Below are 56,579 nucleotides of genomic sequence, written 5' to 3' on the forward strand. Positions count from 1 at the left end.
CGCCGGCCTGACCATCAGAGGAGTCTCCTGAGATGAACCGCTACCTGCTCACCACCACCGGTATCCCGGCACTCGCCCTGCTGGCCGCCGTCACCTGGTCCCTGACCATCCTGGGTGACCTGCCGGACCCCGTGGCCAGCCACTTCGCCGCGGACGGCACGGCTGACGGCTTCTCCTCCCCGCTCGTGCTCATCCTCGGTCTCGCGGCCCTGGGCGTGTTCCTGCTGGCGCTTTTCGCCGTGATCGCCCGTTCCGGTTTCACCTCCGGGATCTCCGCCCGCTTCATGGCCGGCATCGGCTCCGGCTCCGTCCTCCTCCTGGCGGTGCTGCTCGTGCTCATGCTGGACGCGCAGCGCGGGCTCGCCGACGCCACCGCCGCCACGCTCGGCGGCACCCTCCCCCTCGCCTTCGGCGTCGCCGCCGCCGGTGGTCTGCTCGTCGCTCTACTGACCCGGCCCGTGGTCACCGAGGCCCCCGAATTCGAATCCACCGAGATCCCCCTCAGCGACACCTCCCGCGCGGTGTGGTTCGGCTCGGCGCGCATCTCCGGCTGGATCCTGGTGATCTTCGTCGCAGGTGCCGTGGTCATCCTGATGACCGCGGTGCACATGCTTCTTGACGCCCAGTGGCTCCTGGCCGCCGTCCTCTTCGTCTCATTCCTGCCGCTGGTGCTGCTCACCGGCGTGCACATGCGCGTCGACGCCCAGGGCATCCACTGGCGCCTGCTCGCCGGATTCCCGCGCAGGACCATCCCCTACTCCGCCGTGACCGGCGTGTCCGTGGTGGACATGCGCCCCGGCGACTGGGGCGGCTGGGGCTGGCGCATCGGTCCGCACGGTCAGGCGCTGTTCTTCCGCAGCGGTGAAGGCCTGCGCATCGAACGCGCCAGGGGCTCCGCCTTCCACATCAGCGTCGACGACGCCTCCCGCGGGGCAGCACTCATTCGGGCGTATCTGGATTCCTGACGTCCTTCTTCCCGGAGCGGGCCCGCCGCTGCGCCTGGAAGACGGCCACCGCCACCAGGGCGAGGGTGATCCACAGCAGGTAACGGTTGATCACGTTGACGACCTCCAGCACCTGCTCACCGAAGGTGTAACCCAGCCACATCATCAGGCCGTTGACAACGAGGATGCTGACCACGTTGATGGCGAGGACCACCCAGAACCGGATCTTCAGCAGCCCGGCGACGGCGTTGACCACCGAACCAGGCACCGGTCCCGGCAGGTAGGAGACCGGGATCAGCGCCACCGTGCCGCCCAGGAGGCGGGGCGACTCGTTGTCCACCGCCCGCCGGAAGATCCGGTGGGCGCGCGGCATGTACTGCAGGGACATGTCGATGAACTCCATGCCCCATTTCCGACCCATCGCCCAGTAGATGGGCATGAACTTCACCGCGCCGACCACCGAGCACAGGAGGTAGACCACGATCACGCCGTTGCCCACGGAGGCGTTGGCGCCGGCGACGACTGCGCTGGTGTAGCCGCCGACCAGCAGCGTGTACGCCAGGGGCTGGGTGAGCAGCCAGGCGCGCAGTGGGATGATCACCACGGACCACAGCCCCATGAGCAGCAGCGCCGTGAAGAGGATCTTGTCGGTCCGGTCGGGCTGGGAGAGGAAGTCGGGCAGTTCCGGTTCCGGCTTCTTTTCTGTCATGGTCACGCTGGCCCTGCCATCCCTGATCGTGTGAATGTTCCGTACCGATGGTAGCCATCACCCCTGCCCCGGCGCGAGAGGCCGCGCGGATCAGGGTCAGGAACGGTCCTGCCAGGCGCAGGAGGCGCTGATGCCGGGCTCGGTGGGGCCCTCGAGGCTGGTGCCGTACCAGTAGGAGTTCTCCGGCAGGGCGGAGACGACAGCCTGGGTGGCCTCCCGCAGGGGCAGCCCGGACACACCGTTGATGATCACCCGGTGCAGGGACTCCACCACCGGGTAGTGGCCCTGCTCCTGGGAGAACTGGGTGATGAGCATGTTGTCGGGTTCGCAGGTGAGGTCGACGATGTCCCCGTGCACCGTACGTACCTCGTAGCCGCACCCGGCCAGGCTCGCGGGCAGTTCCACAGCCACGCGCGCCCACTCGGCGGGCCTGATCAACAGATTCAGGTCAGTGGAGATCTCGCGGTCCATGTCTCCACGCTACTCCCCCGTATCAGTCCAGGCCCAGCACCTTGCGGTCGGCGGCCGAGAGCTCGACGTCGGCAAGCAGTTCAGGGCGCACGGCCTGCGTGCGCAGCAGCGCCTGGTCACGGCGCCAGCGGGCGACCTTGGCATGGTTGCCGGAGAAGAGCACCTCGGGCACATCCAGCCCGCGCCAGGTGCGTGGCTTGGTGTAGCTGGGGCCTTCGAGCAGGCCGTCGGAGAAGCTGTCCTCCTCGTGGGAACGCCGGTTACCCAGCACGCCGGGGATCAGGCGCACGATGGCCTCGGCGATGACCAGCACGGCAACCTCCCCGCCGATGAGGACGTAATCGCCGATGGAGACCTCGCGCACGCGGTAGCGGGTGGCCGCATCATCGACGATACGCTGGTCGATGCCCTCGTAGCGCCCGCAGGCGAAGACGATGTGCTCCTCGTTCGACCAGGCCTGCGCATCTTCCTGGGTGAAGGGTCTGCCCGCGGGGGTGGGCACGATGAGCAGCGGCAGATCGGAGTCCTCGCCACCGCCGTAGGCCTGCTTATCCACGCCCGCCAGCTCATCGTGGCGCGGGGTGTCCACGTGCGGGAGGGAGGAGGTCAGATCTTCGCCTGAGGCGGTGCCGGCGGCGACGTCATCAAGCGCAGGCCCCCAGACTCCCGGTTTCATCACCATGCCGGGGCCACCGCCGTAGGGGGTGTCGTCGACGGATTTGTGCACGTCGGTGGCCCAGGAGCGCAGGTCATGCACACCGACGGAAAGGATGCCCTGTTCAATGGCCTTGCCCAGCAGGGCGTGGCGCAGCGGCTCAAGGTACTCGGGGAAGATGGTGAGAACATCCAGACGCATGTGGCTCACAGATCCAGCAGTCCTTCCGGCGGGGTGATGACGATGGCCTCATTGTCCAGGTCGACAATCGGCACGATGGCGTGGACGAAGGGGACGGTGGTCTCCCCGCCCGCATCGAGGGTGATCTCCAGGAGACGGTGTGCCGGGCCGCGGATGACGGAGGTGACCTCACCGATGTCCTCCGGCTCCGGCTCGGCCCCCTCGTAGGCGCGGGCATGGGCCTCCTCCTCGGAGACCGCGCCCACGTTGAGCACGCGTAGACCGATCAGTTCATGGTCGTAGTAGGCGTCATCATCATCGTCCACCTCCAGCGGCGGCGCCATGAAACGCATCCCGCGCAGCGAATCCGCCGCGGTGCGGTCCGGAACCTCCTCGAATTTGACCAGCAGCCGGCCCTGGTGGGGGCGCACCGCGGCCACCGTCAGCTCCCGCTGCTTATTGCCCTGCCGCCCGTCGAGCACCTCGCCGACGGCGAAGCGCAGCTCCGGTTCATCGGTGGTCGCATCCACGACCACCTCGCCACGGATGCCGTGCGACTTGATCACCCTGCCGATCATCAGTTCCATGGTCACTGAGCTTATCGCTACGCTGGTTTTCATGACCAACATGACCGTGCTCCCAGTCCCGGAAGCGGCACCCGCCCCCGATCCCTCCCGCCCCCGGCCCGCGGTCGCGCGGCTGCTGCAGGGCGACGGAGCGAACCTCATCACCTTCGCCTTCGCCCCCGGCCAGAACCTGCCCGACCACCGCTCCGCACACCCCATCACCGTGCAGTGCCTGGAGGGTGCGCTGGACTTCACCTGCGGCGAGGAGACGGTGCCCATGACGCCGGGCACCGTCATCCACCTGCGCGAGCAGATCACCCACCGCGTCGACTGCCCCGAGGATGCCCCTGAGCGCAGCGTCCTGCTGCTGACCATGCTCACCGGTGAGCGTCATGGCTGAAACCCCGCACATCAACCCCGGCGGGGCACCCATCGCGAAGACGGTGCTCATGCCGGGAGATCCCCTGCGCGCCAAATTCATCGCGGAGAACTACCTGGAGGATGTCGTCCAGTTCAACTCGGTGCGCAACATGCTCGGTTTCACCGGCACGTGGCACGGCCATGAGGTCTCCGTGATGGGCTCGGGCATGGGCATCCCCTCGGCCTCGCTCTACGCCCACGAACTCATCCACGTCTTCGGCGCGGAGAAACTGGTGCGCGTCGGCTCCTGCGGCGCGATGCAACCCGATCTGGACCTCTACGAGATCATCGTCGCCCAGGGCGCCTGCACCGATTCGCGCTTCCTCGCCCAGTACAACCTGCCCGGCACCTTCGCCCCCATCGCCTCCTGGAAACTGCTCCGGGCCTTCACCGATGAGGCCGCCCGCCAGGGCGTGGACGTCCACGTGGGCAACATCCTGTCCTCGGACGTCTTCTACAACGCTGATGACACCGCCAGCCGCCGCTGGGCCGGGATGGGGGTGCTCGCCGTGGAGATGGAGTCCGCCGGCATCTACGCCGTCGCCGCCGACGCGGGGGTCGCCGCCCTCGGTGTGTTCACCGTCTCCGACAACATCGTCACGGGCACGGCCACCTCGGCGGCCGAACGCGAAACCGCCTTCACCCGGATGATGGAGCTGGCTCTTCCCCTGGCCGCGGTCTGAGCAGCTCCGCCAGCTCCGCGCGCAGCACCTCCAGCCGCTCCTGCCCTGCCGCCCGCGAATCGTTGATGACCTCGAGGTAGCACTTGAGCTTCGGTTCCGTTCCGGAAGGCCGGATGATGACCCGGTCATCGGCCTCCGTGGCCAGCAGCAGTCCGCTGGTCGGGGGCAGGCCCCCATACCCTGCGGACAGATCGACGACGCGGGTGACCGGGGCGGCGCCGATGACCGTGGGTGGTGCCGCCACCAGGCGGGCCAGCAGCTCCGGGGCCTGCGTGGTGCGCAGCGTCAGCGGCGCGGTGAGGTACCAACCGAAATGCCCCGCGATCTCAGCGAGCAGGTCCTCAAGGTTCGCCCGGGAGGCCAGTTCCGCCACCCGCAGGCAGGCGGTGATGCCGTCCTTGTCCGCCACCGCCCGCGGATCGGTGCAGTAACCGAGGGCCTCCTCGTAGCCGTATACCAGCCCCGGCACCCGGGCGATCCACTTGAAGCCGGTCAACGTCGTCTCATGCGCCAGGCCGTGGTGGGCCGCGATACGCCCCAGCAGGCGGGAGGAGACGATGGAGGAGGCCAGCACGCCCCGCTCCGTGCGGGCGGCGATCTCCCAACCGAGCAGGGCTCCAACCTCATCGCCACTGAGCCGGCGCCAGCCGCTTTCCCCGGGCACAGCCACCGAGCAGCGGTCCGCATCCGGGTCCACCGCCAGAATCAGCCGCGCCCCGACCCGGTCAGCTGTGGCATACGCCAGATCCAGGGCACCGGGCTCCTCCGGGTTGGGGAACCGGACCGTGGGAAAATCCGGGTCCGGCCGGTGCTGCTCCACCACCGGGTGGACGTCACGGAAACCAGCGCGGGCCAGGGCCTCGGCGAGCACCCCACCACCCACCCCGTGCAGGGCGGTGACCACGATGGGCAGGTCGTGGACGGGGGCATCGACAAGTGTGGCCGCCCGGGTGAGATATTCCTCAAGCACGTCGACCTGCTCAATATTGTCGGTGGACCGGGGCACCTCATCAGCCCAGCCCACGGCCTCGATCGCGGCGGCGATCCTCATATCGGCCGGCGGGATGATCTGGCTGCCGCTGCAATCATAGACCTTGTAGCCGTTGTCACCGGCCGGGTTATGCGAGGCGGTGATCATCACCGCGGCATCCGCCCCCAGGTGCCGCAGCGCGAAGGCGGTGACCGGGGTGGGCAGCTGTGCGGGCAGGAGCAGCACCCGGATCCCGGCCGCGGAGAGCACCTCCGCGGTCACCTGCCGGAAATCGGCGGAACCATGCCGGGCATCACAGCCCAGCACGACCCGGGTACCCGGGCCCAGCCAGGCGGCCAGGCCCGCGGTTGTACGGGTGACGGTGGCGATGTTCATCGCCGACTCCCCTGCCCCCACCGGCCCGCGGATCCCGGCGGTGCCGAAGAGCAGGGGCCCGACGAACCGGTCCACCAGCTGTGGTGACTCCTCCGCCAGCCAGCCCAGCACCTCGGCGCGGGTGGCCGGATCAGGGTCGTGGGCGGCCCACTGCGCCGGGTCCATGGCGGCTAGAGTCCGGACAGGACGGCGGCCGAGGCGGAGCAGCCCAGGCGGGTGGCGCCGGCCGCGAACATCGCGAGCGCGGTTTCCGTGTCGCGGATTCCGCCGGATGCCTTGATACCCAGGCGGCCACCGACTGCGGCGGCCATGATCTCGACGGCGTGGACGCTGGCCCCGCCGGCGGGGTGGAAACCGGTGGAGGTCTTGACGAAGTCCGCTCCGGCGCGCTCCGCAGCCAGGCAGCACTGGGTGATCTGGTGGTCGGAGAGCACCGCGGTCTCCAGGATCACCTTGAGCACCGCGCCTGGGACGGCGTCGCGCACGGCGCGGATATCCGATTCCACGGCCTCGAATTCGTGCTCCATGACGAAGGAGAGGTTGAGCACCATGTCCACCTCATCAGCGCCGGTGCTCACCGCCAGGGCCGCCTCAGCCGCCTTGATATGGCTGTGGTGCGCGCCGGAGGGGAAACCGCACACGGTGGCCACCTTCATCTTCTCCGGGGCCGTGACCGGCAGCCGGGAGGGCGAGACACACACGGAATACACGCCGAGTTCCTCCGCCTCCCTGATCAGCGCCGCGATATCCGCGGGGGTGGCCTCCGGCTTGAGCAGGGTGTGGTCGATGGACTGGGCGAGTCTGGCACGGGTGAGGGTCATGCCTCAGTTCTAGCCCATCTGCTCGTGGATGAGGGCAGGTCGGATGAATTTCTCCTCCCCCTACGGCGATACCGGGTGTAACCGCTCCGCGCCAGGCTGTCCACAGGCCCAGGGACAGGGTGAGCTTGTCACCCATCCCGCCGTCACGCTGGATCCCGATAATATCGACCGTGTCCATGCGCCCCATCCCAGGGAGAACACATGCTTCTCGACGCCGCCGCCCGCGCCGCCACCTTCGCTTACGCCCCCTACAGCCACTTCCCCGTCGGCGCAGCCGTGCTGACCTCGAGCGGGCAGCTGTTCACCGGCTGCAACGTGGAGAACGCCGCCTTCGGGGAGACGATCTGTGCAGAACGCAACGCCGTGACCACGATGGTCGCGGCGGGTTTCCGGGAGATCGACACTGTCGCGGTGGTCGGCGGGGATGAGCCCTGCTGGCCCTGCGGGGCATGCCGCCAGGTGCTCGCCGAATTCGGCTGCCGACGCGTCGTGGTCACGGGCCCGGACGGGCCCCTCGAGGTGGATTTCACAGACTTGCTCCCCCACTCCTTCGGCGGGCCCAGAGACCTGTCCCTTCACCTGGGAGATACCTGATCAGACCTGCACCCCGGAATGAGAACAACCCCGTCCGAAATGGACGGGGTTGTGGATCAGAGTCGTTTACTCAGCGGTCTCCTCGGCAGACTCCTCAGCCGGGGCCTCCTCAGCAGCCTCTGCCTCAGCCTTGGCAGCCTCCTCGGCGGCAGCCTTCTCAGCGGCCTCCTTCTCAGCAGCAGCCTTGGCCTCGGCCTCTTCCTTGGCCTTGCGCTTCTTCTCGGTGACAGCCTCGACGGAGGGGCCGTCGTTGGCCTCAGCCAGCGCCTGGTTGAACAGGTCGAGCTTGGACGGCTTCTCCTCGGCCACCTTCAGGGTGCCCTCGGCGCCCTCGATGCCCTTGAACTTCTGCCAGTCGCCGGTCACCTTGAGCAGGGCCTGGACGGACTCGGTCGGCTGCGCGCCGACAGCGAGCCAGTACTGCGCACGCTCAGAGTCGATCTTGATGATGGACGGGTCCTGCTTCGGCTCGTAGGTACCGATGTTCTCGATGACCTTGCCGTCGCGGCGGGTGCGGGCATCGGCGATGACGACGCGGTAGTGCGGGGTACGGATCTTACCGATACGCTGCAGCTTGATCTTGACAGCCATGGGGGCTCCTTTAAAGTCACTGGGCAGTTCAGGCATCCGTCACGGATTCGACGGACCGGTTCAACCCTTGGGTTTAACCTGCGTGTGACATTGCCGGCCGACCATGGTCGGTGACGGTGCTACGCAGGAACGCGTAACACTATACGGGCTGTCTGCCCGTTTCCGGAAATTCCCGCCCCTCCGCGACATAAGGGCAGGTCGGATCGGAGGCGAAAGGGTCACCGCTGACGGCATAGGCGGCGGCCCGGGAGCCTCCGCAGAGGCCGGCGAATTCGCAGGTTGTGCATCCGCCCGTCCATGTCGAGGGATCCCGCAGCCGCCGGAGTACCGGGGACTGCGCGTAGATCTCCGGCAACGGACTTTCCCGGATGTTCCCGCAGTGCACCGGCAGTAACCTGTCGGGGCGGACGTCCCCGGCCGGACCGATGACCACGAGACCGCTGCCCGCGTTGACCACCAGGGGTGGTCTGGGTCTGCGCGGTGCCGCCGGGCGTGCCCCCAGAAGCCGGGTGGTCTCGGCGGTGAGGCGGCGGTGGAGTTCCCCTCCTTCATGGTCCACCCCCTGCGTGCGCTGGTGGAACACCCGCCGGAACTGGGGTGCGTCGGTGGCCTCGACGGCAATCCGGTCCGAGACGTCACGGAGCCAGTGCAGGACATCCTGATGTTCCGCTGCAGTCAGGTCACACCGGCCGGTGCCGCGGTCCGTGGGGACGAGGAGGGAGACGTTCCACTGCCTGGCACCCAGGCCGATGACTCGGGCGAGCAGGGCAGGCGCCTCCGCCAGGTTTCCGGGGGTCAGCGTCGAGTTGATCTGCAACCGCAGGCCGGCGAGGGTGGCCTCCCGGGCGGCCCTGAGGGTCCGGTCAAAGGCGCCGGGTGCGTCGTGGAACTGATCATGGGTGCCAGCTGCCGCGCCGTCCAGGGTGAGCGCCAGGGTCGTCACACCCGCGGCATGCAGCTCGGTGAGTTTTCTCCGGTCCAGCCCCGGCGCCACCGGGAGGCTGAGGGAGATCTCCAGCCCGAGGCCGGTGCCGTGGCGGATCAGTTCCGTCAGGTCACCGCGTCCGAGAAGGTCCGGGCCGGTGAGCACCACCCGTGGACGGGACCGGTGCCAGGTGGCGAGGGAGTCGAACAGGGCGCGCCCCTCGTCGGTGTCCAACTCCCCGGGGTGTCCGGCCCGGTTCACCTCCCAGACGACGATGAGGGGTGTGACGTGGATGTCGTGCCGGACCGGCCGGGACGTGTGGCTTCCAGTCATGCCCTACACCATAAACGGAAAAACCCCGCTGGTGCGGGGTTTTCCCATACTGTTACTTCTTGCCGCCCTGGCCAAAGTCGAGGTTGTCCAGGTCGATGTTCTCCATGCCCTTGGGCAGTTTCGGCATGCCGGGGATGTTGGGCATGCCCGGCATACCGCCGCCGCCCATCTGCTGCTGCATCTGCTGCAGCTGCGCCATGTCCGGCATCCCGGGCATTCCGCCCGGCATGCCCGGCATCTGCGGCTGCCGCATCGGCTTGCGCTTGCCGCCCTTGCCCTTGCGGCCCTTGGGCCGCTTCTTGGTCGCGGAGCGCTGCATGCCACCGCCGGGCATGCCGAACTGGCCGGCCATCTTGCCCATCATCTTTTTCGCCTCGAAGAAACGCTCAACGAGCTGGTTGACGTCCGTGACGGTCACGCCGGAACCGCCGGCGATACGCTTGCGGCGGGAGGCGTTGAGGATCTTCGGGTCGTCGCGTTCTGCGGGGGTCATGCCGCGGATGATCGCCTGGATGCGGTCGAGATGCTTCTCGTCGACCATGTCGGCCATCTCGTTCATCTGTTTGCCGCCGGGCAGCATCTTGAGGATGTTGCCGATCGGCCCCATGCGGCGGATCATGAGCATCTGGTCGAGGAAGTCCTCGAGAGTGAGCTCGCCGGTGGTCAGCTTGGCGGCGGTCTCCTCGGCCTTCTGCTGGTCGAGGACCTGCTCCGCCTGCTCGATCAGGCTGAGGACGTCACCCATGCCGAGGATGCGGCTGGCCATGCGCTCGGGGTGGAAGACATCGAAGTCCTCGAGCTTCTCGCCGGTGGAGGCGAACATGATCGGCTTGCCGGTGACCTCACGGATCGACAGGGCCGCACCACCGCGGGCGTCGCCGTCGAGCTTGGTCAGGACGACACCGGTGAAGTCGACGCCGTCACGGAAGGCCTCGGCGGTGTTGACCGCATCCTGGCCGATCATCGCGTCGATGACGAAGAGGACCTCGTCGGGGTTGACGGCGTCGCGGATGTTGCGCGCCTGGGTCATCAGGGTCTCGTCGATGCCGAGACGGCCGGCGGTATCGACGATGACCACGTCGTGCTGGGTGCGGCCGGCCTCCGCAATGCCGGCCTGCGCCACGGCGACCGGGTCGCCGTGGGAGGTGCCCATCTCATGCTCGTGGGAGTCGATGGAGGTGCCCGGGTCGGGGGCGAAGGTGGGTACGCCGGCACGCTCACCGACGATCTGCAGCTGCTGGACCGCACCGGGGCGCTGCAGGTCACAGGCCACCAGCATGGGGGTGTGCCCCTGCTTGGTCAGGTGCTTGGCCAGCTTGCCGGCGAGTGTGGTCTTACCGGCACCCTGAAGGCCGGCGAGCATGATGACGGTCGGCGGGGTCTTAGCCAGCTGGAGGCGGCGGGTCTCGCCACCGAGGATCTCGACGAGCTCCTCATTGACGATCTTGACCACCTGCTGGGCAGGGTTGAGGGCCTCGGAGACCTCGGAACCGGCGGCGCGTTCCTTGATCTTCTTGATGAAGGCGCGGACAACCGGCAGGGAGACATCCGCCTCCAGCAGGGCGAGTCGGATCTCCCTGGCGGTGGCGTTGATGTCCGCCTCGGTCAGCTTGCCTTTGCCACGGAGCCCGGTGAGGGCACCGGTGAGGCGCTCTGAAAGAGACTCAAACACTAGGACACTCTCCCTGCGATCGACGTTTCAACTCCCTCATGCTAGCCGGTACCGAGCGCGCGGGTCACATCCCTGCCCACCTGGCGCCGGTCGACGGGACCTGCGAAGGCCACCTGGGCGATCATCGTCGCCCCCGGCGTGCTCGCCGACAACCAGGCCAGTTCGGGCAGGACCGCCAGGAGCGCTCCCAGGGCTCCGATCCGGTCGCCGGTACGCACCTCCAGGATCTGGCCGCGCCAGGTGATCAGGGTCGGGGCGGGCGGGACCTGCGGCAGCCGGGTGTGCACCCCGGATTTATGGGCCTGGACAAAGGCGGCCTCGTCGGCGGCCTCAGCAAGGGTCTGCACGGTGGGCCGGGCATCGAACTCGGCGTGCAGTTCCCCCGCCACCACCAGCCGGGCCGCGGTGATCTTCCAGGCCTTGGCGGCGATCAGCGCCAGCACCGGCTGCGGGTCGCTGCCCCGCCAGGAGACGATGACGGTCTCCTCTTCCGGGTTGGCGCGCAGTCCGATCCCGGCCGGGGCGTGGACGTGCGGGCGCAACAGCGCTGCCGGGCGCAGTGCGCGGCGGGCCCGGCCGGCCAGGGTGCGCAGGCCGGCCTCGAGGCGGGGGTTCCACACGCCGGGGCCGGTGGCGCGGGCGTCGGCTTCAGTGAGGACCTCGAGCAGGTCGAGGGTGTCGCGGTCGTAGTGGACGGCGTCGAGAAGCAGGTCGAGGGTCTCATCGGCGGCCGGGTCGTGGCGGGCGGCCAGGCGGGCGATGGTGGTGTGCTCCGCGACGAGGGTCTGCACACGCGAACGGTCAGGCAGGTGCAGGCCCAGGCGGCGGGCCATGCGGGCGACGAACTCGGCGCCCACCTGCTCGTGGGGGCGGTCGTGGCCCTTACCGATGTCGTGGAACAGCGCCCCGAGCAGGAGGAGGTCCGGGCGTGCCACGGAGACCCCGGCGGCGGCGCAGTGGGTGACGGTGACCAGGCTGTGCTGGTCGATGGTGTGGATGTGGTTGCGCTCCCGCGGCATCCGGCCCCGGATGTGGGCCCATTCGGGCATCAGCCGGGTCCACAGGCCGTGGCGGTCGAGTTCGTTGACCACCTCGGCGGTGTGGGTGGGTGAGGCCAGCAGGGCGAAGAAGTCCTCGGCGGCCGCGGCGGTGAGGATCTCCGGCAGTGCGGGCAGTTCGTGCAGTCGCTGCCAGGTGTGGGCGGCGACGGGCAGGCCCGTGCGGGCGGCGGCGGCAGCGACTCGCAGCAGCAGCGCGGGGTCGGTGAGGTCAGGGCGGCGGGAGAGCGTGATCTCCCCGCCGTCGTCGACGACATCGACGTCGAGGGGGCGGCGCCCACCGCGGGCCCGGGAACCGAGGGCGGCGCGGGCGGTGGCCAGGACAGTGGTGACGGCGGTGTCGATGCGCCGGGCGGTGTCGGCCAGCCGGGCGGAGAGTTCGTGGCGGTCCCGCAGACCCAGTTCGGTGGCGATGTCCTCCGCGAACTCAGGGTCGAGGACGTCGCGGCGGCGGCGGGCGTGGGCATGGAGGAGTGCGCGGATGTCGAGGAGCAGGGTTCGTTCCGTGGCCAGAGGCGGTTCATCGCAGAGGTTGGCCAGCGCAAGGGCCCGGATGAGGTCGAGGTCGCGCAGACCGCCGCGGCCGTTCTTCAGGTCCGGGTGGGTCATCGCGACCACGGAACCGGAGCGCCGCCAGCGGGCGATGGCGGTGTCGGTGAGCGCGTTGAAATTGCGGTGGATCTCCGTGCGCCAGCGGCCGAGGACGGCCGTGCGGGTGCGGGCGGTCAGGCGCGCGTCACCGCTGATGTGGACCAGCTCCAGCAGGGCGAGGGCTGCGGTGGAATCGGCGCTGATCATGGCAGCGCACTCGGCCGGGGTACGCACGGCGTGGTCGACGCGGACACCGGAGTTCCACAGGGGGTACCAGAAATCCGCCAGGTCAGGCGTGATCCCCTCCGGGTGGAGCAGCAGCAGGTCGAGGTCCGAGAAGGCGGTCATGTCCCCGCGGGCCAGGGAGCCGGTGGCCACCAGCGCACAACCCGCGGGGACAGCAAGTTCTGCCACCAGCGCGCGGGCCCGGTCGAGGGCCGTGGCGCGCAGGGCGGCGGGATCAGAGGGCGGCTTCGTCACGATCACCGGTGCGGACGCGGATGACGTGCTCCACCGGGGTGACCCACACCTTACCGTCGCCCATCTTGCCGGTGTAGGCGGAGCGGGTGACGGCATCGAGGACGTCACCCAGCTGTTCATCGGCGACGACGACCTCCACCTTGACCTTGGGCACGAAGTCCGTCGCGTATTCGGCGCCGCGGTAGACCTCGCTGTGGCCGCGCTGCTGGCCGTATCCCTGGGCCTCGCTGACCGTCATTCCTCCCACATCCAGTGCGTTGAGCGCCTCCCGGATGTCGTTGAGGGTGAAGGGTTTGACGACTGCGGTCACGAGTTTCATCGGTTTCTCCTCATTCCGGCGGACTGTCCGGCTCGACGGTTCTGGCCTGATCCTACTCGCGCGGTGCGCAGGCGCGGCTCCCCGCCGGCGTCGTCGTAGGCGCTCTCCCGGTGCTCGTGGATGTCGATGCCGTCGAATTCGGCCTGCGGTTCGATGCGCCAGCCGAGGGTGTGCCGCAGCGCCAGGCCAATCAGGGCGGTGATGATCCCGGTCCAGGCCATCGCCACCACGGCGATGATGACCTGCACGGCCAACAGGCGCAGCGTCTGGCCGCCGCCGGCGAACAGTGCCAGGCCGACGGTGCCCCACAGACCGGCGACGAGGTGCACGCCGACGACGTCGAGGGAATCGTCGTAGCCGAAGCGGTGCTTGAGGCCCACTCCGAGGCAGGCGAGGATTCCGCCGATGACGCCGAGCACGAGGGAGGTCACCGGGGTCAGTGCTCCGGCGGCCGGGGTGATGGTGACCAGGCCGGCGACCACGCCGGAGGCTGCGCCGAGGGAGGTGGGTCGGCCGTCGCGGAGCTTCTCGACGCCCAGCCAGCCCAGCATCGCCGCCGCCGCTGCGGCCGTGGTGTTCAACCAGGCCAGGCCCGCGAGCCCGTCGGCGGCGAAGGCGGAGCCGCCGTTGAAGCCGAACCAGCCGAACCACAGCAGGGCCGCGCCGAGCATGACCAGCGGGAGGCTGTGCGGGCGCTGCGGGGTGGTGAGGAAGTCGAAGCGCCTGCCCACGATCAGGACGAGCACCAGGGCGGCCGTGCCGGCGGAGATGTGGACGACCGTGCCACCGGCGAAATCGATGGGCGCGACGGTGGCCGCACCGTCGGTGGTGCCGAAGAGCCGGGCGGCGAGGCCGGTCTCCGCGTGGGAGAGCAGTCCTCCGCCCCAGACCATGTGCGCCAGCGGGAAATAGACGAGGGTCGCCCACAGCCCGGCGAAGAGCAGCCACGTGCTGAATTTCACCCGGCCGGCCAGGGCACCGGAGATGATCGCGGTGGAGATGACGGCGAAGGTGAGCTGGAAGGCGATGTCGATGATGTTGGCGTAGCCGGAGGCCCCGGCGAGGTAGTTGCCCGCCTCGTTGAGGATGGAATCGCGCAGGCCGAGGAACTGGGTCGGATCGGCGACGATCCCACCGAGGGAGCGGGTGCCGTAGGACATCGACCACCCCCACAGGATGTAGACGATCGTGACCACGCCGAGCGCCCCGAAGGACATCATCATCATGTTGAGGGTGCTGCGGCGGCCGGACATACCGCCGTAGAAGAGGGCGAGTGCCGGGGTCATCAGCAGGACCAGCGATGCCGAGACGAGCATCCAACCGGCGTTGCCTGAGGCCAGCATGGTTTCGTGCGTGTTCATGGTTTCCCTCCCTTGATTACCTGTTGCCCGACAGGTTGTCGGACACGGAACTAACTATAGAGCTATCGAAACCATTCCGGTAGAGCGACAGAAAACTTTTTCCCCCGGAAACGACGAACGCCGCCCCGGAGGGCGGCGTGTCTCAGATGGCGGGCCCGGGATCTAACCCAGCAGGGCGTCGACGAAACCCTCCACCTCGAACGGGGCGAGATCATCCGCGCCCTCACCCAGACCGACGAGCTTGACCGGCACGCCGAGCTCCTCCTGGACCTGGAAGACGATGCCGCCCTTGGCGGTGCCGTCCAGCTTGGTCAGCGCGATACCGGTGATGTCGACCACCTCACGGAACACCCGCGCCTGAGTCAGGCCGTTCTGGCCGACGGTCGCATCGAGAACCAGCAGAACCTCATCCACGGCGGTCTTCTTCTCCACGACACGCTTGACCTTGCCCAACTGATCCATCAGACCGGTGGCGGTGTGCAGACGGCCAGCGGTGTCGACGAGCACGACATCCGCCTGCTCCGCCACTCCCCTGGCCACCGCATCGAAGGCCACCGAGGCCGGGTCCGCGCCCTCGGCGCCACGCACGGTGGCGGCGCCGACGCGACGCCCCCAGGTCTCCAGCTGATCCGCGGCCGCGGCACGGAAGGTGTCCGCAGCCCCCAGGAGCACCTTGTGACCCATGGAGACGAGCACACGGGCCAGTTTGCCGGTGGTGGTGGTCTTGCCGGTGCCGTTGACGCCGACGACGAGGATCACGGCAGGCTTGCCCTCGTAGGGCATGGCCTTGATGGAACGGTCCATCTCCGGATGACAGGCCTCGATGAGGGCTTCGCGCAGGAAGGCGCGGGCCTCCGCCTCGCTGGACACACCGCGCTCGGCGATCTTGTCCCGCAGCGAATCGACCACATCCATGGTCACCTTCGTGCCCAGGTCCGCCATGAGCAGTGTGTCCTCGATCTCCTCCCAGGCGTCCTCGTCCAGATCACCGGCGGTGAGGATACCGAGCACGCCCTGGCCGATCGCGCTCTGGGAACGCGACAGGCGGCCGCGCAGACGGCCGATGCGGCCGGCTGCCGGGGCGATCTCCTCGATCGGTTCGGGCGCAGGGGCAGGTTCAGTGGCCGGGACCGGCGTGGTCTCCAGCGCCTCAGTGGCGGATTCAACAGTGACCTGGGCGGCCTCGGCAGCCCCCACAGCCTCCTCGATGACCTCGGGCTCCTCAGCAACCTCCGGCTCAGACGCCGGTTCGGTGACTCCGGACGCGGCTGCAGCTCCCGCGATCACCGCTCCCCCGGCACCGCCGGCAACCGCAGCGCCCGCACCGGACAGACGCTCGGTCTCATCAACCTGCTCCTCCGCCTCCGTTTCCTCGTGGTGGGACTCGTAGGTGACATAGGCCTTCTCCCCGGCCGGCTCACCGGTCACGACCACCTCAGAGTCATCTGCGTCCGGGTGCACGGCGTCGTAGGTGACGTAGGCGCCGGGATCCTTCTCTTCCCGGGTCTCAGCCTCAGTCCCCGCCTTCGGCTCGGGCTCGGGGGTGGGCTCCACCGTGGGTGCGGCCATCTTCGGCTCGGGCTCGGGGGTGGGCTCCACCTTCGGTGCCGGGGTGGGTTCCACCGTGGGTGCGGCCATCTTCGGCTCGGGCTCGGATTCCTCCACCTTCGGTGCCGGCGGGGTGGCCGCGGCCGCGGTTCCGCCGAGCTCCTGGCCCGGCAGGAGTTCGGGCTCCTTCACCTCGGCCGGGGCGGCAGGGGCGAAGTTGAATCCGCCCTTGGCCTGGTAGTCACCCGATTTCTCCTGCTGGGTCAGCTCCTTCTGTTCCTTCTCCTCGAAGCGGACGATCTTCGCTTCTTTTCGCCGATTTCCGACGACGACAAGAACGATCAGCGCCAGCACCAGAATGACGACGATCGCCAGGATGATCCACATGGTCATGTTCATGTCATCCATAGTGGCAGGAAATGCGCCGCTGCACACTCCGGGGCCCCGGGAAGTCGCAGGAAAAATCAGGTGACGACGCTAGTCCTCCTGCAGCGTCGCCAAGACCATCGCCTCTGCGGCGACGAGGTCACCGCTGACCAGGTCGGGGACGATGTCGGCCATCCGGCTCCAGCCGCGGGAGGCCGCCTCCAGGGTTCTGGACTTGCCCATCAGCCCGTGGGCGTGCATCCGGGCGGCCAGGGCGAAGACGAGGGAGACCACCGGGGCGAGGGCCCAGGCGTTGTCCCGCTCATCGGTGTTGACCCCGTCGAGCTTGTCGAAGCGGACACGCGCGTTGGAGTACAGCGCCCGGTTGGCGCCGCGCAGGCCGCGCAGGAGGCTGACAGCCGGTTTGATCAGGTCCTCGGAGGTGAGCAGGTCAATGAGCTCCTCGCGGCGACGGAAGGTCTCGAAAACGGCGAGGAGGCGGGCGTTGTCGTCCGAGAGCGCACCGGGCACAAGTTCCGCACTGGAGAAGAAGTGCGCCAGCAGGGCCTCCTGCTGGGCGGCGTCCATCTTCGCGATCATCACCGTGGACTGGTCGATACACGCGGAGTCAAGGGTGGAATCATGACCGGTGTCGAGCGTGCTGAGGATTCCGCGGCCGGCGATCTCCGCGAGACGGGTGCGCAGCTCCCGGCGGGCCACACGGTCGGAATCGTCCGCGGCGGCGATCTCGGCGAGGAGTTCCAGCGAACCGAGCCAGGCCGCATGGTGGCCGGTCTCCCCCGTCGCGGGGGCTGCATCCGGGTCGAGAGCGACGGTGGCCAGGCCGGAGGCGATGACCCGGCCCGGCTGCTGATGCGCCGGCACCAGGGAGTCCGCGAGCGCGGCGATGGCCGCACCCGGCGCGGAGGCGAAGGTGGCGCTGACGGCCGCGCGGCTGCGCGGGTCATCGGCCTCGGCCAGCAGCTCCCACAGGATCGGCATGATCTCCGGGTCGGTGGGGGCCTCCTCCAGTTCGCCGGAGAGGAAGGCCGAGAGGGACTCCAGGCCGTTGTCCTGGGCGCTGTAGTGGCCGGACTGCGCGGCGGTGAGTGCCCCGTCGCCCGGGTACTGCGGGGCACGCAGGGTGGTGAAGGGGTCCACGGAGTGGAGGACGACGGCGAGGGGACCGGCGTCGATAAGCGATTCGGGCAGGGGCGTGCTCGCGGTGATCCCGGAGAGGGTCACGGCGGGTGCCCAGGGGGCGGTCAGCGGCCACACCCAGGCGTCGAGGCTGCGCGATGCCAGGTCCTCGAAGACCAGTGCGCCGTCGGCGACGGTCACCCCCGTGCAGTGCGGGGTGGACAGCTCGGCGAGGGTGACGGAGATGCGTTCATCGGCGCTCGCGTCAACCCACTCGAGTTCCACACGCCCCGAGGGCAGCGTCAGCGCGGAGGTGGCCAGCGCCTTGAACGGTGCGGAGTAGGTCAGGGCGTCGGTCTGTTTGAGGGCGACGGTACGCACCGGGGTGCCGTGGTTGTTGAGGACGCGGACCTGCGGGCGACCCATCTCCCCGCCCACGCGCACGCGCAGCTCACCGGCGGAATCCAGGTCGCGGGGGGTGCAGATCAGGCGGGTGGTGCGCCACATGGTGCCCTCGCGGACGGGCAGTTCGAAGGCCATGCGCGGCGGGGTGAAACGCAGCGGCAGGCGGTCGCCCTCCTCCGTCTCGATGGCGAAGTCGGCGCCGGCGGAGTGCGCGTCGACGGTGACCCGGCGCGGGTCGACGATGAAGGGTTTGTCGCCGTGGCTGATGTGCAGCTGTGCGTCGCTGAGGCCGGAGACGGCCGGTACGCGCACGGAACGGTCGTTGTCGATGACGGTGCGGGTCTCCATGCCCTCGACGATGGTGTAGCGGTGGCGGAAGGATTCCCCGCGGGGGCCGCGCACGCGCACGAGGTATTCGCCGACCCAGGGTGCGTCGTAGACCTCGGAGTCGAAGATGGCGAACTGGCCGCCTTCAGCGGGCACCTCGAGCGGTTCGGCGGGGGCGATCTCCTCTCCGGCAGTTCCCGGGCGGGCGTAGGCGGAGATGGACAGTTGCCAGATCTCGTCGCGGCCGGAGGGGGTGGGCGGGAAATCGGCGATGAGTTCGCCCGGGTAGACCGGCAGGCCGGACAGGGACCTCACGTCGGCAAGTGGTTCGACGGGATGGAGGAAGCGCACGCGGTGGCGGGGGTCCACGCTGCGCAGGCGGGAGGCGCTGGTGCCGCGGGTGACCTGGAGGCTGGCGGCCTCGCTCAGGTCGAGGCGGCGGGCTATCCAGGAGTTCCAGCCCTGGACGGCGACCTCGTCGAGGACGGGCAGGTCGTGGCCGGTGGCGACGTCTGCGATGGTGGCGTCCGCCGGGGTGAGCACCCAGGCCTCGCGGTGGTGGAGGGTGGAGACTGCGGTGAGGTTCTGGCCGTTGTCGGCGAAGATGAGCACCGGGTCATCGGTGTCGACGACGGGGGTGGTCCAGGTGATGCCGTTGGAGACGTCCTGGACGGTGGCCTCCCGGATCTGGCGCTCCACGGTGATGTCGAGTGCCTCCGACCAGGTGGGTTCTCCCCAGGGGCGGCCGGTGCGGAAGATGCGGGTGGTGCCCTCGACGTTGACGCGCCAGGAGACCTCACCGAGTTCGTCGCGGACCCGCTGCTGCGGCAGGCGCAGGCAGACCTTGGCGCGGCGGGCGTCGAAGATCAGGCGCGGGCGCAGTTCGCGGGTGGCCACGCCGACCTCGGAGGCGCGGTAGAGGGTGCCCACGGGGCGTTCACGCAACTCGGCGATGACCGGCTCGGCGACCAGTGCCGGCAGGGAGGCCGGCAGTTTCCGGTCCGGCCAGGAGGTGGGGTGCTCGAGGGTGAAGTCGCGCAGTTCCTTGATGCCGTCGAGCAGGGTGGCGAAACGTTCCGGGGCCAGGCCGGCGATGACGGCGGTGAGTTCGAGGGTCTCGTCCTCCACATCCTCCCAGGCCCAGGAATCGTCCGCGAGCAGGGACGCGATATCGCCCCCCTCGGTACGGTCCAGCACCTCGAGGAGGGTGCCGACCTCGGCCCAGGGCAGGCCTGCGTGGACGGCGAGCAGGTCGACGGGCTCGGCCTCGAGCACGGTCAGGCCGACCCGTTCCAGCAGGGCCGGGACCTGGGTGCGCAGGTGCCCGACCCATTCCTCACGGGCCTCCAGTCCGAGGCCGGTGAAGTGGTTGTCCAGGAAGGTCTCGCGTTCGGTGGTCACCGAGGCGTGCGAGACCAGTGTGGCCACCGCGAGCGCGGGGGTGATCTCGAGGAGTTCCGGGAAGCCTGCACCGGCGGAGAGCTGCCGGGCCAGGAAGGTGCCGTAGAAGCGGTCGATCGATTCGAGTTCGTCCGCGGTAATGCCGGCATCGGTGAACCAGTCCCGGCCGGCCAGCCGACCGGCGATGTCGAGCTCCGTCTGGGAGGCCCAGAGCAGCAGAGAATCCTGGAGGTCGGCGAATGGCGTGCTCATCTGGTGGTGGTGTCCCCTGTCCAAGGTTGTTCGTGTGGATGGATCATCCTACCCGGCAGGCTGCATGCGCTGGGAAATGACTCTGGTGACGCCGTCTCCGCGCATGGTCACGCCGTAGAGGACGTTGGCCACGTCCATCGTCGGCTTCTGGTGGGTGATCACGATCAGCTGCGAATCCTTGCGCAGTTCCCGGAACAGGGCGATCAGGCGGCGCAGGTTGACGTCGTCGAGGGCGGCCTCGACCTCGTCCATGACGTAGAAGGGGCTGGGCCGGGCCTTGAAGATGGCCACCAGCAGCGCCAGGGCCGTCAGTGACTTCTCCCCGCCGGACAGCAACGAGAGGCGGCGGACTTTCTTGCCGGGCGGGCGGGCCTCGATCTCGATGCCGGTGAGCAGCATGTCGTCGGGGTCGGTGAGCACGAGCCTGCCCTCCCCGCCGGGGAAGAGGGTGGCGAAGACCGCCGGGAACTGTTCCTCCACGTCGTGCCAGGCATCTGTGAACAGCTGCAGGATGCGGGCGTCGACCTCCTCGATGACCCCGGACAGGTCCTCCCGGGCCCGGATGACGTCGTCGAGCTGGGTGGAGAGGAATTCGTGGCGTTCCTCCAGGGCCTTGAACTCCTCGAGTGCGAGCGGGTTGACCTTGCCCAGGGCGCGCAGGTCCTTCTCCGCCCGGGCCAGGCGCTGCTCCTCTGCCGCGCGGTCGAAGTCCGCACCGGGGGTGTAGTCGGCCAGCAGATCGGCGATGGGCAGGCCGAGCTGTTCGACGATCTTGGCTTCGGCCTCGTCGATGCGCACCTGTGCCTGGGTGCGCGCGATGTCCCCGGCGTGGGCGGTGTCCGTGAGGCGGTTGAGCCGGATACGGGCGGCGTTGACCCGGTCCCTGGCGCGCGCCAGGCGGGCGGAAACCCTGGTGCGCTGGGCGGTCAACCCGTCACGGGCGGTGACCGCGCGTTGTGTGGCGTCGGCAACGCGTGTGCCCACGTCCAGGGCGTGCTTCTCGACGACCGCCGCCAGCTCCGCGGCCTGTCTGCGCCGGACCATCACCTCGTCGTGACGTGCTTTGGACTGGCGTTCGGCCGCTGCCTGCCGGCGCAGGCCCTCTCCCCTGCCGGCGGCCTGGTTCGCGCGTTCCTCCGCGGTACGCAGGCTGAGGATGGCCTCCATCTCCATGGCCTTGATCTGGGCCAGTGCCGTGGCGGCCTCATCACGGGCGGCGGTGGAGGGTTCCCCCGGGGTGTCCGTGTCCGCCACGCGTGCGAGCCGGTCGCGGGCTTCGGCGAGCTGTTCGCGCAGGGTGCCCAGGCGGGCATCAGCCCCCGTGGCGCGCTCGGCAACGCGCTGGTGTTCGACCCGGGCGGCCTCGTGCTGCTCGTTCTGACGGTTCAGGTCGCGTTCCAGGGCGGCCACCGTCTGGTCGTGCTCACGCAGGGCGGCCTTCTTCGCGGCGGCATCGACACGGGCCTCCTCTGCGGCGATGCGGGCCCCCTCAAGGGTGCCGGAGAGTTCGTCGAGGATGCGGCGGGCGTCGACAAGCTCTGCTTCTGCAGTGGCGATCCGGGCGCTGACTTCCACCGGGGAGACCACGCCGGAGCCGGCCTGGATCCAGCCCTCACCGCACAGCACGCCCTCCGGGGTGACGGCCCGCAGGCGGGGATCAGCCTCGACGGTGGCGCGCGCTGTCGCAAGGTCCGGGGCGAAGGTGACATCGGCGAGCAGCCGGTTGAGGGCAGATGCCACCCGCGGATCGGCGTCGATGTGGTCGAGCAGCCAATCCACCCCGGCGGGCAGTTCCGCTGCCAGCCGCCAGGGCCCGGTACGGGTGGTGTCGTCGATGAGCACGGTGCGCGAGGCCGCCCGCAGCTTATCGACGACCCCCGCATCCACCGCCCCCACCAGTGCCTCCGCGTGCGCACCGAGTGCCGCGGCCACGGCCGTGCCCTGCCTGGTGCGCAACAGCCCGGCCAGTGCCGGCCAGTCCAGCTCCACATCAGCGACGGGCACATTCTGGCGCAGCGTGTCGATGCGCGCCTGCAGCGAATACACCGCCCGTTCCCGTCCGCGCTGCTCATCACGCAGCTGCTCGAGGCGCTGCTCCGCGGCCCCGGCCTCACCCGCGGCCCGGACATGGGTCTCCTCCAGCAGGCCACGCTCCCCCGCCAGCGCCGCGATCCGTGCGCTGGTCTCCTCGGCCTCCTGCTGCGCGGCGGTGGTCCGCGCCAGCGTGCCGGCGAGCGTCTCCGCCTGGTGGGTGATCTCCTCCTCCGCGGCAGCCACCTGACCGGCAAGGGACTCCTCCGCGGCGACAAGCCGCACCACCCCTTCACGGCGGTCGGCGATGGCACGCACCTGCGCGAGGTGCTCGGCCTCCGCCTCCCGGCGGGCCTCCTCCCGGTCGAAGACCTCGTCCCTGATGGACTCCAACCGCTCCCGGGCGATCTTCATAGTCTCCGTCAGCTCGGCGGATTCGGCGTCGGCCTGCTCCGCGCGTCGCTCCAGCACCTCCGGGTCGGGGCCGGTGTAGGCCACGACATCGGCGTTGGCCGCACGTTCCGCGGCGATACGCGCGGTCGCCGAGACCCGTTCCGCCAGCGTGGAGAGCGTGAACCACAGCTGCTGCGCGGCCTCCGCCTGTGGAACCAGCTCATCGAGTTCCTGCTCCAGGCCGAGCTGTTCCCCGGTGGCCTCCTCCAGCTCCCCGGTGACCTCTGCGACCTCTTCGGCCAGCAGGCGGGCCCGGCGGTCGGCATCGTCGAATTCGCTGCGCAGGCGGTGGACGCGGTCGCCGGCCAGCCGCAGGCGGGCGTCGCGAAGCGTGGCCTGCACGGTCTGTGCCCGCTGCGCGGCCTCCGCCTGCCGTGCCAACGGCTTGAGCTGTCGGCTCAGCTCCTGGGTGAGATCCTGCAGCCGGTCGAGGTTGGCCTGCATGCCGACGAGCTTGCGCTGCGCCTTCTCCTTGCGGCGCCGGTGCTTGAGAACACCGGCCGCCTCCTCGATGTAGGCGCGGCGTTCCTCCGGACGGGACTCGAGGATCTGGGCGAGCCGCCCCTGACCGACGATGACGTGCATCTCCCGGCCGATGCCCGAATCCGACAACAGTTCCTGAATGTCCATGAGCCGGGCCTTCGCACCGTTGATCTCATACTCGCTGGCCCCGTCGCGGAACATCCGCCGGGTGATGGAGACCTCGGTGTAGTCGATCGGCAGGGCATGGTCAGAGTTGTCGATGGTCAGCGTGACCTCAGCGCGCCCGAGGGGTTTCCGGTCCCCGGCGCCCGCGAAGATGACGTCCTGCATCTTGCCGCCGCGCAGGGTCTTCGCCCCCTGCTCCCCCATCACCCAGGCCAGCGCATCCACCACATTGGACTTGCCCGAACCGTTGGGCCCCACGACCGCGCAGATGCCCGGTTCGAATTTCAGGGTCGTCGCCGACGCGAAGGACTTGAAGCCCCTGAGGGTCAGCGATTTCAGATGCACGCGGAAAGGGTAGCACCGGGGCGTAACGGTTCAGAAGAAAGTGTGTCGAACGCAGGGACGATTGCAGGGCGCAGGCCGTGCAGGGCACGAACTGCCGCTACAGGAAACTGCTTATTGATATAATTATGTGACCATGTCTTGAGTGCTGAGGGAGAATAGTTAGTGCAGTTTTATATCACCATTACCCTGCTCACAGGAGGCATGGCAGCTGCTCTTCTTTCCGCACTGTACAGCGCCTGGAAAGGCGAATTTTCTGGTGCGCTACGCAAACTTGTTATCGCGTTTTCCCTGGCCATCCCGGTGGTTTTCCTAGCCCTGTTGGCGGTTAGAGATTCTAGTATTGATGTATCTACAACGTCGTTGATCATCGTGTGCGTATACACATTCATACTTTCCCTGGTGATGCAGTTCATCGGGAAGTCATCCCCTTCATCGCAGGTCAATACCGCTGGCGCGTGACTCACACCCCATCGGGGCGCGGCTCCCGGGCCCGAGCCTCGATGGCGCTGATAAATTGCCTGCTGATCCTGCCGGTCCAGCTTGCTAGTTCGGCCTTGATCTCCTCAGGAGAGACCCCGCCGGCTTCCTGCCGAGCCGCGGCCGCAGCACGTATATCCCCAGTACCCTCCAGTGCTCTCAGAAGGTTGCGAAACCCTGCTCCCCCACTGGCTCAGCCCACTCTTCGACCACCTCGTCCACCCGGCCGGGGCCGGAGGGCAACCGCCGGAGCAGCTCAGTGAGCGCGCCCTCGGGGCCCTCGGCGACGACGCGGACGCGGCCGTCGGCAAGGTTCTCAGCCGAACCGGAGAGCCGGAGACCGGCGGCCTCACCCCGGGCCCACCACCGGAAGCCCACGCCCTGGACGTGGCCGTCGACAAGAGCTACGAGTCTGCGCTGCGTCATGGACCCCAGCTTATCTGCGCCGCTGGCACCCCGGGCAGAAGTGCGAGCCACGGTTCATGAACTGCTCGCGCACGATCTCGGTACCGCAGCGGTGACACGGTGTGCCCTGCTGGCCGTAGGCGTTGAGGTGCAGGGCGAAGTACCCGGAGTTACCGTTGACGTTGACGTAGAGCGCATCGAAGGACGTTCCGCCCTGGGCCAGCGCCCGGGTCATCACCGTGCGGCCTGCCTCCAGCAGGGCCTCCAGCCGGGGCAGGGTGATCCGGTCGGCGCGCTGCAAGGGGTGGATCTGCGCCTCCCAGAGCATCTCATCGGCGTAGATGTTGCCGATGCCGGAGACCAGTTCCTGGTTGAGCAGCAGGCGTTTGATCTCTGAGCGTCTGGATTTCAACAGTGCTGCCAACACCCGCAGATCCAGGCCGTCCTCAAGCAGGTCGGGGGCGATGTGGGTGAGCTTCTCGGGCACACCGTCGACGAGTTCACCCACCCACCAGTAGCCGAAGGTGCGCTGGTCGACGAACCAGACCTCGGAGGCGTCATCAAGAACCAACCGCGCCCGCAGGTGCGCATGCGCGGGGGCGTCGGCATCCTTGACCAGCATCTGCCCGCTCATACCCAGGTGCACCAGGAGCGCCTCATCCGTGGGTGCCGGCTCGCCGAGGTCGAGCCACAGGAACTTCCCGCGCCGACGTGCCGCGGTGACCTGCAGCCCCGGCAGCCGGGCCTCGATCTCCGTGGGTCCGCCGGGCTGGTTGCGCGCGGCACGCGGGTGCAGCACCTCCGCGGAAACGATGGTGCGTCCGAGGAGGTGTTCCTCCAGGCCCCGCCGGACGACCTCAACCTCGGGGAGTTCCGGCACGCGGATTCTCCCGGAGGGTGAGGAATGCCGTGCGGGCGGAGGCCTGTTCGGCGACCTTCTTGCTCGGCCCGACACCGGTGCCCAGCTCGATACCGTTGACCGTGACGGAAGCCGAGAAGGTCAGGTCGTGCTCCGGCCCGGTGGAGGTCGCCTCGTACACCGGCATGGGGTACTTCAGCTCGGCGACGCGTTCCTGGAGATTGGTCTTCCAGTCGCGGTGGATGTTGCTGGCTGAGGCCGCATCAATCTTCTCCCGGAACAGGCGCAGGACCACGTCACGGGCGGTGTCGAAGTCGTACTGCAGGTAGATGGCACCGAGCAGGGCCTCGGTGGTGTCGGAGAGGATGGAGTCCTTGCCCCGGCCATCAGTGACCAGCTCACCCCGGCCCAGCAGGATGTGCTCACCGAGGTTGATCTCCCGGGCGACATCGGCCAGCCCGTAGCGGGAGACGATGGAGGCACGCATCTTGGAGATGTCCGATTCCGGACGCGAGGGGTACTGGCTGTAGAGCTGCGTGGCCACGGACAGACCGAGCACGGCGTCGCCGAGGAATTCGAGCCGCTCGTTGTTGGGCAGGTTGCCGTTCTCGTTGGCGAAGCTGCGGTGCGTCAGTGCGAGACGCAGCAGCCCGTCCTCGAGGATGACCCCGAGGGCGTCAAGAAGCGGGGTGTGGTCGACCGCGCGGAAGGCAGCCTCCAGCGCCTCCTCCCCGCTGGGCCGGTTGCGGCGGCGGTTCACAGGAACTTCTCCAGGTCCGTCCACCGCGGATCAACCGGCTTGAACTCGCCGGAGACCCCGTCCGGGGCCGGCGTGTCGGTTTCCTCGCAACCGCCCTCACAGGTGGGGTTGAAGGGCAGGGTCAGTCCGGCCTCGTCGATGACGGACTGGAGCAGGTCGATCTTGTCGCCGACGACCTCCGGCAGATCATCCGCCTCGTCCCCCTCTTCGCCGGTGACGAAATCCGGGGAGACGGAGAATACCTGCGTGACATGCAGCTCAAGCTGCGGGTGGAGTTCCGTGAGGCAGCGGACGCACTGTCCGGTGAGCCGGCCGCGGACATCCGCGTCCACAAGTATGCCCCCGCCCAGCTGGGAGAGGGTGGCCTCGACGGTGATCTCCTCACCTTCCGCGAGGCCGATCATCTCCGGCCCGATCCGCGTGGGGTTGGGGCCGGTCTGGGTGCGCTGCGCGAAGTCAGTGAGGCCTGCGATATTGAAGACAAAAGGTGAAGTCATAGCCTTCGAAGTCTACTCGGTCCGGCGTCGGGACACACCTGCCCCCCGGCGCAGGGCCTGACGGTCACGGGTGACGATGCGCAGCACGCCTGAGAGGGACTCCTCGAACTCGGAGAGCTTGCCCTCCACGAACTCATCACACTCGGTGCGCAGACGCTCGGAATCGACGTGCGCGGTGTCGACGATGCGGCGCGCCTCATCGTTGGCGCGGCGGACGATCTCGGTCTGGGAGACCAGGCGCTCCTGCTCCGCCTCACCCTCGCTGACGCTGCGGTCATAGGAGGCGTTGCCGTCCGCGATGAGCCGGTCAGCCTCGGCCTGGGCCCGGTGGACGGTGTCCTCGGCCTCCCGGCGGGCCGAGCCGACCAGGTGGTCCGCCTCGTCCTCGGCCTTGGCCATGAGGGTGGAGGCGTGACGTTCGGCGTCCGCGACCATGGTGTCGGCATCCTCCCGGGCCCGGGCCACGATGTCATCGGCCTGGCTCTCCGCCTCGGCGACCATGTTCCGGGCGCGTTCCTCAGCTCCGCGCAGGATCTCCTCCTGCTTGTCCAGGACGTCCTGGGCGTCGTCGATCTCCACGGGCAGGGCGTTACGCAGATCGTCGAGAAGCGCGAGCATGTCATTGCGCGGCACCATGCAGTTGGAGGTCATGGGCACGCCATAGGCCTGCTCCAGGGTCTGGTTCAGTTCGTCGAGGGCCTCAAAAACTCGGTACATGCCCTCATCGTAGACGACCCGGATGGCGTTTCCCTGCTGCGAAAGCAGGGTTTGCCATGTCCGTTAAATGACACCCTGGGCGAGCATCGCGTCAGCGACCTTCTTGAAGCCGGCGATGTTGGAACCCAGCACATAATCGTCCTCGTGTCCGTACTCACGGGCAGTGTTGGACATGGTGCGGTAGATCCTGGACATGATCTTGTGCAGGCGCTGGTCCGTGTACTCGAAGGACCAGGAGTCACGGGAGGCGTTCTGCTGCATCTCCAGCGCGGAGGTGGCCACACCGCCGGCGTTGGCGGCCTTGCCCGGGGCGAAATAGATCCGGTTCGCGCGGAAAATCTCGATGGCCTCCGGGGTGGAGGGCATGTTGGCGCCCTCGGCAACGAAACGGACGCCGTTGTCCACCAGGGCCAGGGCATGCTCACCGTTGAGCTCGTTCTGGGTGGCGCACGGCAGGGCCACATCGGCCTCGAGGTCCCAGATGGAGCCCTCGGTGTGGAAGGTGGCGCCGGTGGTCTCCTCGACATAGACGGAGACCCGCTCACGGCGCTTGTCCTTGACATTCCTGAGCAGCTCGACATCGACACCGTCCGGGGTGGACACCCAGCCGGAGGAATCGGAGAAACCGACGACGGTCGCACCCAGCTCCTGGGCCTTCTCGATGGCGTAGATGGCGACATTGCCGGAACCGGAGACGATGACCCGGGCACCGGACATGGAGGCGCCGTGGGCCTTCATCATCTCCTCGGTGAGGTAGACGCAGCCGTATCCGGTGGCCTCGGTGCGCACCAGCGAACCACCCCAGGTGAGTCCCTTGCCGGTGAGGACACCGGACTCGTGCTGGTTGGCCAGGCGGCGGTACTGACCGAAGAGGAAACCGATCTCGCGGCCACCAACGCCGATGTCACCGGCCGGGACGTCGCGGTACTCGCCGATGTGGCGATGCAGTTCCGTCATGAAGGACTGGCAGAAACGCATGATCTCCAGCTCGGACTTACCCTTGGGGTCGAAGTCGGAGCCGCCCTTCCCGCCGCCGATGGGCAGGCCGGTCAGGGAGTTCTTGAAGATCTGCTCGAAACCGAGGAACTTGATGATGCCCAGGTTCACGGAGGGGTGGAAACGGATGCCGCCCTTATACGGGCCCAGTGCGGAGTTGAACTGCACACGGAAACCGCGGTTGACCTGTACCACCCCGTTGTCGTCGATCCACGGTACCCGGAAGATCAACTGACGCTCAGGCTCGCACAGACGCTGGATGAGTCCGTAGTCCGCGTAGTGCGGGTCCTTCTCCAACACGATCTTCAGGGAGGCGAGCACCTCTGCGACGGCCTGGTGGAACTCCGGCTCTCCTGCGTTCCGCTTGAGCAGCATGTTGTAGTAGGAGGAGACCTGCTCGTCAATAGACATACGAGTCCTTTCCGGCCCGCAGTTGCGGGCAGCCCGGGGGTGGGATTTCTAACGGGTAACAGTTTTCACGCGTGAGGCTGCCCATGCAAGTTTCCGACGCGTTGAATGCGTCACTCACCCTACCCCTAGACTTGTATTTCATGGTCCACATCATCATCGCCCCCGACTCCTTCAAGGGCACCGCCACCGCCGAGCAGGCCGCCCGACTGCTTGGGGAAGGTGTCCGTTCGGTCATCCGGGATGCCCAGATCACCCTCGCACCCATGGCCGACGGCGGGGAGGGCACCGCCGCCACCTTCTCCGGCGAGACGATCACCCTGCCCACCACAGACGCCGCCGGCAGGCTGACCGAGGCCTCCTACGTCCTCGACGGCTCGACCGCCTACATCGACATCGCCGCCGCCTCCGGGCTGCCCGCCGTGGCGGACAACACGGTGCCGCTGACCGGTGACACCTACGGCACCGGTGTGCTCATCGCCGACGCCCAGACCCGCGGCGCCACCCGGATCGTGCTGTGCCTCGGCGGCTCGGCGACCACCGACGCGGGCACCGGCATCCTCGTCGCCCTGGGCGCCACCCCGATGGACGAGGCGGGTTATTCCCTGCGCAAGGGCGGCGGATCGCTCGGCGCGCTGGCCAGCATCGACACCGCCCAGCTCAACATCCCGGCGGCCGCCGTCGAATGGGTGCTGCTCACCGACGTCACCGCCACCGTCCCGGAGGCCGCCACCGTCTACGCACCGCAGAAGGGTGCCTCCGCCGAGGATGTCGCGCTGTTGGAATCCGCGCTGACCCACACGGCCGAAACCCTCGGCATTGACCCGCAGACCCCCGGTTTCGGGGCTGCCGGTGCAGTGCCGGTGGGTATCCACTGGTTGTCGACCATGCTCCACGGCACCGATTCCCACATCCACGTCCTGCCCGGCGCGCCGCTGGTCGCCGACGCCCTCGGACTGGGCGAGTCGATCCCGCAGGCCAACCTCGTCATCACGGGTGAGGGGCGTTTCGACGCCCAGTCGCTGACCGGCAAGGTGGTCGGCACCATCGCCGACATCGTCGCGGGCACGGGTGCCACGCTGGCGATCGCCGCCGGACGCCTCGACGCCGACCCGGGTCCGGGCGTCATCACGGCCGCGATGGGTGAGCCGGTGGACGTGGAGAAGCAGCTCTTCGAGGCGGGCGCGCGGATCGCCGCGGACTACCTGCGGATCTCCACCGCCCAGGGGTAGATCGCGGGCACCTCGTGGGCCTGCTCGTTCTCCAGCGCAACGGCATTGGTGGGCAGGTCCGCCTGCGGGGTGAGGAAACGGGAGAGCACCATCGCCAACTGGTTGACAGAACCGGTGGCCCCCTCCACGGCGATGACGTAGCGGTGGACCTGGGCCTGGTACAGGTCATCCCGGTCCTCGCGCAGGCCCTCTTCAATACCTTCGTGGAGTTTCGGGGTGTGGTCGTGGGTGACGGCACCGCCGGTGAGCTTCTCCGCGGCGATGAGCTTGCTGATCGCCTCCTCGAACACCCCCTGCAGCTGGAGGGCGGGGGCGTCGGGGATGAGGACATCAAACTGGATTGCAGGCATGCCTAAACACTAGCCCTTAGTCTGGGGAGCATGAATCTCCCCGTCAACTCCCACCGCGACCCCATCACCATCATGGCCGATGGGACGATCAAGCAGGTCAACCCGTTCACCGGGACCGAGGTGTGGACCGTGCCGGGCCGCGGCAACCGGCCGCTGACCAGGCCGGCTGTTGACCCGACGCCGCTGGGCCCCCACGACCGGGACCGCCGCTGCGCCTTCTGTTCCGCCACCCCGCTGGCCACCCCACCGGAGAAGTCCCGCATGGTGCGTGAGGACGGGGAATGGCGCATCCTGCACGGCCAGCTGCCCCACGAGCTGGCGGAGACCACCGCCGAGTTCCGCCGGGTGCCCAACCTCTTCGAGATCATCTCCTACGACTACTGGTCGAAGAACTACGGCTACGAGATGGACCCGGGGACCACGAAACGGATGACCGACTATCTGACGGACCCGGCGGGGCGCGCGCATGTCCTCGACATCGTCCGCACCCGCCTGAGCGCCGGCGGGAAGGACTCCGATCTGCCGGAGGAGGAGCTGCTGGAGTACGCGCCGGCCTATTTCGGTGGCGGGCACGACGTGATCATCAGCCGCCGCCACTTCACCGATGAGGCCACCCACACCCACGAGCTCGCCTCCTCGGGTTCCCTGAGCCCGGAGGAGCACTTCGCCTTCACACTGTTCACCATCGACGGCATCGACGATCTCTACCAGCGCAACCGTTACGCCCCCTATGTCGCGGCCTTCCAGAACTGGCTGGCTCCCGCCGGCGCCTCCTTCGACCACCTGCACAAGCAGCTGGTGGCCATCGACTCCCGGTCCGTCCAGTCCGAGATGGAGATCGCCCGGCTGCGCACCAACCACAACATCTACAACGAGTGGGGCGTGGACTACGCCGGCTACCGCAACCTCATCATCGCCGAGAACGACTACGCCGTCGTCCACGCCGGTTTCGGCCACCGCTACCCCACCCTGACCATCTACTCCCGCTCCCCCGTCCCGGAGCCGTGGCTGCAGTCCAACGACGAGGTCCGCGGCATGAGCGACCTCATCCACGCCTGTCACGCCGCCACCGGTGCGGAGGTGCCCGTCAACGAGGAGTGGCACCACCGCCCCGTCGACCTGGACCTGCCCATGCCGTGGCGGGTGAACATCAAGTGGCGGGTGTCCACGCTGGCCGGCTTCGAGGGTGGGACGAAGATCTTCGTCAACACCCTGTCCCCCGCCAACATCCGCGACCGGGTGGTCTCCGCGATGTACCACCTGCGCGACGAGGGGTTGATCGCTCAGGACATCCGCATCGCCACCGAGTGCCTCCCCCGCCGCAACACTCTCCTGTATAACCCGCTGCTGCAGTAACCTGGCGTTCACAATGAACGACATCGCCCATCTCCTCAACCACCACACCGCAGACCTCGGCTGGCAGCGCGCCTTCTACGAGGATCTGCACGAGCACCCCGAACTCTCCGGCCATGAGCAGGAGACCGCCGGGCGGATCCTGCAGAAACTGGCCGACTTCGACTGCGAGGTCATCCCCCACATCGGCGGTCACGGCATCGTCGCCGTCTTCCGCAACGGCGACGGCCCGTGTGCCCTGTTCCGCGCGGATTTCGACGCCCTGCCCATCCGCGAGGAAACGGGCGTCCCCTTCGCCTCCACCCGGGTCAGCCCCGGCCCCGACGGCAACCCGACCGGGGTGATGCACGCCTGCGGCCACGACATGCACACCACCGCCCTGCTCGGGGCGTGCGCCATCCTGGACACCCACCGTGAGACCTGGTCCGGCAGCTTCATCGCCCTGTTCCAGCCCGCCGAGGAGACCGGCACCGGTGCCAACGCGATGATCGCCGACGGACTGCTCCACCGCGTGCCCCGTCCGGACGTCTGCCTGGGTCAGCACGTCATGCCGGGCCGCGCCGGTGAGGTGCAGACCATGCCGGGCGCCCAGTTCGCCGCGTGTGATTCCATCCGCATCACCATCCCCGGCCGCAGTGCGCACGGCTCGATGCCGCACAACGCCATCGACCCGACCTTCACCGCCGCGATGATCGTCATCCGGCTGCAGGGCATCGTCGGCCGGGAGGTCAACCCCAACGACTTCGCCGTCGTCTCCGTGGGCACCCTGCGGGCGGGTACGACCAACAACATCATCCCGGACTCGGCGGAACTGGTCCTCAACTGCCGGTTCTACGACGTGACCGTCCAGCGCCGCATCTACGCCGCCATCAAGCGCGTCGTCGAGGCCGAGTGTCTGGCCTCCGGGATCGAGGAGCTGCCCACCTTCGAGTTCTTCGGTCACGGCGAGCTCATCGACAATGACACGGGGGTGTTCCGCACCGTCCGTCCCGTCCTCGACTCGGTTTTCGGGGCGGCCTCCGTGGATGCGACCCGCACCACCGTCTCGGAGGACTTCGCCAATATCCCGCGCGCCTTCGGCGTGCCCTACCTGTACTGGGTCGTCGGCTGCACGCCGCAGGAACTGTGGGACCGGGCCGTCGCGGAGAACCGGGTGAAGGAGGACGTGCCGGTCAACCACATGAACACGTTCCTGCCGGAGTACGGCACCACGGTGGCGGCGACCACGAAGGCCGCCGCCGCCGGGGTGCTCACCTACCTTTCCCGCTGAGGCGCGCCGCGGGCGGTGGGCCTATATGCTGGTGCGGGCGGTCCGCACCCGTGTGCGTGCCCGCTTTGTTTTGTTGCGAGACGACCATCGAAGCCTCAGGAGCGATCCACATGAGTGAGACCCTGCCCGCATTGAACACGACTGTCGCCGGCCACGTGCGCGCCGCCTCCGGTGCCACACCGGAGAGCGCCACCGACTACAAGTTCTGGTTCGGGCTCTCCCGCAGCGTCATGGAGCAGATCGCCGACAACTGGGAGGCCACCACGCAGGCCTACGCGGGTGTGCGCCAGCAGCACTATTTCTCCGCCGAGTTCCTCATGGGCCGTGCGCTGCTGAACAACCTCACCAACCTCGGCATGGTCGAGGAAGCTGAGGAAGCTGTCCGTGAGCTCGGCCACGAGCTCAGCGACGTCCTCGACGCGGAGAATGACGCCGCGCTGGGCAACGGTGGCCTGGGCCGCCTCGCCGCCTGCTTCCTGGACTCCTCCGCGACGCAGAACCTGCCGGTCACCGGCTACGGCATCCTCTACCGCTACGGCCTGTTCAAGCAGATCTTCGACCACGGCTTCCAGACCGAGCAGCCGGACGCGTGGAAGGAGAACGGCTACCCCTTCTACATCCGCCGCGAGGAACAGCCCCGCATCGTCCACTTCGAGGACATGACCGTCCGCGCCGTGCCCTACGACATGCCGATCACCGGCTACGGCACCGACAACGTGGGCACCCTGCGCCTGTGGAAGGCCGAGCCGATGGAGGAGTTCGACTACGACGCCTTCAACTCGCAGCGTTTCACCGATGCGATCGTCGAACGCGAGCGCGTCATGGACCTGTGCCGCGTGCTCTACCCCAACGACACCACCTACGCAGGCAAGGTGCTGCGCGTGCGCCAGCAGTACTTCTTCGTCTCCGCCTCACTGCAGGCGATGATCGAGTCGCACATCGAGAACCACGGCGACCTGTCCACCTTCGCCGAGTACAACTGCATCCAGCTCAACGACACCCACCCGGTGCTGGCCATCCCCGAGCTCATGCGCCTGCTCCTCGACGAGCACGACATGGGCTGGGAGGAGGCCTGGGACATCGTCACGGCGACCTTCGCCTACACCAACCACACCGTCCTCACCGAGGCCCTCGAGCAGTGGAACGTCACCATCTTCCAGCAGCTCTTCGGCCGCATCTGGGAGCTCGTCCTCGAGATCGACCGCCGGTTCCGCGATGAACTGCGCGAGGAGGGCCTCGACGAGGGGCACATCCACCGCATGTCCCCGGTCCAGGACGGCCATGTCCACATGGCGTGGATCGCCTGCTACGCCGCCTACTCCATCAACGGTGTCGCGGCGCTGCACACCGAGATCATCAAACGTGACACCCTCGGTGACTGGCACGCCATCTGGCCGGAGAAGTTCAACAACAAGACCAACGGTGTCACCCCGCGCCGCTGGCTGAAGATGTGCAACCCGCGCCTGTCCGACCTGCTCACCCGCCTCGTCGGCTCCGACGCCTGGGTCACCGACATGGACCTGCTCAAGGACATCGCGCACTACGCCGATGACAAGGCCGTGATGCAGGAGCTGCTCGACATCAAGGACGCCAACAAGGCCGACTTCGCCGAGTGGATCAGGGAGCGCCAGGACATCGAGATCGACCCGACCTCGATCTACGACACCCAGATCAAGCGCCTCCACGAATACAAGCGCCAGCTGCTCAACGCCCTGTATATCCTCGATCTCTACCTGCGCATCAAGGAGGACGGGCTCCAGGACGTGCCGAAGCGCACCTTCATCTTCGGGGCGAAGGCCGCGCCGGGCTACCACCGCGCCAAGGCCATCATCAAGCTGATCAACGAGATCGCCCACGTGGTCAACAACGACCCGGAGGTCAACGAGATCATCCGCGTCGTGTTCGTGGAGAACTACAACGTCTCCCCCGCCGAGCACATCATCCCGGCCACCGACGTCTCCGAGCAGATCTCCACCGCCGGCAAGGAGGCCTCCGGCACCGGCAACATGAAGTTCATGATGAACGGTGCGCTGACCCTGGGCACCCTGGACGGCGCGAACGTGGAGATCCACGAGGCTGTCGGCGATGACAACGCCTACATCTTCGGCGCCAAGGAGGAGGAGCTGCCGGAGCTGCGTGCCAGCTACAACCCGCACCACGCCTACGAGACGATCCCGGGCCTCAAGCGCACCCTCGACGCTCTCGTCGACGGCCGTCTCAACGACAGCGGCACCGGCATGTTCCACGACCTGCGCTCCTCGCTTCTCGACGGCGGCGGCTGGGAGACCCCGGATGTCTACTACGTCCTGGGTGACTTCGCCGATTACCGCGAGACCCGCGACCGCATGGCCGAGGACTTCTACGCCGACCGCCAGCACTGGGCACGCATGTGCTGGGAGAACATCTGCGCCTCGGGGCGCTTCTCCTCCGACCGCACCATCAACGACTACGCCCGTGAGGTGTGGAAGCTGGAGCCCACCCCGGTGACCCGCTAGCCCCGGGCGGGGGTACCGGTTGGTTTCCGGGGAAAGGGGTTTGACATACTCCCCCGGGTACCTTCTGATAATGGAGCCCCCATGCGCACACGTCTGTCCCTGCTTCTCCTGCTCAGCCCGCTGGTGCTCGCCGCCTGCGGCACCAGTGCCGCCGACACCGCCCCGGTGACGGTCATCGAGACCACCACTGCGACGACTACGGCCACCGCGACCGTCACCGCCACCCCGGAGGTGACGACAGTGACCGAGACCGTGACGGACACCGCCACCATCACCGCCCAGGCGGCTGCCCCGGCCCCGGCGCAGGCGAACACCGCCCCCATGGGCTTCGTCGCCGCACCCGAGCCCGCCCCGGCCCCGGCATCGACCTACTACAAGAACTGTGCCGCGGCCAGGGCCGCCGGTGCGGCCCCGGTCCACCGCGGCTCACCCGGTTACGGCACGCACCTGGACCGGGACGGCGACGGTATCGGCTGCGAATAGGCCCCCAGCCGGACACATAGCCTCCGGGTTATCCGCGTCGTTTCGAAACAGGTCCTGGGGAAACGGTAGCGCCCGGACCCATCGCCGCGGATAAGTCCAGGTGCATGTGACAGGCTGGTACTATATAGCCCTGAAAAAGCCGGAGGCGGCGGAGAGGAAGTTCCTCTCCGCCGCCTCCGGCTTTCCGCGGGTCAGCCTACTTGGCCACCCGGGTGTCCTCGCCCAGCAGATGGACGTGGATCATGTTGGTGTTGCCGGAGACCCCGGGCGGGGAACCGGCGACGACGACCATCATGTCGTCGCGGTGGTACTCGTCCATGGCCAGCAGTGCCTTGTCCAGCACCATGAGCATGTCATCGGTGGAGGTGACCGGCGGGCTGAGGAAGGTCTCCGTGCCCCAGGTCAGGGCCAGCTGGGAACGCACCGCCGCATCCGGGGTGAACACGAGCAGCGGCAGGTGCGAGTGCAGACGGGCCACGCGGCGGGCGGTGTCACCCGAGGTGGTGAAACAGACCAGGGCGCGGGCGTTGAGACGCTCGGCGATGTCGCGGGCGGAGTAGGAGATCACGCCGCGCTTGGTGCGCGGGACGTGGCTGAGCGGCGGCACGCTGCCGTCGGTCTCCGCCTGGGTGACGATGCGCGACATGGTGCGCACCACGTTGTGCGGATCCACGCCGATGGAGGTCTCACCGGAGAGCATGACCGCGTCCGCGCCGTCGAGGACGGCGTTGGCCACATCCGAGGCCTCCGCGCGGGTGGGCCGGGAGTTCTCGATCATGGAGTCGAGCATCTGGGTGGCCACGATCACCGGCTTGGCGTTCTCGCGGGCGATCTGGATGGCCCGCTTCTGCACCAGCGGGACCTGCTCGAGCGGGACCTCGACGCCCAGGTCGCCGCGGGCGACCATGATGGCGTCGAAGGCGAGGACGATCGGCTCGAGGGCGTCGACGGCCTCGGGCTTCTCCAGCTTGGCGATCACCGGTACGCGGCGGCCGACGCGGTCCATGACCTCGTGGACGAGGTCGATGTCGGCGGGGGAACGGACAAACGACAGGGCGATGAGGTCGACACCGAGGTTGAGGGCGAACTCGAGGTCGGTGATGTCCTTCCGGGACAACGCCGGCACGGAGATGTCCATGCCCGGCAGGGAGACACCCTTGTTGTTGGAGACGGGGCCACCCTCGGTGACCTCGCAGACCACGTCATTGCCCTCCACACGGAGGACGACGAGGCCGACCTTGCCGTCATCGACGAGGAGGCGGTCGCCCGGCTCGGCGTCCTGGGCCAGGTTCTTGTAGGTGGTGGACACGCGGTCGTGGGTGCCCTCGACGTCGTCGACGGTGATCCGCACGACCTCGCCGTTCTCCCAGACGGTAGCACCGTCGATGAAGCGGCCCAGGCGGATCTTCGGGCCCTGGAGGTCGGCGAGGATACCCACCGCGCGACCGGTTTCATCGGTGGCCTCCCGTACCCACCGGTAATTCTGCTCGTGATCGGCGTGATCGCCGTGGGAGAAGTTCAGGCGGGCGACATCCATACCGTCCTCCACCAGACGCAGGATGGCGTCCTTGCTGGCGACGGCTGGGCCGAGGGTGCACACAATCTTGGTTCGTCTAGACACGGCTTCCAACCTACTCGCTTTCCTGTGAAACAGCCCGTCGGCGGCGCTGGAGCCAGAAGAACACGGCCAGGGCGGCGAGGAAGACCACCGCCGAGACCCAGGTGTTGACGCGCTGGCCGAGGATCATCGTGGCGGAATCGTCGCGCATGAGCTCGATCCAGAACCGGCCGAGGGTGTAGCCGGCGACATAGAGGGCGAAGATGGAGCCCTGCGCCAGCTGGAAACGGCGGTCGATGAGCAGCAGCAGGGCGAGGACCGCCAGGTTCCACAGCAGCTCGTAGAGGAACGTCGGGTGCACGGAGGTGATCACATCCCCCGTGGAGCGGCCGGTCAACGGAGCGAATTCCCCGTTGTCGTCGATGCGGTAGAAGATGTCCAGGGCCCACGGCAGGTCCGTGGGCCGGCCGTAGATCTCCTGGTTGAACCAGTTGCCCAGCCGGCCGATGGCCTGACCGAGGATGATGCCGGGGGCGACGGCGTCGGCGAAGGGCGCCAGGGGGACCTTCCGGTAGCGGAACAGGGCCCACACGGCAAGGGTGCCCAGGGCCACGGCACCCCAGATGCCCAGGCCGCCGTTGGTGATCTTCAGTGCGTCGACCGGGTTGCAGGCCGCGCAGAAGTACTTGTCGGCGTCGGTGATGACGTGGTAGATCCGGCCGCCGATGATGCCGGCGGGGATGGCCACGATCGCGGCGTCCCACACCATGTCCGCGTCCCCGCCACGCGCGAGGTAGCGCCGGTGGGTGAGCCACAGCGCCAGGATGATGCCCACCATGATGGATACGGCGTACGCGCGGATGGGCAGGGGGCCGAGGTACCAGACGCCCTGCGGCGGGGACGGGATGTTCGCGAGAATCGTGGTCTGCACGCTAGACAGTGTGCCAGACCCCTCAGCGGGAGGGGCAGGACGGGTGCTGGCCGGTGGCCACGAGAATGCGGGTGAATCGGGCGGGGTCCTCGGCGCTCATGAGCTCCTCGCCGACGACAACGGCGTCGGCACCCGCGGCGGCGTAGTTGAGCAGGTCACGGGAGGTGTGGACACCCGACATCGCGATGCGCACCGTGGATTCGGGAAGTCCGGGGGCGATCTCCGCGAAGCGGGACTTGTCCACTCCCCCACCCACCATGGGCCGGGCGTTGACGGCCACGACCCGGGCACCGGCCTCCATGGCGCGGTCCGCCTCGGCGGGGGTGCGCACCTCGAGCACGGCGGTCATGTTGAGGGACTCGATGCGGTCGAGAAGGGAGACCAGCCGGTTCTGGTCGAGCAACTCCACCTGCAGGGGGACCAGGTCGGCGCCGTAACAGCGGGCCTCGTGGATCTGGTACGGGTCGATGATGATGTCCCGGCAGAACACCGGCAGTTCGACGGCGTCGCGGGCGGTCTTCATGTCCAGCAGGGAGCCCTGGTAGCGCAGCTGTTCGGTCTGGCAGGCGATGAGGTGGGCCCCGCCCTGCTCGAATTCCCGGGCCAGGTTGGCGATGGGAGCCAGATCGGTGTCGTTGAGGAAGATCTTCCCCGGCATGGCCCGTTTGATCTCGGCGATGACACCGCAACCGCTACGCAGCAGCGCGGCGACCCCGTCGCGGGGCGGGGCGACGTCCCGGGAGCGGGCCTTGATCTCCTGGAAAGGAACCACTGCCTCACGTGCGGCGACCCCGGCCAGGACCTCGGCGACGAGCCGGTCCGAGTCGTTCATCGGCACCTCCCATCGGGACCTGTTCTCGAACAGACAACATTTGTCAACAGGTTATCCCGTGAGACTGCTCACGACGAAATCAGGGGTGTGACGTGTCCGTCGGGTCGATGTCGGCGTCGAGGGCGTCCCACATGACGCGGCCCGAATCGGGTTCGCTCGCCAGGTCATGGGAGAGCTTCGCCTGGCGGTCCTGTTTCCGTTCGTAGCGGTTGCGTTTCGCGGAGTCGGTGCCTGGGCGCACGGCCAGCAGGACACCGCCGAACAGGGCGAGGGCGGCCCCCACCATGGCCAGGGCGGGGCCGGCGGTGTTGACGCTGATCCCGGCGAGTTCCGCCCAGGCCGCGATCTTCGCCTCCTCACCGGTGGACAGCAGCTGGTGGGCGCGCTGCGGGTCCGGTTCCCCGGCGAGCAGACCCAGCGGGGCCCAGCTGGCGCCCACGGCGGCCAGCGCCGAGATGATCCCCACCACGCGGCGGCCGAGGCGACGCAGGGCAAAACCGGCGATGGCGCCGGCGAGCAGCAGCAGGGCCACGGCGGTCTGCTCGGTGGACCACAGGCCACCGATGATCGCGTTGGTGGCGTCGCCGGACTTGTCGTCGAAGGTCGCCACCGTCAGCCACGCCATGCGGGAGGCCGCCCACAGCACCAGCGCCCCGACGGCGAGGAGGAGGGCGGCGATCCGGGAGAGGTTTTTCACAGCAACCCGTCCGCGTCGAAGCAGGTGCGGTCGCCGGTGTGGCAGGCCGCGCCGACCTGGTTCACGGTGACCAGGAGGGTGTCGCCGTCGCAGTCGAGGCGCACGCCGGTGACCTCCTGGGTGTGGCCGGAGGTCAGACCCTTGATCCAGTACTCGTCGCGGGAACGCGAATAATAGGTCCCGCGGCGGGTGGCCAGGGTGTAGGCCAGCGCGTGGGTGTCCATCCACGCCATCATGAGGACCTCACCGGTGCCGTCGGCCTGCACGATGGCGGGCACCAGGCCCTGGTCGTTGAGCTTCAGGCGGGCGGCGATGTCCTCGTCGAGTTCGTGGTCGGCGGGGTTGTCGCTCATCGGCGGACCTCGTGGCCGGCGGCCGCGATCGCGTCCTTGACCTCGGCGATCGTGACCTCCCGGAAGTGGAAGATGGTGGCGGCGAGCACGGCGTCTGCACCGGCGTCGACGGCGGGCGGGAAGTGCTCGGCCCTGCCGGCACCGCCGGAGGCGATGATCGGCACGTTGACGGCCCCGCGGACCAGGCGCAGCAGTTCCAGGTCGAAGCCGTCGCGGGTGCCGTCGCCGTCCATGGAGTTGAGCAGGATCTCACCCACGCCCAGCTCCTCGCCGCGTCGTGCCCACTCGACGGCGTCGAGGCCGGCGGAGCGGGTGCCGCCGTGGGTGGTCACCTCGAAGCCGGAGGGCTGGGGTGCACCGCCCTCGGGGACGCGGCGGGCGTCAACGGACAGGACGATGCACTGGGAACCGAACTTGTCGGCCAGTTCGCGCAGCAGTTCCGGGCGGGCGATGGCGGAGGTGTTGACGGAGACCTTGTCGGCGCCGGCGCGCAGCAGCTGGTCGACGTCCTCGACGCTGCGGACACCGCCACCGACTGTCAGCGGGATGAAGATCTGTTCGGCGGTGCGGCGGACCACCTCGAGCATCGTGCCGCGTCCGTCCTTCGAGGCGGAGACGTCGAGGAAGGTCAGCTCGTCGGCGCCCTCCTCGTTGTAGCGTGCCGCCAGCTCCACCGGGTCACCGGCGTCGCGGAGGTTCTCGAAGTTGACGCCCTTGACCACTCGACCGTTGTCGACGTCGAGGCAGGGGATGACGCGGATGGCGACGGCCATTATCCGCCCCTTTCCATTAGTCGGAATTCAGAATGTTGTCCATCGTACTCATGATGGCCTCATGGGCCCGCGCTGTCCCCGCCACCACACCGACGGAATCGGGGGTCCAGTCGTTGCCCTCGATGTCGGTGACCACTCCCCCGGCTGCGCGCACGAGCATGACGCCCGCGGCGTTGTCCCACACGTGCGGGGAGAAGCTGACCGCGCCGCCGAAGATGCCCTGGGCGGTGAAAGCCAGGTCCACGCCGACGGAGCCGGTGATCCGGGGGCGCAGGTAGGTCTCTGCGAGTTCCGAGAGCAGCCCCTGGCGCAGCAGCGAGGGGAAGCGGGAACGTACCTGGGAGGCCACGGAGGAGAAGCCGACCTGGGCGACGAGGGTGTCCGCCTCGCTCAGCGGGGTGGCGGGCCGGCCGTTGACCATGACGGGTGAGCCCTCGAAGGCGGTGAGCCGGCGGTGGAGCATGGGCATGCTGGTGATCGCCGCGACGGGCCGGTCCTCAACGAGCAGGCTGATGAGGATGGCACACATGGGGTTGCCCGCGGCGTAGTTGGCGGTGCCGTCGATGGGGTCGACGACCCAGACGGCGTCGTGGTTGTACACGCCGCCGGATTCCTCCCCCAGCACCGGGATCCCGGTGAACTGGATGAGCATCCGCCGCAGGTGGTCCTCGATGCTCAGGTCCACCTCGGTGGCGAAGTCGCCGGGCTGCTTCAGCTGGGCGGGGTCGGAGCCGACCCCGGCCAGGAACATCGCCTCGGCGTCGTCGCAGACGGCCTCGGCGACGACGAGCAGCTCGCGCGCGTCCACGGCTACTGCTTCTCGACGGCCGCGAGCGCCTCGCGCAGCGTGAATCGTCCCTCGTAGAGGGCCTTGCCGATGATTGCGGAATCGATGCCCTCATCCGCGTGGCGGGAGAGTTCCAGGACGTCGTCGAGGACGGAGATGCCGCCCGAGGCGACGATCCTCGCGTCCGTGGCGGCGGCGACCTCACGCAGCAGCTGCACGTTCGGTCCGGTCAGGGTGCCGTCCTTGGAGACGTCGGTGACCACGAAGCGGGAGCAGCCGGCGGCGTCGAGACGCTCGAGGACCTCCCAGAGGTCACCGCCGTCGGAGACCCAGCCGTTGCCGCGGGTGCGCCACTCGCCGTCGATCTCGCGCACGGCGATGTCCACGGCGACCTTATCGCCGTACTCGGCCAGCACCTTCGCGATCCACTCCGGCTTCTCCAGAGCGGCGGTGCCGATGTTGACGCGGGTGGCGCCGGTGGCCAGGGCGCGTTCCAGAGAGGCGTCATCCCGGATGCCGCCGGTCAGCTCGACCTTGATGCCCAGCTGACCGGTGATCTCCGCCATGAGCTCATGGTTGGAGCCGCGGTTGAAGGCGGCGTCGAGGTCGACGAAGTGCAGCCACTCCGCGCCCTGCGCCTGCCACTCGAGGGCGGCCTCCAGCGGAGAGCCGTAGGACTTCTCGGTGCCGGCCTCGCCCTGGTCGAGTCGGACTGCCTGGCCGTCGACGACGTCGACGGCGGGAAGAAGGGTGAAATCGCTCATGGTCGAATCCTATCCCGCCCTACAGGGTGGCCAGCCAGTTGGTCAGCAGCTGCGCCCCCGCGTCCCCCGACTTCTCCGGGTGGAACTGGGTGGCCCACAGCGGCCCGTTCTCCACTGCGGCGACGAAACGGTCACCGCCGTGCTCGGCCCAGGACACCGCGGGTGGGGTGGTCAGGTCGTCGGTCTCCAGGGTCCAGTCACGCACCCCGTAGGAGTGGACGAAGTAGAAACGCTCGTCCGCACCCAGGTCGGCGAACATCTGCGAATCGGTAGCCCGCTCGACGGTGTTCCAGCCCATGTGGGGCAGGATCTGCGCGTGGAGACGTTCGACTACCCCGGGCCACTCCCCCGCCCCGCGGCTGTGCACGCCGTGCTCGTGTCCTTCCTCGAAGAGGATCTGCATGCCGACGCAGATGCCCAGGACGGGGCGGCCGCCGGCCAGGCGCTGGCCGATGATCCGGGGGCCGCGGACCGCGTTGAGGCCGGCCATGCAGGCCGCGAAGGCACCCACGCCGGGTACGAGCAGGCCGTCGGCGTTGACTGCGGTCTGCGGATCACTGGTGACGGTGACTTCCGCCCCGACACGCTCGAGGGCCCGCTGGGCCGATCGCAGATTGCCGGAACCGTAGTCGAGGAGGGCGACGCTTTTAGCCATGGCCCGAAGTCTAATCGACCGGTGGCCGCTCATTCATCGCGGGACGGTCTGCGCCGGCGCTGCAGCCGGGGACGGGGCAGGGGCAGCTGGCGCAGGCGGGCACGGGTGTTGTTGAGCTCGGTGATCCGGTGGGCACCGACGATGCGGTCCGCGACCGTGCCCAGGAGACCCAGCGTCACGATGACCGCACCGACACCGAAGGCCCCGGAGTAGGCCACCTGCGCGGCGACCGCCCCGAGCACGAAGGAACCCAGGCCCGTGCCGGCATCGAAGGCGATGTTCCACACTGCGGAGGCCTCGGAGACCCGGGAGCGCGGCAGGCGGAAGAACATGGTCAGCAGGGCCTCGTTCTGGACGATGCCGAAGCCACCACCGAAGAGGATGCCGGCGAGCACCAGCCACCACACCGACCAGCCCTGCGCGATGACCAGCGCCATCAGGAGCACCCCGGCGAAGCCCATCACCTGGCCCGGGATCATGGTCGCGCCCGGCATGCCGTTGCGGTCGGCGATGATGCCGGAGGCGTAGCGCAGGACCATCGAGGCCCCACCGATGATGGAGAGCATGAATCCGCCGATGACGGAGCCGGTGACGGGGTCGAGTTCCTGCACGGCTGCCGGCAGGAAGGAGGAGACCGCACCGAAGCTCATGGACAGGCTGGTCACCGCCAGGGCGGGCACCAGCACCAGTTTCCAGGCCGGCGCCACGCCCACGAGATCCTGCGGGGCGGGGTTGACGCGCGGTTGCGCCTTGATCCGCGGGATGCGCAGGCACATCACCGCGGCCACCAGGGCGACGGCGGCGGCCGCGACGTAGACCACGGGGTAGCCGACCGTGTTGGCCAGGAACAGGCCGGTGGGCAGGCAGATCATCTGCGAGATGCCGAGGAAGACCCCCAGCATGCCGGTGGCCTTGCCCAGGAAGCGGGCGGGCATCAGCTCGGCGATCAGCGCGGATTCCGCGACGGTGAGCGCACCGAAGCCGACGCCGCGCAGCGCGGAGAACAGCAGCAGGTTCCAGGCCTCCAGGCCCAGCAGGTGGCCGAGGGCGGGCACACCGAGCATGAAGGCGGCGGCGACCATCACCGGGTTGTAGCCGATGCGCCGCAGGGCCGCCGGCGTGAAGACCTGGGTGGCCACGGTGGTGGCCATGAAGATGCCGGTGGAGGCGCCCGCGAGCGTCGCGGAGTGGCCGGCATCGAGGGCGGCGAGCGGGATAACGGGCAGGAGCAGTGACCAGGAACCGAAGGCGGCGAATACCGCGATCAGGGTAGGGATGAACCCGGGGGCCCTCCACATGCTGTCGAGTTTCTCGATCTCCGCGCGTGAAAGACCCGTCTGTGCCACTTAGTTCATCGCTCCCATCAGCCAGAACACGGCACCCGCGAACGCGACAGCGGCGCAGAGTGCCAGAAAGATCGCCAGGGGCCTGCTGCCGGCCTGGTATGCGGACCAGGTGCCGCCGACCAGCAGGCCCGCGGCGATGAACAGCAGGTAGACGAGCCAGTGGCTCGAACCCTGCCCTGCCTGGGCAATTGTATCAATTACCGGCATGCGTCAGAGCGCTCCCTTGGTCGAAGGCACACCGTGGACCCGGGGATCGATCTCGACGGCCTCGCGCAGCGCACGGGCGACGGCCTTGTACTCGGCCTCGGTGATGTGGTGCGGGTCGCGGCCGTAGTGGCAGATCACGTGGAGGGTGATGCGCGCGTTCAGGGCGAGGGTCTCGAAGAAGTGCTCGTTGATCACCGTGGCGTAGTGGCCGCCGATGACGGCGGTGATCATCTGCTCCGGCTCGCCCTTCATCACGAAGTAGGGGCGGCCGGAGATGTCCACGACGGATTCGACGAGGGTCTCGTCCATCGGCAGCTGGCGGGACCCGAAGCGGCGGATGCCCTTCTTGTCGCCGACGGCCTCAAGCAGCGCGGTGCCCATGACGATGGCGGTGTCCTCGACGGTGTGGTGGGCGTCGATCTCGATGTCACCCTTGGCGTGCACCTTCAGGTCGAAGGAGCCGTGCACGGCGAAGGCGGTGAGCATGTGGTCGAAGAAGGGTAGGCCGGTGTCGACGTCCACCTGGCCGGTGCCGTCCAGGTTGATCTCCACCTGGATGTCGGATTCGGAGGTGGTGCGGCTGGCGCGGCCGATACGGTCTGTCATTACTGGTTCTCCTTGATTACTGCGGCTGCGGCGGCGAGGAACGCGTCGTTCTCCGCGGGCAGGCCGATGGTGGTGCGCAGGTGGCCGGCGACGCCGACGTCCCGGATGAGGACATCCCGGTCGAGGAAACCCTGCCAGGCGGTCTGCTGGTCGGCGAAGGGGCCGAAGAATACGAAGTTGGACTCGCTGGGCACAACCTCGTAACCCAGCTCCTCCAGCCCCGCGACGACGCGGATGCGCTCCTGCGCGAGCTTCTCGACGGTCGCGAGCGTGTCCTCCCGGTGCCGCAGCGCGACGGTGGCCGCCGCCTGGCTGAGCACGGACAGATGGTACGGCAGGCGCACCAGCATGACCGCCTCGACGAAGGCCGGGTCGGCGACGAAATAACCCAGGCGGCCACCGGCGAAGTCGAAGGCCTTGGACATGGTGCGCGAGACGACCAGCTTCGCCGGGTACTCGGCCAGCAGCGTGGTGGCCGAGGGGGAGGGCGAGAACTCGGCGTAGGCCTCGTCGACGATGACGATGCCGGGGGCGGCGTCGAGAAGCAGGCGCAGCGAGTCGATGGAGGTCACATCCCCCGTCGGGTTGTTCGGGGTGGTGACGAAGATGATCTCCGGCTGGTGCTCCCTGACCGCCTGCAGTGCGGCGTCGATGTCGATGCGGAAATCCGCGCCGCGGGGGCAGTCGATGAACTCGGTCTGCGTGCCGGCAGCCAGGATCGGGTGCATCGAATAGGAGGGCTGGAAACCCAGCACCCTGCGGCCCGGCCCGCCGAAGGCCTGCAGCAGCTGCTGGAGGGTCTCATTGGAGCCGTTGGCCGCCCACAGGTTGTCCACGGTCACCGCCACACCGGTCTGCTCGGTGACGTACCCGGCGAGCGCCTCCCGCAGCTCGACGGCATCCCGGTCGGGGTAGCGGTTGAGCCCGGAGGCAACCTTGGCCACGGTCTCCACGAGATCGTCGATGAGCGCCTGGGAGGGCGGGTACGGGTTCTCGTTGGTGTTCAGGCAGACGGGCACCTGCAGCTGCGGTGCACCGTAGGGGGACCTGCCGCGCAGCTCATCGCGCAGGGGCAGCTGGTCGAGGGTGAGTCGGGTCATGGTTAGTTGCCACCTTCCAGGGTTTCGAAACGGGCGCGGATGGCCTCGCCGTGGGCCGGCAGATCCTCCGCATCGGCCAGCGCGATGATGTGCGGGCCGATCTCCTTGAGGGCCACCTTGTCGTACTCGATGAGGTTGACCTCGCGGAGGAAGGTGTGGGTGGACAGCCCGGAGGAGAACCGCGCGGTACCGGAGGTCGGCAGCACATGGTTGGAACCGGCGGCGTAGTCGCCCAGCGGCACCGGCGAATAGGGGCCGACGAAGATCGCGCCGGCGTGGCGGATCCGTTCGGCGACCTCGCGGGGGTTGGCGGTGTGGATCTCCAGGTGCTCGGCGGCATACGCGTCGGTCACGGCGATGCCCTGCTCCAGGTCATCGACCAGCACGATGCCGGACTGGCGCCCCTTCAGGGCACCGGCGACCCGGTCGGCGTTGCGGGTGACGGTGTACCGGGCCTCGATCTCGTGGTCGACGGCGCGTGCCAGCTCCTCCGAATCAGTGATCAGCACGGAGGCGGCCAGGTCATCATGCTCCGCCTGGGAGATGAGGTCATAGGCCAGATAGACCGGGTCGGCCGTCCCATCGGCCAGGATCGCGATCTCCGAGGGACCGGCCTCCGCGTCGATGCCCACCACACCCTGGACCAGGCGCTTGGCGGCGGTGACGAAGATGTTGCCCGGCCCGGTGACGATGTCCACCGGCTCCAGACCGGCCCCATCATCGCCGTAGGCCAGCAGGGCCACGGCCTGCGCACCACCCACGGCCCAGACCTCCTCCACACCCAGCAGGTGACAGGCGGCGAGGATCGTCGGGTGCGGCCAACCGCCGTGCTCCGCCTGCGGCGGGGAGGCCACCACCAGGGAGGAGCAGCCCGCCTCCTGGGCAGGGACGACGTTCATGATCACGCTCGAGGGGTAGACGGCCTTACCGCCCGGGACATACAGACCCACGCGCTCGATCGGCAGGTGGACCTCGGTGACCGTGGCGCCCTCCGCCAGGGTCGTGGTGTGCGGTCCCGGCTTCTGCTCGCGGTGCACCTTGCGCACGCGGGCGATCGACTCCTGCAGCGCGGTGATGACCACCTCATCCAGGCTCTCCACCGCAGCGGCCAGCGCCGCCGCCGGCACCCGCACGGAGGCCGGGGTGACCCGGTCGAACTTCTCGCCGTACTCCAGGGCGGCCTGCGCGCCATGCTCACGGACGGCCTCCACGATCGGGGCGACGGTGGGCAGGACCGCGTTGACGTCGGTGCCGCCGCGCGGCAGTGCACGGCGCAGTTCACTGGTGGACGGGGTGCGACCACGCAGGTCGATCACGTTGAGCATCCGGAAGAGTCTCCTCGAACAGCCTGGAAGAAGGGGGGAAGGTCAGTACTATGTTGCCTTATTGTAGGTCTCCCGGTCGCTAGACTGGGCAGCACCCTGTTTCCCGGTCCATCCCCTGGAGGTGTCAGACCAATGGTGACCCTGACCGAGGTGTACGTCGCCGCGGAGAAGTTCGACTTCCACTGTTATGTGGGTTCCGACCGGCTGGTATTCCCCTGGCATGACCACGTGGTGACCGTCTACCTGGACGAGCGCAACCCTGCCGCACTGGTCTTCGACACCGAACTGCGCAACACCCTGAGCCTGGAGCACACCGCGGTGCTCGCCCGCACGATCACGACCTGGAACCGGGAACGTCTCGGCCCGACCGTGTCCATGCGGGTCGTCGACGACGCCATGGTGCGCCTGCACGCCCGTGCCAGCGTGCTCACCGGCACCGGCATCTCCACCGAACAGCTCGAGGACTTCGTGCGCCTGTCCATGGAGACCGCCCGCCTGGCGGTCGACCACCTCATCGAGGACTTCCCCGAACTGGCCCTGCCCGATACCGAGGAGAACTCGGCGCAACGCCGCAAACAGGACACCGCCGCCCTCGCCGGCCCCCTCCCCCGCGACCGCCACGTGAGCGTGAACAAACTCGATGACGACGTCGTGCGCCTGCGCGAGATCGACCACCGGCGCACCCAGGACGAGATCGACACGATCGACGACTTCGGATTCGAACCCCACGAGGAGTATTCCGCCAGCATGAGCACCGACCAGGACTGGGACGGCGAGGAGGACGACTGGGAGGACTCCATCCCCGAGGAGGTCACCCTCGACCGGATCCGTGAGACCCTGGCCGGGCTGGGCATAGAGAAGACCCACGGCGACGATGACGTCGTCATCGCCTGGATCAACGATGTCCTCTTCGGTTTCTTCCTGGACAACGGTCCCAGTTACCTGGTCAAGGGGCACTGGGACCCGGGCATGGACCCGGATGCCGACTATCTGCGGATCTTCCTGCTGTGCAACGACTGGAACGAATCGTCCATCACCACCAAGGCCTTCCCCCATGAGGACGACGACGGCCTGCAGGTGCGGGTGGAGTTCACCACCTCCGTGCGCGAGGGACTGACCGGCTTCCAGCTGGAGCACAACACCGCCGTGGCCATCAACCACGTGCTCCACGCCATCGACTCGATCAGTTCCGATTCCACGGGGGAATCAGCGGTCGCCTGGCCGTGAGGGGTGCCGGCGGATGTTGATGTAGGTCTGGTCCGGCAGGTCCGGGCAGGTAGTTCCCGACACGTATCCCGCGGGTGGTGCACTCCCCCGGTCGGCCGGTCACCTGGGAGACACATCCCCGGATCTACCGGTCCAGACCTACCTCAGGAGCCGGTCCAGCTCCCCCATCAGCTGCGCGGGCCGGCTGCGTCCCACGGGAGCCGGCGGGTAGCGCCGGAGGACGTCGACAAGTGCCGGACCGGCCTGCTGTGCGAACTGCCGGATCATCCGGTCCCCCGCCTGCGGATCCTCCGGAGCGAGTAGTTCCCGGATCCGGGCCGCGTTGGCGGCCGCCCGCAGGATGTGACCGACCTGGTGGGCCTTGCGGATGGGGTGCAGGTAGGCGGCGGAGGCTGCGTCCCCGGCGGCCTGCGCCGCCAGCCGCGCGATCTCGCCGGGGGCAGCCTTCGCCGCCCGGTGGGCGTCCATCGACGCCAGCCGTTGTCGTCTGGAGCGGGGTGCCCCGGCGATGAACTCACGCGCAGCGGCGATCGCCTCCCGGGGGCGGGGGTCCTCCGGGCAGGCCCGCTCGAAGAGTTCGAGGACACTCTCCGCGGCGGTGGTGGCGTAGGCGGCGACGGCACGCAGCTCCGCCGCACTGAGATCGAAGTCGCCGCTCACGGGAACTGCGCCCCCGTCAGTCGAAGTCCAGCCCCAGGTCGAGAGCCGGCGCCGAGTGCGTGAGCGAGCCGACGGCGAGGAAGTCGACGCCGGTCCCGGCATAATCGGCCGCCACGTCGAGGGTGAGCCCGCCGGAGGCCTCGAGCAGGGTTTCCGGGGCGAGGGTGTCGCGGCGCTGCACCGCCACCTGCACGGCCCAGGGTTCGAAGTTGTCCAGCATGATCTCGTCGGGCTTCTCGGGCAGCAGCTCATCGAACTGCCCGAGGGTGTCCACCTCGACCTCGCACCACTTGTCCGGGTATGCGTCCCGAACGGCGAGGAAGGCCGCGCGGACCCCGCCTGCGGCGATGACGTGGTTGTCCTTGATCAGGGCGCGGTCGCCGAGGCCGAGGCGGTGGTTGAGCCCCCCGCCGACGGTGACGGCATATTTCTGCAGCATGCGCATGCCGGGCAGGGTCTTGCGGGAATCGCGGATGCGGGCACCGGTGCCCTCGACGGCGTCAACCCAGGTGGCGGTGGCCGTGGCGATGCCGGAGAGGTGGGTCAGCAGGTTGAGCAGGGTGCGTTCGGCGGTGAGCAGGTCGCGGGTGCCGGCCTCGATGGTGGCGACCACGTCACCGGCTGCCACGCGGGTACCGTCCGGGGCGATCTCCTCGACCTTGAAGTCGGAGGTGGCCACCTGGCGCAGAACGCGGTCGACGACGAAGAGACCGGCGATGGTGCCGGGTCTGCGGGCGACGATGCGGGCGGTGGAGCGGTGCTCCGCGGAGACGGTGGCCCGGCTGGTGATGTCGGGGCCGTAGGTGAGATCCTCGTCCAGGGCCGTGGCGATGATCCGGTCCACGGCCTCGGGGTCGTATTCCGCGGCGGGGAGGGCGGGCGTTTCAGGCGACGTCATGGGTTTTACTGTATCGGGAGAGGCTCGCCTTCTGTGTCAGGGGTCACCAGAGCGCAGCACCAGTAGGCCAGTGCCCCCATGAAAGGGGCCGCGAGCCAGCCGATGCCCGGGGAGAGGGCGGGCACGATGCTCAGCCGGTCGCCTTCGCTGAGGCTGCCCAGTTCACCGGCGGAGTGCAGCAGTCCGGAGGTCACGGCCCCGACGGTGAGGAAGGAGAAGGCCGAGGCGGCGGCCACGAGGATCAGCCACCACAGCATCCCGGGTCCGCGGGTGGCGGGCGAGGTGATGTACACGCCGAGTGAGACGATGACGGCGAGCAGGCCGGTGGCGATGACGAAGCTGGCGAAGGAGACGAATTCGACGCTGACCATGGTCACGTCGATGGCCACCTTCCCCTCCTCGCGGAGGGTGCCGGTGTGGGCGGGGCGCAGCAGACCCCACAGGGCACCGACGACGCTGTAGAGCAGGAGTGAGACGGCCAGGATCCCCGCTGCGGAGCCGATCGGGCGGGGGATGGTCGTGCGTTTGAGGGGCATCGAGGTTAATTGCAGAACTTCCAGCGTCCGTCCTCGCGCTGATAGCGCTGGGTGCGGGTCTCCGACTGCCCGGCGGAGACGGCGGTGACCACAGCGGAGGCCCGGTCGCCCTCGACCTGCACGTCGGTGACTGAGGCGATGTGGGGTTGGGCGCTGACGTAGTAGTCCCACTCGGCGAGCGGCTGGTCCGGGATTCCGGCGAGGTCCATGGATGCGGCCCCGCCCTGGGCGGCGACGACCTCGTTGCAGGTGTTCTCCGGGATGTAGCGGAGGAACTGGTGGAAGGTGTCCATCTGGTAGATGCCGTGGACCAGGCCCTCGATCTCGGCGCGGTCGGACTCGCTGGCGGCGAGGCCACCCTGGACCGGCTCAGGTTCGACGTAGTTCTCCTGGGCGAGCGGATCCTCGGCCGGCGGTTCCTCCACCTCGGGCTCCGGCTCCGGCTCCGGCTCCTCGGTCTGCTCCGGCTCGGTCGTCTCCTCCTCCGTGGTGGTCTCCTCGGTGGTGGTTTCCTCGCTGATGATCTCGGAGGTCACCGTGGTGGGGGCGACGGTGGTGGTTTCGTCCGCGCTGTCGCCGGAGCCGCACGCCGCGACGAAGGTCAGGGGGGCGATCAGTGCCAGGGCGGCGATGGTCTTCTTCACAGTCATGCTGCTCACTTCCTGCGGACGTGTCCGGATTGCTGTGGCGTATCGAAGGGCCACCCTATCAAGCGCACCTGCGGTCCCGGCTGACATGTTCCTGAGAATTCTTTGGGACGGGTAGGCTCTCCTTTGTGCAGCTGACCCGGGAATCCATCATCGCCGCCGCCGTGGAGATCCTCGACTCCTACGGCCTGGCGGACATGACCATGCGTCGCGTCGCCACCTCGCTGAGTGTGGCCCCCGGCGCCCTGTACTGGCACATCTCCAATAAGCAGGAACTGATCGCTGCCATCGCGGAGGAGATCCTGCAGCCTGTACTCACGGAAGCCGCCCCCACCACCCCGGCTGATCTGGCCGCGCACCTGCGTGGGGCGATGCTCTCGCGTCGCGACGGCGCCGAGCTGGTCGCCGCCGCGCTCTCGCAGCCGGGCTCGGGGACACGCGCGGTCGTCGAGAAGCAGCTGGCCGACACGTTGGACGGTGACGAAGATCTCGTCCGGGTCGGGGCGGCCTCCCTGCTGCATCTCGTCCTCGGGGCGACCTCCCTGGAGCAGGCCCAGCGCCAGCATGCCGTCGACACCGGCGCCGAGGTGCCCACGGACGCCTCGGCGGACTTCCACCGCGGGGTCCGGTTGCTGCTGACGGGACTCGACGGGGCGGTGCAGTCCGGTGCGGCGCCTGACAAACAACTATGATCAGACCTCATGACTACTGAGTCCGACCACGATTACACCGTCTGGCCGGGTGACCCCTACCCGTTGGGTTCCACCTACGACGGCGCCGGCACCAACTTCGCCCTCTTCTCGAATGTCGCGGAGAAGGTGGAACTGTGCCTGATCGACCGGGAGGACAATGAGGTCCGCATCAACCTGGAGGAGGTCGACGCCAACGTCTGGCACTGCTACCTCCCCGGTGTGCAGCCGGGGCAGCGCTACGGCTACCGCGTCCACGGCCCGTACGACCCCCACAACGGCAAACGCTGCGACCCGAACAAGCTCCTCGTCGACCCCTACGCGCGGGCCTTCGACGGTGACTTCGACGGGCACCCCTCGTTGTTCTCCTATGACATATTCGCCGAGCCCCCGGGATCCGGCCGCAACACCGAGGACAGCCTCGGCCACACCATGAAGTCCGTGGTGATCAACCCGTTCTTCGACTGGGGTTCCGACCGCGCCCCGCGCATCCCCTACAACGAGACCGTCATCTACGAGACCCACGTCAAGGGCCTGACGATGACCCACCCGGACGTGCCCGCCAGCCTGCGCGGCACCTACGCCGGCCTGGCACACCCCGCGATCATCTCCTATCTCAAGGACCTGGGGGTCACCGCCATCGAGCTGATGCCGGTGCACCAGTTCCTCCAGGACGACCGCCTGCGTGAGCTGGGGCTGCGCAACTACTGGGGCTACAACACCTTCGGTTTCTTCGCCCCGCACCAGGACTACGCCGCCGCCGGCAAACCGGGTGGCGCGGTCTCCGAGTTCAAGGGCATGGTGCGCGCCTACCACGAGGCGGGCATGGAGGTGCTGCTCGATGTGGTGTACAACCACACCGCAGAGGGCAACCACCTGGGCCCGACGATCATGTTCCGCGGCATCGACAACGAGGCCTACTACCGCCTCGTCGACGACGACAAATACCACTACATGGACTACACGGGCACGGGCAACTCCCTCAACGTCCGTGACCCGCACTCACTGCAGCTGCTCATGGACTCGCTGCGCTACTGGATCACGGAGATGCACGTCGACGGCTTCCGTTTCGACCTCGCCTCCACCCTGGCCCGCGAACTCCACGACGTCGACCGCCTGGCCACCTTCTTCGACCTGGTCCAGCAGGACCCGGTGGTCTCCCAGGCCAAGCTCATCGCCGAGCCCTGGGACATCGGCCACGACGGTTACCAGGTGGGCAACTTCCCGCCGCTGTGGACGGAGTGGAACGGCAAGTACCGCGACACGGTGCGTGACTTCTGGCGCGGTGAACCCGCCACCCTGGGTGAGTTCGCCTCCCGGCTGACCGGTTCCTCGGACCTGTACGCCAACAACGGCCGCCGCCCCACCGCGTCCATCAACTTCATCACCGCCCATGACGGCTTCACGCTCAATGACCTGGTCAGCTACAACGAGAAGCACAACCTGGACAACGGGGAGGACAACCGTGACGGTGAGTCCCACAACCGTTCCTGGAACCACGGCGTGGAGGGCCCCACCGACGACCCGGAGATCCTCTCCCTGCGGGCCCGCCAGCGCCGCAACTTCCTGACCACCCTCATCCTCAGCCTGGGCACCCCGATGCTCGCCCACGGTGATGAGATGGCCCGTACCCAGTTCGGCAACAACAACGTCTACTGCCAGGACAACGAGCTGGCCTGGATGAACTGGGACCAGCTGAAGGAGAACTCCTCGCTGCACCAGTTCACCAGGCGGCTGCTCAACATCCGCCGCCGCCACCCCGTTTTCCGCCGCCGCCGTTTCCTGGCCGGCGGCCCCCTGGGTGCCGATGTCCGCGACCGTGACATCGCCTGGCTGGTGCCCTCCGGCAAGCTGATGACCCAGGACGACTGGGACTTCGCCTTCGGTAAGGCCCTCATGGTCTATCTCAACGGCAACGCGATCTCCGAGCCGGACAGCCGCGGCCAGAAGATCACCGACGACTCCTTCATCCTCATGTTCAACGCGCACTACGAGGAGATCGAGTTCACCCTGCCGCCGCGCGCCTTCGGCGTGCGCTGGCAGCTGCTGGTGGACACGACCGAGGACATCGGCTACCCGATCGAGGCCTCCATCATCGAGGCGAAGGGCACCATCACGGTCCCGGCGCGCGCGACGATGGTGCTCAAGCAGATCGAACCGCCGGCCTACGACGAGCTCGAGGAGGCGGATGAGGTCGAGGTCGTCGACGAGGCCGAGCGTGAGAAGGACCTCGGCCAGGCTGGTGACAAGGTGACCGCCGCCTCAAAGGCGACGGCGAGGGCGGTCGAGGCGCAGACAGCCGCGGAGCCCGCCGCAGAACCGGCCGAGGAACCGGTGCCCGGTGGGACCCCGCCGCAGGCACCGAAGACGCTGCCGGAGGAGACCGCCCGGGAGGCCCCGCTGAAGGACCAGTCCACCGAGGCTGATGTGGAGGCGAAGCGTCGGGCGGCGCTGCGCGACGACTACACCGACGTAGAGTAACGTCACGCCCGGTGCTGCTGCGCCACCGTGGCGTAGTGGTCCGCGACCCAATCAACCAGGGCCTGCGCCACGGGCAGGAGGCTGCGTCCCAGGTCAGTGAGTTCGTACTCCACCCGTGGCGGGACCTCCTCGAAGGCCCACCGGGCGATGAGCCCGTCCTCGGTCATCCTGCGCAGGCGCTGGGAGAGCATCTTCTGGGAGATCCCGTCGACGGTCTCCTCGATCCGGCCGTAGCGCCGCGGGCCCTCCTCCAGGGCCAGGACGATGAGGATGGTCCATTTATCGCCCACGGACTCAAGCAGTGCGCGGCTGGGGCAGGTGCGGTCGAAGGGATCGTAGCTGCCCGCCCAATCCGGCGAATGGCCGTTCATAACCACCTAGTCTAGTGGTGCCGGGGCGCGGGTACACTGGCCTTCCACTGTTCCTGCCTTCCCGATGAAAGAGAGTCGACGACGTGATCCCGGCCCACGGCGCCCAGCTGAGTGTCTCCGCCACGAGCATCCGCATTGAGAGATCGGCGCTGGCCGCCGCCCTCAGCGGCAAGGCCCTCGTCGAGGTGCCCCTCTCCTCCGTCACCGGTGTCAGCGCCACCGCCCCCTCGCTTGTCGACGCCGGCCGGGTCCTCCTCGAGGGCGCCGACATCGCCGTTGATTTCGCCCCCAACCAGGAGCGTGCTGCCGAGGATTTCATCGCCGATGTCGAGGCGGCCCTGCGCGGGGAGGCCCCGGCCGTATCCAACGGCGGAATCACAGGCCTGAGTTTCGTCGGCCTCGACGTCGAGACCGCCAACATGGATGTCGGTTCCATCTGCCAGATCGGGGTGGTCCGCATCATCGACGGTGTGGAGGTCGCCGCCGAGTCCTGGTTGTGCACCCCGCCCCCGGGGCTGGAGGAGTTCGGCCCGGACAACATCGCCATCCACGGCATCACCCCGGAAACCGTCGCCGGGCAGCCCGGCTTCGTGGAACGCCTGCCCGCTCTGCTCGACTTCATCGGGGATCTCCCGGTGGTGGCGCACAACGCCCAGTTCGACATGATGGCGCTGCAGCGGGCCTGTGAGGCCGGCGACGTGGCCGTGCCGACGCTGTCCTTCGGTTGTTCGCTGATCCTCTCCCGGGCAGCGAAGCTGGGCATCGCCAGCCACCGCCTGCCGGTCGTCGCGGAGGCCCTGGGGGTGCCGTTGGGGCGTCACCATGACGCCGTGGAGGATGCCCGTGCCGCCGCCCTGATCGTGGTGGAGCTGGCCCGCAACGCCGGGCACCGGGGCACCTACACCGATTTCCAGCACACGAGTGGTTTCACCATGGGCACCCTCAACGGGGAGCGGACGTGGCCGGTGCTGCGGGACCGTTCCGGCGCCCGGATCGCCATGCAGAAGGTGCAGCCGGACGTGCCGGTGGCCGCACCCGCCGAGGAGAAGAAGGCACCGCGCAAGGCGCCCTGGCAGTCGGTGTCCACCCCGGATGTGATCCCGGATTCCAACCCGGACGCCGACCCCACCGGCCCCCTCTTCGGCCAGCATGTCACCCTCACCGGTGATTTCGAGCCCT

Annotated in this window: 56 protein-coding genes (2 of these 56 only partly in view); 15 read left to right on the forward strand and 41 right to left on the reverse strand. The window is 68.4% G+C overall.

Annotation, left to right across the window (positions count from 1 at the left end):
• Both NYP18_RS06360 and NYP18_RS06365 read left to right on the forward strand, forming a co-directional pair.
• On the forward strand, positions 1-31 hold the 3' portion of the coding sequence (locus NYP18_RS06360) for a GntR family transcriptional regulator (protein WP_259427323.1). Its footprint begins 326 nt before the window's first position; 31 of the gene's 357 nt are visible here — the last part of the coding sequence; its start codon lies beyond the left edge, outside the window; it ends in the stop codon at positions 29-31.
• Position 32: 1 nt separating this feature from the next.
• Positions 33-965: a DUF1648 domain-containing protein gene (locus tag NYP18_RS06365; RefSeq protein WP_259427324.1), complete on the forward strand. Its 933-nt coding sequence runs from the start codon at positions 33-35 to the stop codon at positions 963-965.
• On the opposite strand, the gene NYP18_RS06370 is transcribed toward NYP18_RS06365, so the two are convergent.
• The 4 genes from NYP18_RS06370 to rimM form a co-directional block, all read right to left on the reverse strand.
• On the reverse strand, positions 940-1,653 hold the full coding sequence (locus NYP18_RS06370; protein ID WP_259427446.1) for a DedA family protein: 714 nt from the start codon (positions 1,651-1,653) through the stop codon (positions 940-942). The two genes, NYP18_RS06365 and NYP18_RS06370, sit on opposite strands and share 26 nt — an antisense overlap.
• A 96-nt stretch (positions 1,654-1,749) precedes the next feature.
• Positions 1,750-2,124 (reverse strand): hypothetical protein, encoded by a 375-nt coding sequence (locus NYP18_RS06375; RefSeq protein WP_259427325.1) that lies wholly within the window; start codon positions 2,122-2,124, stop codon positions 1,750-1,752.
• 22 nt (positions 2,125-2,146) lie between these two features.
• Complete coding sequence (gene trmD / locus NYP18_RS06380; protein WP_259427447.1) at positions 2,147-2,980, reverse strand: tRNA (guanosine(37)-N1)-methyltransferase TrmD; 834 nt, start codon at positions 2,978-2,980, stop codon at positions 2,147-2,149.
• A 5-nt stretch (positions 2,981-2,985) separates the two neighbouring features.
• On the reverse strand, positions 2,986-3,579 hold the full coding sequence (rimM, locus tag NYP18_RS06385) for a ribosome maturation factor RimM (RefSeq protein ID WP_439648058.1): 594 nt from the start codon (positions 3,577-3,579) through the stop codon (positions 2,986-2,988).
• Between rimM and NYP18_RS06390 the strand changes: the two genes are divergently transcribed.
• Positions 3,578-3,925, forward strand: a complete 348-nt coding sequence (locus tag NYP18_RS06390; protein WP_259427327.1) for a cupin domain-containing protein — start codon at positions 3,578-3,580, stop codon at positions 3,923-3,925. The genes rimM and NYP18_RS06390 overlap by 2 nt on opposite strands.
• Complete coding sequence (deoD, locus tag NYP18_RS06395) at positions 3,918-4,628, forward strand: purine-nucleoside phosphorylase (protein ID WP_259427328.1); 711 nt, start codon at positions 3,918-3,920, stop codon at positions 4,626-4,628. The genes NYP18_RS06390 and deoD overlap by 8 nt, the downstream gene beginning before the upstream one ends.
• Here the strand turns inward: deoD and NYP18_RS06400 are convergent.
• Entirely contained in the window at positions 4,585-6,159 is a 1,575-nt protein-coding gene (locus NYP18_RS06400) for a phospho-sugar mutase (RefSeq protein ID WP_259427329.1), read from the reverse strand. The genes deoD and NYP18_RS06400 overlap by 44 nt on opposite strands.
• A gap of 5 nt (positions 6,160-6,164) precedes the next feature.
• On the reverse strand, positions 6,165-6,815 hold the full coding sequence (deoC, locus tag NYP18_RS06405; protein ID WP_259427330.1) for a deoxyribose-phosphate aldolase: 651 nt from the start codon (positions 6,813-6,815) through the stop codon (positions 6,165-6,167).
• A gap of 201 nt (positions 6,816-7,016) precedes the next feature.
• Here deoC and NYP18_RS06410 point away from each other — a divergent pair, with 201 nt between their 5' ends.
• Positions 7,017-7,409, forward strand: coding sequence for a cytidine deaminase (locus tag NYP18_RS06410; RefSeq protein WP_259427331.1), 393 nt, complete (start codon positions 7,017-7,019; stop codon positions 7,407-7,409).
• A gap of 66 nt (positions 7,410-7,475) precedes the next feature.
• Here the strand turns inward: NYP18_RS06410 and rpsP are convergent, their stop codons facing one another.
• The 9 genes from rpsP to smc all read right to left on the reverse strand — a co-directional run bounded on the left by rpsP (position 7,476) and on the right by smc (position 23,655).
• Entirely contained in the window at positions 7,476-8,000 is a 525-nt protein-coding gene (gene rpsP / locus NYP18_RS06415; protein ID WP_259427332.1) for a 30S ribosomal protein S16, read from the reverse strand.
• Between the two features lie 139 nt (positions 8,001-8,139).
• On the reverse strand, positions 8,140-9,258 hold the full coding sequence (locus NYP18_RS06420) for a radical SAM/SPASM domain-containing protein (RefSeq protein WP_259427333.1): 1,119 nt from the start codon (positions 9,256-9,258) through the stop codon (positions 8,140-8,142).
• Positions 9,259-9,310: 52 nt separating this feature from the next.
• On the reverse strand, positions 9,311-10,930 hold the full coding sequence (ffh, locus tag NYP18_RS06425) for a signal recognition particle protein (RefSeq protein ID WP_259427334.1): 1,620 nt from the start codon (positions 10,928-10,930) through the stop codon (positions 9,311-9,313).
• A gap of 41 nt (positions 10,931-10,971) precedes the next feature.
• Positions 10,972-13,155 (reverse strand): [protein-PII] uridylyltransferase, encoded by a 2,184-nt coding sequence (locus tag NYP18_RS06430; RefSeq protein ID WP_439648059.1) that lies wholly within the window; start codon positions 13,153-13,155, stop codon positions 10,972-10,974.
• Positions 13,040-13,378, reverse strand: coding sequence for a P-II family nitrogen regulator (locus NYP18_RS06435; RefSeq protein WP_126121225.1), 339 nt, complete (start codon positions 13,376-13,378; stop codon positions 13,040-13,042). Before NYP18_RS06435 ends, NYP18_RS06430 begins: the two co-directional genes overlap by 116 nt.
• The gene (locus NYP18_RS06440; RefSeq protein ID WP_259427336.1) at positions 13,375-14,739 is read right to left on the reverse strand and encodes an ammonium transporter; all 1,365 of its coding nucleotides are present in this window, start codon (positions 14,737-14,739) and stop codon (positions 13,375-13,377) included. Before NYP18_RS06440 ends, NYP18_RS06435 begins: the two co-directional genes overlap by 4 nt.
• A gap of 162 nt (positions 14,740-14,901) precedes the next feature.
• The gene (gene ftsY / locus NYP18_RS06445; protein ID WP_259427337.1) at positions 14,902-16,686 is read right to left on the reverse strand and encodes a signal recognition particle-docking protein FtsY; all 1,785 of its coding nucleotides are present in this window, start codon (positions 16,684-16,686) and stop codon (positions 14,902-14,904) included.
• Between the two features lie 78 nt (positions 16,687-16,764).
• Entirely contained in the window at positions 16,765-20,178 is a 3,414-nt protein-coding gene (locus NYP18_RS06450) for a hypothetical protein (RefSeq protein ID WP_259427338.1), read from the reverse strand.
• A gap of 48 nt (positions 20,179-20,226) precedes the next feature.
• Complete coding sequence (gene smc / locus NYP18_RS06455) at positions 20,227-23,655, reverse strand: chromosome segregation protein SMC (protein ID WP_259427339.1); 3,429 nt, start codon at positions 23,653-23,655, stop codon at positions 20,227-20,229.
• A 162-nt stretch (positions 23,656-23,817) separates the two neighbouring features.
• Here smc and NYP18_RS06460 point away from each other — a divergent pair, with 162 nt between their 5' ends.
• Complete coding sequence (locus NYP18_RS06460; protein ID WP_259427340.1) at positions 23,818-24,114, forward strand: hypothetical protein; 297 nt, start codon at positions 23,818-23,820, stop codon at positions 24,112-24,114.
• 177 nt (positions 24,115-24,291) lie between these two features.
• Here NYP18_RS06460 and NYP18_RS06465 read toward each other — a convergent pair whose 3' ends face one another.
• The 6 genes from NYP18_RS06465 to gdhA form a co-directional block, all read right to left on the reverse strand.
• Entirely contained in the window at positions 24,292-24,558 is a 267-nt protein-coding gene (locus NYP18_RS06465) for an acylphosphatase (RefSeq protein WP_259427341.1), read from the reverse strand.
• 10 nt (positions 24,559-24,568) lie between these two features.
• Positions 24,569-25,417, reverse strand: a complete 849-nt coding sequence (gene mutM / locus NYP18_RS06470; RefSeq protein ID WP_259427342.1) for a bifunctional DNA-formamidopyrimidine glycosylase/DNA-(apurinic or apyrimidinic site) lyase — start codon at positions 25,415-25,417, stop codon at positions 24,569-24,571.
• The gene (gene rnc / locus NYP18_RS06475) at positions 25,395-26,156 is read right to left on the reverse strand and encodes a ribonuclease III (RefSeq protein ID WP_259427343.1); all 762 of its coding nucleotides are present in this window, start codon (positions 26,154-26,156) and stop codon (positions 25,395-25,397) included. Before rnc ends, mutM begins: the two co-directional genes overlap by 23 nt.
• Positions 26,153-26,653, reverse strand: a complete 501-nt coding sequence (locus NYP18_RS06480; RefSeq protein ID WP_259427344.1) for a YceD family protein — start codon at positions 26,651-26,653, stop codon at positions 26,153-26,155. The genes rnc and NYP18_RS06480 overlap by 4 nt, the downstream gene beginning before the upstream one ends.
• A 12-nt stretch (positions 26,654-26,665) precedes the next feature.
• The gene (locus NYP18_RS06485; RefSeq protein ID WP_259427345.1) at positions 26,666-27,370 is read right to left on the reverse strand and encodes a DivIVA domain-containing protein; all 705 of its coding nucleotides are present in this window, start codon (positions 27,368-27,370) and stop codon (positions 26,666-26,668) included.
• Positions 27,371-27,433: 63 nt separating this feature from the next.
• Positions 27,434-28,777: an NADP-specific glutamate dehydrogenase gene (gdhA, locus tag NYP18_RS06490; protein ID WP_259427346.1), complete on the reverse strand. Its 1,344-nt coding sequence runs from the start codon at positions 28,775-28,777 to the stop codon at positions 27,434-27,436.
• Positions 28,778-28,917: 140 nt separating this feature from the next.
• On the opposite strand from gdhA, the gene NYP18_RS06495 reads away from it, so the two are divergent.
• Entirely contained in the window at positions 28,918-30,006 is a 1,089-nt protein-coding gene (locus tag NYP18_RS06495; RefSeq protein WP_259427347.1) for a glycerate kinase, read from the forward strand.
• Here NYP18_RS06495 and NYP18_RS06500 read toward each other — a convergent pair.
• Entirely contained in the window at positions 29,976-30,356 is a 381-nt protein-coding gene (locus NYP18_RS06500) for a hypothetical protein (RefSeq protein WP_259427348.1), read from the reverse strand. The genes NYP18_RS06495 and NYP18_RS06500 overlap by 31 nt on opposite strands.
• A 30-nt stretch (positions 30,357-30,386) precedes the next feature.
• Here NYP18_RS06500 and NYP18_RS06505 point away from each other — a divergent pair, with 30 nt between their 5' ends.
• The 4 genes from NYP18_RS06505 to NYP18_RS06520 all read left to right on the forward strand — a co-directional run bounded on the left by NYP18_RS06505 (position 30,387) and on the right by NYP18_RS06520 (position 35,957).
• Positions 30,387-31,712 carry a DUF4921 family protein gene (locus tag NYP18_RS06505; protein ID WP_259427349.1) on the forward strand — a complete coding sequence of 442 codons (1,326 nt, stop codon included), beginning with the start codon at positions 30,387-30,389 and terminating at the stop codon, positions 31,710-31,712.
• 13 nt (positions 31,713-31,725) lie between these two features.
• Positions 31,726-32,979 (forward strand): amidohydrolase, encoded by a 1,254-nt coding sequence (locus tag NYP18_RS06510; RefSeq protein ID WP_259427350.1) that lies wholly within the window; start codon positions 31,726-31,728, stop codon positions 32,977-32,979.
• A gap of 110 nt (positions 32,980-33,089) precedes the next feature.
• Complete coding sequence (locus NYP18_RS06515) at positions 33,090-35,474, forward strand: glycogen/starch/alpha-glucan phosphorylase (protein ID WP_259427351.1); 2,385 nt, start codon at positions 33,090-33,092, stop codon at positions 35,472-35,474.
• An 81-nt stretch (positions 35,475-35,555) separates the two neighbouring features.
• Positions 35,556-35,957: an excalibur calcium-binding domain-containing protein gene (locus NYP18_RS06520; protein ID WP_259427352.1), complete on the forward strand. Its 402-nt coding sequence runs from the start codon at positions 35,556-35,558 to the stop codon at positions 35,955-35,957.
• A 196-nt stretch (positions 35,958-36,153) separates the two neighbouring features.
• On the opposite strand, the gene pyk is transcribed toward NYP18_RS06520, so the two are convergent.
• From pyk to hisD, 14 genes are all read right to left on the reverse strand, one after another.
• Complete coding sequence (gene pyk / locus NYP18_RS06525; protein WP_259427353.1) at positions 36,154-37,578, reverse strand: pyruvate kinase; 1,425 nt, start codon at positions 37,576-37,578, stop codon at positions 36,154-36,156.
• A 10-nt stretch (positions 37,579-37,588) separates the two neighbouring features.
• A complete protein-coding gene (gene lgt, locus NYP18_RS06530; protein ID WP_259427355.1) occupies positions 37,589-38,446 on the reverse strand; it encodes a prolipoprotein diacylglyceryl transferase in 858 nt (285 codons plus the stop codon).
• A gap of 22 nt (positions 38,447-38,468) precedes the next feature.
• Positions 38,469-39,278, reverse strand: a complete 810-nt coding sequence (locus NYP18_RS06535) for an indole-3-glycerol phosphate synthase TrpC (protein ID WP_259427356.1) — start codon at positions 39,276-39,278, stop codon at positions 38,469-38,471.
• Between the two features lie 79 nt (positions 39,279-39,357).
• Entirely contained in the window at positions 39,358-39,975 is a 618-nt protein-coding gene (locus NYP18_RS06540; protein WP_259427357.1) for a TIGR02234 family membrane protein, read from the reverse strand.
• Positions 39,972-40,328, reverse strand: coding sequence for a phosphoribosyl-AMP cyclohydrolase (gene hisI / locus NYP18_RS06545; protein WP_259427358.1), 357 nt, complete (start codon positions 40,326-40,328; stop codon positions 39,972-39,974). Before hisI ends, NYP18_RS06540 begins: the two co-directional genes overlap by 4 nt.
• Positions 40,325-41,101 carry an imidazole glycerol phosphate synthase subunit HisF gene (gene hisF / locus NYP18_RS06550; protein ID WP_259427359.1) on the reverse strand — a complete coding sequence of 259 codons (777 nt, stop codon included), beginning with the start codon at positions 41,099-41,101 and terminating at the stop codon, positions 40,325-40,327. The genes hisI and hisF overlap by 4 nt, the downstream gene beginning before the upstream one ends.
• Before the next feature lie 16 nt (positions 41,102-41,117).
• The gene (locus NYP18_RS06555) at positions 41,118-41,852 is read right to left on the reverse strand and encodes an inositol monophosphatase family protein (RefSeq protein ID WP_259427448.1); all 735 of its coding nucleotides are present in this window, start codon (positions 41,850-41,852) and stop codon (positions 41,118-41,120) included.
• A gap of 59 nt (positions 41,853-41,911) precedes the next feature.
• Entirely contained in the window at positions 41,912-42,652 is a 741-nt protein-coding gene (gene priA / locus NYP18_RS06560; RefSeq protein WP_259427360.1) for a bifunctional 1-(5-phosphoribosyl)-5-((5-phosphoribosylamino)methylideneamino)imidazole-4-carboxamide isomerase/phosphoribosylanthranilate isomerase PriA, read from the reverse strand.
• A 19-nt stretch (positions 42,653-42,671) separates the two neighbouring features.
• Positions 42,672-43,307, reverse strand: coding sequence for an imidazole glycerol phosphate synthase subunit HisH (gene hisH, locus NYP18_RS06565; protein ID WP_259427362.1), 636 nt, complete (start codon positions 43,305-43,307; stop codon positions 42,672-42,674).
• Positions 43,308-43,336: 29 nt separating this feature from the next.
• Positions 43,337-44,653, reverse strand: coding sequence for an MFS transporter (locus NYP18_RS06570; RefSeq protein WP_439648060.1), 1,317 nt, complete (start codon positions 44,651-44,653; stop codon positions 43,337-43,339).
• On the reverse strand, positions 44,654-44,860 hold the full coding sequence (locus tag NYP18_RS06575; RefSeq protein ID WP_259427363.1) for a CG2302 family histidine operon protein: 207 nt from the start codon (positions 44,858-44,860) through the stop codon (positions 44,654-44,656). It abuts the gene before it with no gap.
• Positions 44,861-44,863: 3 nt separating this feature from the next.
• On the reverse strand, positions 44,864-45,466 hold the full coding sequence (gene hisB / locus NYP18_RS06580; RefSeq protein ID WP_259427364.1) for an imidazoleglycerol-phosphate dehydratase HisB: 603 nt from the start codon (positions 45,464-45,466) through the stop codon (positions 44,864-44,866).
• Positions 45,466-46,566 (reverse strand): histidinol-phosphate transaminase, encoded by a 1,101-nt coding sequence (locus tag NYP18_RS06585; RefSeq protein ID WP_259427365.1) that lies wholly within the window; start codon positions 46,564-46,566, stop codon positions 45,466-45,468. Before NYP18_RS06585 ends, hisB begins: the two co-directional genes overlap by 1 nt.
• A 2-nt stretch (positions 46,567-46,568) precedes the next feature.
• Positions 46,569-47,891, reverse strand: a complete 1,323-nt coding sequence (gene hisD / locus NYP18_RS06590; RefSeq protein WP_259427366.1) for a histidinol dehydrogenase — start codon at positions 47,889-47,891, stop codon at positions 46,569-46,571.
• A 132-nt stretch (positions 47,892-48,023) separates the two neighbouring features.
• Here hisD and NYP18_RS06595 point away from each other — a divergent pair, with 132 nt between their 5' ends.
• Positions 48,024-49,118: a YbjN domain-containing protein gene (locus tag NYP18_RS06595; RefSeq protein ID WP_259427367.1), complete on the forward strand. Its 1,095-nt coding sequence runs from the start codon at positions 48,024-48,026 to the stop codon at positions 49,116-49,118.
• Positions 49,119-49,256: 138 nt separating this feature from the next.
• On the opposite strand, the gene NYP18_RS06600 is transcribed toward NYP18_RS06595, so the two are convergent.
• Genes NYP18_RS06600 through NYP18_RS06615 form a run of 4 tightly spaced genes read right to left on the reverse strand, consistent with a single transcriptional unit; the run spans position 49,257 to position 51,862 of the window.
• On the reverse strand, positions 49,257-49,778 hold the full coding sequence (locus NYP18_RS06600) for a putative immunity protein (protein WP_259427368.1): 522 nt from the start codon (positions 49,776-49,778) through the stop codon (positions 49,257-49,259).
• Positions 49,779-49,794: 16 nt separating this feature from the next.
• Entirely contained in the window at positions 49,795-50,676 is an 882-nt protein-coding gene (gene nadC, locus NYP18_RS06605; RefSeq protein ID WP_259427369.1) for a carboxylating nicotinate-nucleotide diphosphorylase, read from the reverse strand.
• Positions 50,677-50,681: 5 nt separating this feature from the next.
• Positions 50,682-51,212 carry a hypothetical protein gene (locus NYP18_RS06610; protein WP_259427371.1) on the reverse strand — a complete coding sequence of 177 codons (531 nt, stop codon included), beginning with the start codon at positions 51,210-51,212 and terminating at the stop codon, positions 50,682-50,684.
• Positions 51,213-51,217: 5 nt separating this feature from the next.
• Positions 51,218-51,862 (reverse strand): hypothetical protein, encoded by a 645-nt coding sequence (locus NYP18_RS06615; protein ID WP_259427372.1) that lies wholly within the window; start codon positions 51,860-51,862, stop codon positions 51,218-51,220.
• Positions 51,863-51,987: 125 nt separating this feature from the next.
• Between NYP18_RS06615 and NYP18_RS06620 the strand changes: the two genes are divergently transcribed.
• Together NYP18_RS06620 and glgX are read left to right on the forward strand one after the other, a co-directional pair.
• On the forward strand, positions 51,988-52,551 hold the full coding sequence (locus NYP18_RS06620; RefSeq protein ID WP_259427373.1) for a TetR family transcriptional regulator: 564 nt from the start codon (positions 51,988-51,990) through the stop codon (positions 52,549-52,551).
• Positions 52,552-52,560: 9 nt separating this feature from the next.
• Positions 52,561-55,029, forward strand: coding sequence for a glycogen debranching protein GlgX (gene glgX, locus NYP18_RS06625; RefSeq protein ID WP_259427374.1), 2,469 nt, complete (start codon positions 52,561-52,563; stop codon positions 55,027-55,029).
• 2 nt (positions 55,030-55,031) lie between these two features.
• Here the strand turns inward: glgX and NYP18_RS06630 are convergent, their stop codons facing one another.
• A complete protein-coding gene (locus NYP18_RS06630; RefSeq protein ID WP_259427375.1) occupies positions 55,032-55,400 on the reverse strand; it encodes a winged helix-turn-helix transcriptional regulator in 369 nt (122 codons plus the stop codon).
• A gap of 83 nt (positions 55,401-55,483) precedes the next feature.
• Between NYP18_RS06630 and NYP18_RS06635 the strand changes: the two genes are divergently transcribed.
• Positions 55,484-56,579, forward strand: partial view of a 3'-5' exonuclease gene (locus NYP18_RS06635; protein ID WP_259427376.1) — the 5' portion only. It continues 242 nt past the right edge of the window; 1,096 of the gene's 1,338 nt are visible here — the first part of the coding sequence; it begins with the start codon at positions 55,484-55,486; the stop codon falls past the right edge of the window.

The sequence above is a fragment of the Corynebacterium lemuris genome (assembly GCF_024919295.1).
Classification (GTDB): Bacteria; Actinomycetota; Actinomycetes; order Mycobacteriales; family Mycobacteriaceae; genus Corynebacterium; species Corynebacterium lemuris.

Coding starts and splice junctions, on each gene's coding strand:
- NYP18_RS06390 (WP_259427327.1), top strand. CDS start 3,578: ATGACCAACATGACCGTGCTCCCAGTCCCGGAAGCGGCACCCGCCCCC.
- NYP18_RS06450 (WP_259427338.1), bottom strand. CDS start 20,178: ATGAGCACGCCATTCGCCGACCTCCAGGATTCTCTGCTGCTCTGGGCC.
- nadC (WP_259427369.1), bottom strand. CDS start 50,676: ATGACGTCGCCTGAAACGCCCGCCCTCCCCGCCGCGGAATACGACCCC.
- NYP18_RS06370 (WP_259427446.1), bottom strand. CDS start 1,653: ATGACAGAAAAGAAGCCGGAACCGGAACTGCCCGACTTCCTCTCCCAG.
- NYP18_RS06515 (WP_259427351.1), top strand. CDS start 33,090: ATGAGTGAGACCCTGCCCGCATTGAACACGACTGTCGCCGGCCACGTG.
- hisD (WP_259427366.1), bottom strand. CDS start 47,891: ATGCTCAACGTGATCGACCTGCGTGGTCGCACCCCGTCCACCAGTGAA.
- gdhA (WP_259427346.1), bottom strand. CDS start 28,777: ATGTCTATTGACGAGCAGGTCTCCTCCTACTACAACATGCTGCTCAAG.
- ftsY (WP_259427337.1), bottom strand. CDS start 16,686: ATGAACATGACCATGTGGATCATCCTGGCGATCGTCGTCATTCTGGTG.
- NYP18_RS06610 (WP_259427371.1), bottom strand. CDS start 51,212: ATGCCCCTCAAACGCACGACCATCCCCCGCCCGATCGGCTCCGCAGCG.
- NYP18_RS06505 (WP_259427349.1), top strand. CDS start 30,387: ATGAATCTCCCCGTCAACTCCCACCGCGACCCCATCACCATCATGGCC.
- hisH (WP_259427362.1), bottom strand. CDS start 43,307: ATGGCTAAAAGCGTCGCCCTCCTCGACTACGGTTCCGGCAATCTGCGA.
- NYP18_RS06630 (WP_259427375.1), bottom strand. CDS start 55,400: ATGAACGGCCATTCGCCGGATTGGGCGGGCAGCTACGATCCCTTCGAC.
- deoD (WP_259427328.1), top strand. CDS start 3,918: ATGGCTGAAACCCCGCACATCAACCCCGGCGGGGCACCCATCGCGAAG.
- NYP18_RS06500 (WP_259427348.1), bottom strand. CDS start 30,356: ATGCCTGCAATCCAGTTTGATGTCCTCATCCCCGACGCCCCCGCCCTC.
- NYP18_RS06365 (WP_259427324.1), top strand. CDS start 33: ATGAACCGCTACCTGCTCACCACCACCGGTATCCCGGCACTCGCCCTG.
- hisI (WP_259427358.1), bottom strand. CDS start 40,328: ATGAGCGACAACCCCGCCGACCACGAACTCGACGAGGACATCGCCGCC.
- NYP18_RS06535 (WP_259427356.1), bottom strand. CDS start 39,278: ATGAACGACTCGGACCGGCTCGTCGCCGAGGTCCTGGCCGGGGTCGCC.
- NYP18_RS06585 (WP_259427365.1), bottom strand. CDS start 46,566: ATGACCCGACTCACCCTCGACCAGCTGCCCCTGCGCGATGAGCTGCGC.
- NYP18_RS06575 (WP_259427363.1), bottom strand. CDS start 44,860: ATGCCGGTAATTGATACAATTGCCCAGGCAGGGCAGGGTTCGAGCCAC.
- rpsP (WP_259427332.1), bottom strand. CDS start 8,000: ATGGCTGTCAAGATCAAGCTGCAGCGTATCGGTAAGATCCGTACCCCG.
- NYP18_RS06465 (WP_259427341.1), bottom strand. CDS start 24,558: ATGACGCAGCGCAGACTCGTAGCTCTTGTCGACGGCCACGTCCAGGGC.
- hisF (WP_259427359.1), bottom strand. CDS start 41,101: ATGGCCGTCGCCATCCGCGTCATCCCCTGCCTCGACGTCGACAACGGT.
- NYP18_RS06410 (WP_259427331.1), top strand. CDS start 7,017: ATGCTTCTCGACGCCGCCGCCCGCGCCGCCACCTTCGCTTACGCCCCC.
- NYP18_RS06435 (WP_126121225.1), bottom strand. CDS start 13,378: ATGAAACTCGTGACCGCAGTCGTCAAACCCTTCACCCTCAACGACATC.
- NYP18_RS06595 (WP_259427367.1), top strand. CDS start 48,024: ATGGTGACCCTGACCGAGGTGTACGTCGCCGCGGAGAAGTTCGACTTC.
- NYP18_RS06420 (WP_259427333.1), bottom strand. CDS start 9,258: ATGACTGGAAGCCACACGTCCCGGCCGGTCCGGCACGACATCCACGTC.
- NYP18_RS06400 (WP_259427329.1), bottom strand. CDS start 6,159: ATGGACCCGGCGCAGTGGGCCGCCCACGACCCTGATCCGGCCACCCGC.
- trmD (WP_259427447.1), bottom strand. CDS start 2,980: ATGCGTCTGGATGTTCTCACCATCTTCCCCGAGTACCTTGAGCCGCTG.
- NYP18_RS06520 (WP_259427352.1), top strand. CDS start 35,556: ATGCGCACACGTCTGTCCCTGCTTCTCCTGCTCAGCCCGCTGGTGCTC.
- NYP18_RS06430 (WP_439648059.1), bottom strand. CDS start 13,155: ATGCCGTCACCCGCTCCGCCTACACCGGCAAGATGGGCGACGGTAAGG.
- NYP18_RS06510 (WP_259427350.1), top strand. CDS start 31,726: ATGAACGACATCGCCCATCTCCTCAACCACCACACCGCAGACCTCGGC.
- NYP18_RS06495 (WP_259427347.1), top strand. CDS start 28,918: ATGGTCCACATCATCATCGCCCCCGACTCCTTCAAGGGCACCGCCACC.
- glgX (WP_259427374.1), top strand. CDS start 52,561: ATGACTACTGAGTCCGACCACGATTACACCGTCTGGCCGGGTGACCCC.
- NYP18_RS06615 (WP_259427372.1), bottom strand. CDS start 51,862: ATGACTGTGAAGAAGACCATCGCCGCCCTGGCACTGATCGCCCCCCTG.
- NYP18_RS06375 (WP_259427325.1), bottom strand. CDS start 2,124: ATGGACCGCGAGATCTCCACTGACCTGAATCTGTTGATCAGGCCCGCC.
- NYP18_RS06555 (WP_259427448.1), bottom strand. CDS start 41,852: ATGTTCCTGGCCGGGGTCGGCTCCGACCCCGCCCAGCTGAAGCAGCCC.
- deoC (WP_259427330.1), bottom strand. CDS start 6,815: ATGACCCTCACCCGTGCCAGACTCGCCCAGTCCATCGACCACACCCTG.
- NYP18_RS06485 (WP_259427345.1), bottom strand. CDS start 27,370: ATGTACCGAGTTTTTGAGGCCCTCGACGAACTGAACCAGACCCTGGAG.
- priA (WP_259427360.1), bottom strand. CDS start 42,652: ATGAGCGATTTCACCCTTCTTCCCGCCGTCGACGTCGTCGACGGCCAG.
- NYP18_RS06480 (WP_259427344.1), bottom strand. CDS start 26,653: ATGACTTCACCTTTTGTCTTCAATATCGCAGGCCTCACTGACTTCGCG.
- rimM (WP_439648058.1), bottom strand. CDS start 3,579: ATGAAAACCAGCGTAGCGATAAGCTCAGTGACCATGGAACTGATGATC.
- NYP18_RS06440 (WP_259427336.1), bottom strand. CDS start 14,739: ATGAACACGCACGAAACCATGCTGGCCTCAGGCAACGCCGGTTGGATG.
- hisB (WP_259427364.1), bottom strand. CDS start 45,466: ATGACAGACCGTATCGGCCGCGCCAGCCGCACCACCTCCGAATCCGAC.